A 49,308-nucleotide genomic window follows, 5' to 3' on the forward strand; every position below is an offset into this window, starting at 1 on the left:
GGGACCCAACGAGCTACGCCCGCCAACCATCAAGCCAAGGCTTGACCTTCTTCGCAATACACAGGGACCCAGGGGCGGCCTCACTGCGCTTGGCCCCTGGGTCCCGGGTCGGCTTCGCCGCCCGGGATGACGAGGGGGAGTGTTCGAGATGTAAGGGCTTTTCAGCCCTGCAGTTGAGCGCGCCCCTAGACGCTGCGCGCCCACGCCCGGACGTCGTCGACGAACAGCCCCGGCTCCTCCATCGCCGCGAAGTGGCCGCCGCGCGGCATCTCGCTCCAGCGGGTGATGTTGTAGGCGCGGTCGGCCCAGGAGCGGGGCGGGGGCTTGTAGATGCTCTCGCCCGGGAAGTTGGCGAAGGCGGTCGGCGTCTCGCAGCGCTGGCCCTGCGCCAAGACCGGGCCGCCTTCCTCCAGCAGGGCGCGGTAGTACCAGGCGCCGGTCGTGAAGCTGCCGGTCATCACGTAGATCATCACGTTGGTCAGTAGCTGGTCGCGGCTGAACACCTGCTCGAAGGGCTTGGTCGACAGGTCCGCCCAGTCGTGGAAGCGCTCCAGGATCCAGGCGGCCTGGCCGACGGGGTTGCTCGCCCCCAGCCAGGCGACGGACTGCGGCTTACTCGCTTGTAAGCGAAAGTAGGCGCCGTAGGCGTCCATCTGGGCGCCGAAGCCGGTGATCCAGGCGATCTCTTCCGGGGTTGTCGGCGGGCCGGCGGGGCGCAGGCCGATCATGTTCAGGTGGATGGCCTTGGCGTGGGCGCCGTGGTCGAGGCCCAGCCAAGAGGTGACCAGGCCGCCCCAGTCGCCGCCTTGGGCCAGATAGGTCTCGTAGCCCAGCTCGCGGGTCATCAGGGTGTTGAAGAGCCGCGCCGTGGCCCGCTGGCCCAGCGGCCGCCAGGGCTTGCCCGAGAAGCCGAAGCCCGGCAGCGACGGGATGACGAGATCGAACGCGTCGGCCGGATCGCCGCCTTGGCGCGAGGGAAAGGCCAGCGGCTCGATGGCGTCCCAGAACTCGAAGTGGCTGCCCGGCCAGCCGTGGGTGACCAGCAGCGGCCGCTTGCCCTTCGCCTCGCCCACCACATGGACGAAGTGGATGTCGAGGCCCTCGATCGTCGCCGTGAACTGCGGGAAACGGTTCAGGTTCGCCTGGACCGCGCCGACGTCGAAGCCGTCGGTCCAGTAGGCGCAGAGACCCTTCAGGAAATCCGCATCGCAGCCATAGGCCCAGCCGCCGCCCTCGGGTGCGGGCGGAAACTCATAGGCGCGGACTTGCGTGAGGACCTTGTCGATCTGGTCGCGGGTCCAGTTGACCTCGAACGGCGTCGCCATGGCGGCCTCCCTGTTTTGCGGGAGGGTCGGGCGGTTTACGCGGCGGAGGTCAAATCAAACTCTCCTCCCCCGCTGGGGGAGGTGGCCCAGAGGGCCGGAGGGGGCAGCTCGGCCTAAGCCGGCTAAGCCCTCCTCAGTCGCTCCGCGACAGCTCCCCCAGCGGGGGAGCAGAGAGGCCTCAAGCCGCCGCCGCTCTCCACGCCCGGACCTTCGGCCACAGCACATTGACCGCCAGGCCCGTCAGCACCAGGGCCGCGGCGATCAGCTTCCAGGCGGGCAGGGCCTCGTGCAGCAGCAGGGCAGAGGCGCCCATGCCGAACACGGGAACCAGCAGGGCCATCGGGGTGATGGTGGCGGCCGGGTGCCTCGCCAGCAGCCAGCCCCAGGCGGCGTAGCCGAACATGGTGTTGCCGATCGCCTGCCAGGCGACGGCGGCCCAGGTCAGGGCGTCGGCGTGGGTCACGCCCTTGACGATGGCCGGCCAGCCCTCAAGCCACAGCGACATGAGAAACAGCGGCGGGATCGAGAACAGGCTGGCCCACACGACATAGGCCAGCATGTTCACGGTCCCGGCCTGGCGCGCGACCATGTTGCCGCCCGACCAGCTGGCGGCCGCCAGCAGCACCAGCACGACCCCAAGCGGCGTCGCCGAGCCGCCGCCATGCGCGGCGATCAGCACGATGCCGGAGGCCGCCAGCAGCAGGGCGGCGATCTGGAAGGCCTTGATCGGCTCGCGATTGATCCGCATGGCCATGCCGATCGTGAAGAACACCTGGGTCTGGACGACCAGCGAGGCCAGCCCCGGCGAGATGTGGCCCTTCATCGCCACGAACAGCAGGCCAAACTGCCCCGCCCCGATCAGCACGCCATAGGCGGCGAGGTTCTTCCACGCGACGGGCGGGCGCTTGACGATGAAGGCCATCGGCAACAGCACCAGCGTGAAGCGCAGGGTCGCGAACAGCAGCGGCGGCAGGTGGTCCAGGCCCACGCGGATGACCACGAAGTTCGTGCCCCAGACCGCCACCACGGCCAGGGCCAGCAGGAAGTGGCGCAGGGGCAGGGACGCGTGGGACATGGGCGCTCCGTCGGCGGGATCGCCTTCGCTTGCGCCCTGGCTTGCGCCGGGGCAACGGAAACATTGTCCCGGTGACAATGCGGCGGCGACCCGCCGCCTGTGAAGGCACCGCGGGGCTAGGCCGCGCGCCGCAGCGGCGATCGGCTCAGGCGGAAGCGGCCCACCAGGTCCATCAGCCGCGCGCCCTGGTCGGCCAGGGCCTGGTCGGCGGCGCGGGCGCTCTCGACCATGGCCAGGTTCTGCTGGGTGAAGCGCTCGATCTCGGCGACCTCGGCGTTGACGGTCGACAGGTCCTGGGCCTGCTCGCGCACCGAGGCGGCGATGCGGCTGGCGGCCGCGTCGATGCCGGCGATCTGGCCGGCGACGCCGTGCAGGGCCGCGCCGGTCTTCTCCACCAGGGCCACGCCCGCCTCGACGCTGGCTTCCGACTGGGTGATCAGGCCCTTGATCTGCTTGGCCGAGTCCGCCGAGCGCTGGGCGAGCGCCCGCACCTCCTGCGCCACGACCGCGAAGCCGCGCCCGGCCTCGCCCGCGCGAGCGGCCTCGACCCCGGCGTTGAGGGCCAGGAGATTGGTCTGGAAGGCGATGTCGTCGATCAGGCCGACGATGTCGCTGATGCGGCGCGAGGAGGCGTCGATCTGGCCCATGGTCTGGGCGGCGTCGGTGACCACGGCGCCGCCGCTATCGGCTTCGCTACGGGCCGAGGCGACCAGGCGGCGGGTCTCGTCGGCGCCGCCGGCGACCTCGCCCATGGCCCCGGTCACGGCGTTCAGCGAGCCGGCCGCGCGCTCCAGGCCTTGCGCCTGGCGTTCGGTGCGCCGGGCCAGCTCGCCCGAGGCGTTGGAGAGCGTGTCGCTGGCCGCGCCGATCGCGTCGGCGGCCTCGGCGATCTCGCCGATCGCCTGCTCCAGGCTGGCGACGGCCTTGTTGAAGTCCTGGCGCAGCGGCTCGTAGACCTCGGCGAACGGACCGGCGATACGGCGCGACAGGTCGCCCTCGGCCACGGCGGCCAGGGCCGCGCCGACCTCGCGGACCACGCCGGTCTGCTCGTCGATAGACAGGGAGAGGGCGGCGGCGCGGTCGCGGTCGGCGTCGGCGGCGCGGCGCAGGGCGTCCTGCTGGTCGCGCAGGGCCTGGGCGCGGGCCAGTTCGCTGCGCAGGGTCTCGAGGGCTCTCGCAATCGAGCCGATCTCGTCGGCGCGCTCGGTCTCGGCCACCGGCAGGTCGTAGCGGTTCTCGGCCAGGCCCTTGACCGTCTCGCGCAGGGTCAGCAGCGGACGGGCGATCAGCCGGCGCGAGGCGAGGGCCAGCACGGACAGCGAGGCGGCCAGCAATGCCAGTCCGCCGATGGCCAGGCCCAGCGACAGGCGGCGGGCGGGGGCGAGCAGGGCGTCCTCGCTGACGTCGGCGACCACGGCCCAGGTCTCGCCGGAGGCCAGGCGCACGGGCGCCACCAGGCGCTGGGCCTTGCGGCCGTTCAGCTTGACGCCCTCGATCAGGGCCGGCTTGCCGTCGGCCATGGCCTGCTTGACCACCTCGAGGCCGGGATCGGCATAGGCCTTCATGCGCAGGGCCGCGTCGGGGTGCGAGACCCACAGGCCCCCGGGCGAGACCAGCATGGCGCGGCCGTCGTCGAACGGCTTGAGGGCGTTCAGCCGCGCGGCGATGTCGTCCAGCGCGAGATCCGCGCCCATCACCCCCACGGTCTTGCCGCCCGCGATCACCGGATAGGTGATCGAGGTCATCAGCACCATCTTCTGCTGGCCGCCGTCGGCGACATTGTCGGAATAGGGCTCCAGGATCGCCGGGCGACCGCTCTGGAAACTGCGGGTGAAAAACGCCTGGGTGAACTCGGCGTCCTCGCCCTGTTCGGCGGTGAGGGTCTGGCCGTCGCGGACCCAGTAGCCGATGAAGCGGCCCGACGGGGTCGAGCCCAGCTCGGCGCGGCCGGCGAAGGCGGCGTCGTCGCCCAGGGCGTTCGGCTGGAACATCAGCCAGCCGCCCAGCATCGCCTTGGACGCCGCTGAAACCGGCTTCAACTGCGCCATGTAGGCGGCGCGGTCGCGCTGGCCCGAGGCGTAGGAGGCCGAGAACATGCCCGCCGCCGCGCGCACGACCGCGTCGGCGTCGTCCAGATCGTTCTTGACGCTCATGGCCGTCTCGGCCGTCATGCTGGCGGCGTAACGCTCGGCCAGACTTCGCACCGCCTGGCCGCTGCTGATGCTGATCAGCAGCGAGGCCACGATCAGCAGGGCTCCCAGCGCCGCGCCGCCCGCCGCCATCAGCTTGCCCGCCAATGACAGCCGTCTGAACGCTCCGGTCATCCCAGTCCCCCGAACTCTACTCGCGCGGTACAAGACTTGGCAAACCTTGCAGAACGCTGAACGCCCGGTCATCTGTTGGGCAAAATACGGGAGAGAGACCGCATGATCGTCGTTCATCACCTGAACAATTCTCGCAGCCAGCGGGTGCTGTGGCTGCTGGAGGAGCTGGGCGTCCCCTACGAGGTCAAGCGCTACGAGCGGGACGCGGCGACCATGCTGGCCCCGCCGGCGCTGAAGGCGGTCCATCCGCTCGGCAAGTCGCCGGTGATCACCGACGGCGACGCGGTGATCGCCGAGACCGGCGCGATCATCGAGCACATCGTCGGGTCCTATGGCGAGGGCCGGCTCGTCCCGGCGCCTGGTACGCCCGAGCGCCTGCGCTACACCTACTGGCTGCACTACGCCGAGGGCTCGGCCATGACGCCGCTGCTGTTGAAGCTGGTGTTCTCGGCCCTGCCCAACCGCGCCCCGGGCTTGATGAAGCCGCTGGTCAAGTCGATCGCCGCCAAGGCCCAGGCCGGCTTCGTCGACCCGCAGCTGAAGACCCACATCGACTACTGGGAGGCCGAGCTTTCCAAGGCGCCGTGGTTCGCGGGCGCCGAGTTCACCGCCGCCGACATCGCCATGAGCTTCCCGCTGGAGGCCGGCGCCGACCGGGCCGGGGCGGCCAGCCGTCCGCACGTCAAGGCGTTCCTGGAGACGATCCACGCCCGCCCGGCCTACCAGCGCGCCCTGGAGCGCGGCGGGCCTTACGCCTACGCCTGACGGCGCGCCGCCTGCGACCAAGCGTCGCCACAAGGTTAAAGTTAAGGCTTGGCAAACCAACGCCCGCGCAATCGTGGCCCTAGCGTCTGGACCTATCCTTCCGGGCGCTAAGGAGTCCTTTCGTCTTGATGTCGACCGCTGCGACAGAGTCCGTTGAGCACGTGCGCCGGTTCTCGGCCGCCGGCTCGATCGCCTTGGGCGTCGCCGGGGTGTTGCTAAGCCTGGTCGCGGCCGTGGCGGTGGAGGCCCAACCCCGCATGCCCGATCGGCTCGCGGCGGTGTTCCCGCCCTGGTGGTCGACGGCGCGGGTTTTCGATGCGGCGGGCGAGGCTGGCGATATCGCCGGCGCCGGCGGCGCATCGTTCATCGTCATCCTGCGCGGCGATCCCGCCCGGCTCGCCGCGCGAGCGCGCGACGCCGGGGCCCTTCTCCTGCTCGATCCCGCCATGGCCGGGGTATGCGCCCGTCCGATATCCTCGGAAGCTAAACCATGAAAGCTCCCTTCAAGCTGGTCTTCTCCAATCTTGAGGCGCAACGCGAGGTCGGCGGCAAGCTGATCGCGCTGTTGGCCTGGGTGATGGTTCCTGTGGTGATGGGCGCGCGCCTGTTGGTCCATGGGCCCGTCGCGGCGGTGGGCCTTGCGGCGATCCTGACCGCCGGCGGGGCCACGCTGGCCTGGCGGAGGGGCAAGGGCTCGGCCGGCCGCGCGCTGGTCGGGGTGGCCCTGATGGCGCAGGTCTCGCTGCTCGTCGCGGCCTTGGGCGGCCACGCGTGGCAGACCGACATGCACATGGCCTATTTCGCGGCCCTGGCCCTGCTTGTGGTCTATTGCGACTGGGTGGTGATCGCCGCCGCCGCGGCGACGATCGCCGTGCATCATCTTGCCCTGAGCTACTTGCTTCCTGAGGCGGTGTTCCCGGGCTCCGCGAGCCTGGGCCGCGTGATCGTCCACGCCGTCATCCTGATTGTCGAAGCGGGCGCTCTGATCTCGATCAGCGCCAGCGTCAATCACATGTTCGCAGTAGCTCGCGCAGAGCGGGCCAAGGCGGAGGGCGCCGTCCACGAGGCGCGGACCGCCCAGAACGCCGCCGAGGGCGCGCGCCGCTCGGAAGAGGAGAGCCGGCTCGGCCACGCAGAGGCGCATAGGCAGGCCGAGGCGCAGCGGGACGCCGCCATCGCCGCCCTGGGGCAGGCGCTTTCGCACCTGGCGCGCGGCGACCTGACCGCGCGGCTGCATACCAAGTTCGCCGCGGCCTACGAGGCCCTTCGCTCGGACTACAACACCGCCGCCGACCGGCTGGCGGACACCTTGACGGTGATCGAGGGGCGGGTCGATGGCGTTCGCTCGGGCTCCGACCAGATCGCCGAGGCCGTTCAGTCGCTGGCGCGCCGCACCGAGCGCCAGGCCGCCAGCCTGCAGGCGACCGCCTCGACCATGGCTGACATCACCGCGACGGTCAGCCAGACGGCGTCGGGCGCCAAGCGCGCCGCTGACGTGGTCGCGCGCACGCGCAACGACGCCGAACGGTCCAGCGAGGTGGTGGAGCAGACGGTCGCAGCCATGACCGCCATCGAGCGCTCGTCGCAGGAGATCACCAATATCATCAGCGTGATCGACGAGATCGCCTTCCAGACCAACCTGCTGGCGCTGAACGCCGGGGTCGAGGCCGCACGCGCGGGCGAGAGCGGCAAGGGCTTCGCGGTGGTCGCCCAGGAGGTTCGCGCCCTGGCTCAGCGTTCGGCCGAGGCGGCGAGGGAGATCAAGCAGCTGATCTCGACCTCGACCGGCCAGGTCGAAACCGGCGTCGGCCTTGTGGGCCGCACCGGCGAGGCCCTGCAGCGGATGGTCACCCAGATCTCGGAGATCGACGCCCTGGTCTCGGAGATCGCCGGTTCGGCCCAGGCCCAGGCCCAGGGGCTGGGACAGGTCAACAGCGCCGTCGCCGAAATGGACCAGGGGCTGCGCGAGAACGCCGGCATGGTCGAGGAGACCTCCGAGGCGACCCAGACCCTCAACGGCGACGCGGCCCTGCTGGCCGAGCTGGTCGACCAGTTCGACCTGCCGCACGGCCCCTCGCCGATGGAGCGGCTGCGAGCTTAGAGCCATTCCGCTTCGATTTCCTTGGAACGAATGGGCGCCGCGGCGCGTTGGAGCGCTTCAACCTTAGGCGCCGTGGATGAATCCGGGCTCTGGCGTTGGCCAGGGACGGTCGGATCGCGGGAAAGGCCCTAAGCTTGACCTCAAGTCCGGCCCCTCTTGCTTATCCAGAACCGGGCGCCTATCCTCCCAGCCCCCGGTCACGAGCGCCCGCGACCGGAAGTCTTTCCTCCCAAGGCGTCCGAGCTAAAATCCGCAATGGAAAAAGTGCCGATGACCGTCGGGGGTTATCAGACCCTCGACGAAGAACTGAAGCGTTTGAAGACCATCGAACGACCGGCCGTGATCGCCGCGATCGCCGAGGCGCGCTCGCACGGCGACCTGTCGGAAAACGCCGAATACCACGCCGCCAAGGAACGCCAGGGCTGGATCGAAGGCCAGATCGCCGAGATCGAGGACAAGATCGCCCGCGCCCAGGTCATCGACGTGTCCAAGCTGTCGGGCAAGCAGGTCAAGTTCGGCGCCACCGTCTCGGTGATCGACGAGGACACCGAGGAAGAGGCTCGCTACCAGATCGTGGGCGACCACGAGGCCGACGTGAAGTCGGGCCGCATCTCGCTGTCCTCGCCGCTGTCGCGCGCGATGATCGGCAAGGAAGTCGGCGAGGTGGTCGAGGTCAACACGCCCGGCGGCGTCAAGGCCTACGAGATCACCAAGGTCGAGTGGCTGTAAGGCGCTTCGCCTTAGCTCAGCCACAAGTCTGATCGAACTAGACAAGGTCGTTCCCGGCGCATCCGCCAGGGCGGCCTTGTTTCGTTTTCGTTGTCTAGGGGCGGGACTTGACCGAAACGCCGAAACCGCCGCCCGCCCTTCCGCTGAAGGTCTGGGCCGTGTCCGACGGCCGCGCCGGCATCGAGGCCCAGGTCGTGGGCCTGGCCGACGCCCTGTCGCGCCTGGTCCCCTGCGAGGTCACGGTCAAGCGCGTGGCCTGGAAGGGCCGCACCGGGCGGCTGCCCTGGTGGCTGAACCTCTTCCCCCGTCGCTGGCTGACGCCCGAGAGCGACATCCCCGGCCCCAAGGACCCCGAGGCCTGGCCGGATGTCTGGCTGGCCGCCGGCCGCGCCACCTTGCCCCTCTCGATCCGCGCCAGGCGCTGGTCGGGCGGCAAGACCTATGTCGTGCAGGTGCAGGACCCCCGCGTCCCGGTCACCATGTTCGACCTGGTCATCCCGCCCAAGCACGACCGTCTCTCCGGGGACAACGTCCTGCCGATCACCGGCTCGCCGCACCGGGTGACGCCCGAACGCCTGGCCAGCGAGGCCAAGGCCTTCAAGCGCCTGATCGACAAGCTGCCGCATCCGCGCGTGGCGGTGCTGGTCGGCGGCAAGTCCAAGGCCTTCGACCTGTCCAGCGAGCGCGCCGCCCAGATCGCCCATTCGATTCAGATCCCTCTGGAGCAGGAGGGCGGCTCGCTGATGATGACCTTCTCGCGCCGCACGCCCGAGCCGGCCCGCGCCCTGATGACCGCCCGCCTGCGCCACCTGCCGGGCGTGATTTGGGACGGAGAGGGGCCCAACCCCTATTTCGCCTTCCTGGCGGCGGCCGACTACATCCTCGTGACCGAGGACTCGACCAACATGGCCACCGAGGCGGCCTCGACCGGCAAGCCGGTGTTCGTGCTGAAGATGGACGGCCAGAGCCTGAAGTTCCGCCTGTTCCACGAGGAGCTGGAGCGCATGGGCGCGGCGAGGCCCTACGGCGGCGCCTTCCACGGCTGGAGCTACGCGCCGGTCAACGAGACCGACCGGGCCGCGCGCGAGGTGCTGGCGCGGTTGGGGGTGGAGATTAAGCCGAAGCGCAAGCCGCGCGCGAAAACCCCTCTCCCGACGGGAGAGGGCGGGGAGAGGGTTTCACGCTAAGCCGCCACGACCGCCTCGACGACGTGGGCGCGGTAGAGCGCCGCGATCAGGTCGGTCTGGGTGATCACGCCAATCAAGCGGCGCTCGCCGTCCACGACCATGGCCTCGTGGGTGTGGCCGCTGGAGAGGATCGGCAGCAGGGCGGCGATCGGCGTCGCTTCGGCAACCTTGTGGACGAACGGGTCCAGCGCCGCCTCGACGGTGCGGCGGCGGTTGGCCTGCAGCTCGGCCCGGCGGGCCAGGCCGATGACGCGGTCGTCGGCGTCGACCACCGGCGCGGCGCGCAGCGCGTGCTCGCCGAGATAGGCCAAGGCGCTCTCGACGGACTGGTCGTGATGCAGCTTGATCACGTCGCGGGACATCACGTCGCCGCAGCGGATCTGGCTGTGCAGGCGCTGGGCGGCGGAGAGCTCGACCTGGCGGAACAGGGCGTCCAGATCCTCGCGGCTGACGTCCAGCAGCTCGCCGTAGCGCGCCAGGGCCTGGTCGAGGTCGACGGGGCTGTAGCCGATCCGGGCGGCGGGGGCGGGGTCCTTGGTCAGGTGCGGGCTGGCGGGCGCGACCGGCGCGCGGTGCGGATAGGCGTGGCCGGTCAGGCGTCCCCAGGCGACGCCAGCGCCGGTAAGCAGCGCCGAGTCCATCGCCACGGGATTGAGGGCGAACAGATAGCCGGCCTTGGCGACCGCGGGCCCTCCGATCACGCAGATCAGGGCCACCGCGCCGCCCGGCGGGTGCAGGCAGCCCAGCAACATCATGGTCCCGATCGCCAGCCCAACGGCCAGCGGCGCGGCGATCAGCGGCTGGGGGATCAGGAGGGCCACGGTGATCCCGATCAGGGCCGAGACGAGGTTGCCGCCCAGCACCGCCCTCGGCTGGGCCAGGGGGCTGGCGGGCACGGCGAAGACCAGCACGGCCGAGGCTCCGATCGGCGCCACCAGCAGGGGATGCAGCCAGTCGCCGCCCCCGACCGCCAGCCGTCCGAGCAATCCGGCGAACAGCAGCCCCAGCAGCGCCCCGCCGCCGCCGCGCAGGGCGTCGATCGGACGAAGCGGCGTCTTGCCGCGAACCAGGGCGTGGAGGCGTGAGCGCATGGCGCGCTCCTAGACCAAGCGCGGCGGTTGGTCTTTGGGTTTTTTGTACAGACGGTTCAAGAAAAGCGCGTCTACCCTTCCGACCTCCCCGGCGCCACGGGTCGCGCTTCGCGCGCCCAAGCGTGAACTCATGCCGGGGCCCAGATTCATCCGGAGCGTTTTGGGATGATGCGCCATGGCGCGGCGCTGCGGCGAGAAGCGTCCTTGGGTTCGATCTGGGTCCCGGCGTTCGCCGGGAAGATCGGGATCTTATGTGGGCGGGTGCTCCAGCGCCTTCAGGTCCGGCTCCACCCAGCGGCGGCGGGCTTCGACCGAGAACAGCCGCTCGCGCGACCAGTAGGTCAGCGGCCAAGCCTTGTCGCCCATCGGCGTGGCCAGCAGAAGGGCGACGGCCTCGGCGTCGTCCGTTCCCGGCGGCAGGGCGGCGACGAAGGCGCGGATGGCGGCGAGGTAGGCCTGGGTGATGGTCTCGTGATAGCCGCTGGCGTCGTCGTTCACCCCGCCGACCGCGACGTTGTAGGTCTGGATGATCCCCGGCAGGTCGCGCTCGAGCCCGGCGTCGCGGGTGCGGACCAGCCGCAGGGTGGCGGCCAGGTGCGCGGCATGCGTCCAGCGGTCCTTGGGCAAGGTGTGGCCCACCAGCCCCTCGGCGAGGGCGGCGATGTCTGCGTTCGTATAGGTCATGGAACGGTGTTAGCGGAAACGGTGCGGCGGTGGCTAGAGCGCGGTGGTCGGCCATCGCCGCTCATCCAGCCGCACCACCACGTCCGCCACACCGGGCAGGTCCTGCGCGATCCAGCGGGTCAGGCGCTCGTAGTGGGCGACGAAGCGGTCGAGGGCGGGCTCGTCCATGGCGAGCGCCGGATCGCGGCCCTCGGCGGCGAGACGCTGGCGAAGGCGCGCCTCCTGCTCGCCGCGCCAGGTCCGGACCACGGCGAAGTCGGGCGCGGTCAGCAGCATCAGGCGGTCGAGCCGCGCGAACAGCGGCGCATAGGCCTCGGCCAGGGCCGCGTTGGCGAAGCCGCGCCAGACGCCGTCCGGGTCCTCGTCGCGCTCGAGGGCGTTGATGGGCGCGGCAAGCAGCGCGGCCGGCTGCGGACGGGCGCCGACGCACCAGCCTTCCAGCAGCACCACGTCGACCGGCCCTTCCACGCGCGGCCAGTCGGCGGCCGGCGACCGATCGTCCGCGGCCTTGTCGAAGCGGGGCAGGGCGGTCGTCCCGGGGCGTCCGAGGGCGCCGAGCACGGCCAGGCCCAGGGCCGGGTCGTGGGTCCCGGGAACGCCGCGGGTGGCCAGCAGCGGGTGGACCGCGCGCGCCAGCGCCGCGCGGTCGGCCTGGGTCAGATAGAGGTCGTCGATCGACAGCACGGCGACCTTCAGGTCCCGCGCCGCCAGCAGCCGGGCGACCAGCGCCGTCAGGGTCGACTTGCCCGAGCCTTGCGGACCGCAGATGCCGACGACCAGCGGCGCGCGCGCCTCGCTCGCCCAGCCGGCGATCCGCGCCGCCAGCGGCTGGTGAAGGCGCGCGGCCAGGTCCTCGAAACGCTGCGGCAGGCCCTCGTCGCGGACGAAGGCCGCGATGATCGCCGCGGCCTCGGCCATCAGTAGGGATTGCTCCAGCGCACCGTCTCGGGCAGCGGCAGGCTGGCCTCGAACACCAGGCCGTCCGGCTGGAAGTCGAACCGGGCGCGGCCCTTCTGTTCCCGGCGGATCGAGCTTTCGATCAGCCGGGTGCCAAAGCCGCGCGCCTTCGGCGGGGTGACCGGCGGGCCGCCGATGTCGCGCCAGGTGAAGGTCAGGGTGTTGGTGACCGCATCGATCCGCCAGCGGATGTCGACCTCGCCGCCGACCGCCGACAGGGCGCCGTACTTGGCGCTGTTGGTGGCCAGTTCGTGGAACACCATCGACAGGCCGACGGCCGTGTGCGGCGCCAGGGCGACCGTCGGCCCGTCGCGGCGCACGCGGCCGACGTGGGCGCCCAGCGCCTTCTGGACCAGCTGGTCCATGTCGGCCTCGCGCCAGCCGGTCTTGGTCAACAGGTCGTGGGCGCCGGACAGGGCGATCAGTCGCTCGGTGAAGACGTCGACCGGCGCGCCCTCGGTCTGCAGGAAGGTCTGGCGCGCCAGGGCCTGCACCGTGGCCAGGGTGTTCTTCACCCGGTGGTTCAGCTCGTTGATCATCACCGCCTGACGCTCCTCGCGGGCCTGCAGTTCGCGCGAGGCCTCGCGCAGGGCCGCGTGGACGGCGGCGATCTCGCCCAGGCTGTCGGGACCGGACGCCGGCAGGGTCTCGCCGCGTCCGATGGCGGCGGCGTCGCTGACCAGCCGCCGCATCTCGCCGTTGATCCGGCGGGCGTAGGCCAGCGACAGCGAGATGCCCAGGACCAGCAGCAGCAGGAACACCCCGCCGGCGATCACCACCGCGCGGTTGACCGTGCTGGCCAGGTCGTCCCGGGGAATGGCCACCACCAGCGTCCAGCCGGTCTGGGGCGAGCGGGTGTAGGCGACCATGGTCGGCACGCCTTCCAGGGACACGCTCTTGCTCACGCCCTCGGTCGAGTGGCGCAGGTTCTCCTCCATGTCCTTGGAGGCCAGGGCGCCGGTGAACTGCTCATTGAGGCGCGAGCGGGCGATGACCCGGCGGTTGTTGTCCAGCAGGGTGGCGACCCAGCGGTCGGGGACCCGCTGCTGGCGGAAAACCGAGGTGAACGAGGCCGCCTCGACGACATAGGACAGCACGTACGGCTGGTCCTTGACCATGATCGGCGTGGCGACCGTGATCACCGGCTTGCCGGCGACCTTGCCGATCCGCAGGTCCGAGATCTTGCTGCGCCCGGCCAGCAGGGCGCTGGTCAGCTCGTTGGCGCGCGGCGAGACGGGGAGGGGCGCGCCGTAGGGCTTCAGCGTATTGACGATCTGCTGGCCGTTGATGTCCGAGACCACGATCCAGCCGGGACGGCGCTGGACCACGCGCTGGGCGCGGGCGTGGAAGTCTCTCCAGTCGCCGGTGATCAGCGCCTGGTCGCTGGCCAGGGTCTCGACCACGGCGACGCCGACGGCGGCCTGGCGGTCGACGGCCCCGGACAGGGCCCGCGCGGTGGTGATCAGTTGCTGATACAGCCGTCCGCGCGACTCGCGATCGGCGCCGGCCAGCAGCAGCACCATGGAAACGATGGCCGGGATCAGCAGGCTGACCGTCAGGAGCACCAGCCGTCCGCGCACCGTGTCGACGCGCCGGCGGCCGCCCAAATCGCCGCGATCCTGGTCCGTCATCTCGTCGGCGCGCCCGCCTCGGCGAGGGCCCAACTTCGCCCTCATGACTTGTATATCGAAGCGAGTCGCTGACGACGTCTTAAAAATCGCCGTTTCTGGAAACGGCGGCGCGCAGCGGAACCGTATCGTCGATGCGGGTTTGTGGTTATGAAACGCCCATGAAATCCCTGCCCAACATCCTCACCAGCTCGCGCCTCGTCATGGCGCTGTTCATGTTCGTGGCCCTGGCCGCGGCCGCCGGCGCGGTGCCGTGGGTCAGCGAGCAGCTGACGGCGGAGACCCAGCTGCGGCTGGAGCGCTGGGCGTTCTACGCCTTCGTGATCGCGGCGGTGACCGACTTCTTCGACGGCTGGCTGGCGCGCAAGCTGGACGCGGTCAGCGTCTGGGGCGCGATCCTCGACCCGATCGGCGACAAGATCCTGGTCTGCGGCGCGCTCTTGGGCCTGATGGCCCTGGGTCCCAACCCGTTGGTCGTGCTGCCGGCGGGCCTGATCCTGTTCCGCGAGTTCACGGTCAGCGCCCTGCGCGAGGTCGGCGCCGGCAAGGGCGTCAAGCTGCCCGTCACCGTGCTGGCCAAGTGGAAGACCACCCTGCAGCTGGTCTCTATCGGCGCTGAGATGATCCTGGCCTCGTGGGGCGCCTTTGGCCTGCCGCAGGACCCGGCGATGATCGGCGGCTTCACCGTGGTCGCTCACGGCCTGCTGTGGCTGGCGACCCTGGTGACCCTGATCACCGGCGCGCAATACTGGGAAGCGGCGCGCAAGGCGCTGGTTTAAGGCTTCTCTTCCTCCCCCTTTATGGGGGAGGGGGACCGGCGGACGCCGGTGGAGGGGGCTCGCCGGACGCGCGGTGATAGGCCGCCGGACCCCCTCCGTCTCGATGCGTATTCGCATCGATCCACGTCCCCCTAATGGGGAGGAAGGACGCGCTTTACCGCCCCGAGCGTCCCGCGGACCGGCGGCGCGAGGCTTCGCGTTCCAGGGGGGTGATCACCTCGGCGACGGCGCGGCGCTGTTCGGGCGTGCCGGTGACGTCCAGGCGGCGGGCGTTGGCCAGCAAGGCCTTGAGTTCTGCGTCGCGGAGCATGGGAATCTTTTCGAGCAGGGTCATGGCGGAGCTCCTCATTCGACGCCGGAAGATCGACGCATCCTGATGAAAACGCGTGAGGTCCAGCTTGGCTCCGAGCGCCCGCCAAAGTCGTTCGAAAATATTTTCCTTGTTATTTCCTGGAAGTCCTCCAGAATAACGCTATCGAATTCGCTGCCGATCGGCCTGCTATTCCTTGCTCCGCGTGGCGGAGCGCCGGACGCGCCTTCCGAACTTCCAACGAAATTTGATCGTCGACCGGGACGTTTTCGGTCGGCGAACACATGCCTGCAAGGATACTCACCATGGCTACTGGAACCGTGAAGTGGTTCAACGCCGCCAAGGGCTTTGGCTTCATCCAGCCGGACAACGGCGGCCAGGACATCTTCGTCCACATCTCGGCCGTTGAACGCGCCGGCATGAACGGCCTGAACGAAGGCCAGAAGCTGTCGTACGAGCCGGAAGTCGACCGCCGCAGCGGCAAGACCTCGGCTGGTCAGCTGCAGACGGCCTAAGCGCCGTCGCTATTTCGGACCCTCGGGTCCGTGACGGAACAGGCCGGCGCATGCGCCGGCCTGTTTTCGTTTGAGGGGGGCGGGCGCGGGGAGGCGAGGTCTTCGACTCTGGTCGGACGTTGCGCGAAATCCCTCTCTCTTTGAAAGAGGGATTCGTGGGCGCGTTCCACCCACCGCTGACCTCTGGCGAGTCCGCTTTCTCAGCCGTCGCTACTCCGCCGCCATTCGCGAGGCGGTCTCCAGCGCCGTCTCGTCCTCCACCACCTCCGGATCGCTCGGCCCGTGCAGCAGCCAGGAGAGGTCCTGCTCCAGCGCCGCCCGCTTGGCGCGCTCGGCGCGCATGATCGAGGCCAGCACGCTCGCGCCCGTCGTTCGGTAGACCATGGTCGACTCCTTGCTGCTGATATTGAGAATGACTCGCAAATCTGGGCGATGGCAAGGCGGCAATTCCCCTAAGGGGTCTTCGGCGCTAATCATCCAGCTCGACCTTGGGAGACGCTTTCCAATGCGCGGCTTTCGCGTCCTCGCCGCCCTGGCGCTCACGCTCGTCCTGTCGGCCTGCGGGACGGTGTCGCGCGACGCGTTTACGGCCCAGGACCTGGGCGCGGTCGCCCCGCAGGGCCTGGCCGACGTGCGGTTCAGCGCCGCCGATCCGGCGGCCGGCCTCAAGTTCGCGCAGGAGGTCCACAGCCACACCGTCGGTCGCAAGGTCAATGTGCTGGCGGTCTCGGGCGGCGGCTCGAACGGAGCCTTTGGCGCGGGCGTGCTGGTCGGCTGGACGGCCAAGGGCGACCGGCCCGACTTCGACATCGTCACCGGCGTCTCGACCGGCGCCCTGACCGCGCCGTTCGCCTTTCTGGGCAAGGACTGGGACCGGCGCCTGACCGAGGCCTACACCAGCGACGCGGCCGACCGCATCCTGCAGAAGCGCGGCCTGGACCTCTTGTTCGCGCCCAGCATCTTCCGCAACCACGCCCTGCGCGACCTGGTGGCCAAGTATGTCGACGCGCCGCTGCTCTACGCCGTGTCCGTCGAGCACGCCAAGGGCCGGCGGCTGATGATCGCCACCACCAATCTCGACACCGAGCAGACGATGATCTGGGACATGGGGGCCATCGCCTCGCGCGGCGACGCGGCGGCCCTGCAGCTGTTCCGCCAGGTGCTGGTCGCCTCGGCCAGCATTCCCGGCGTCTTCCCGCCCAGCCTGATCGAGGTGCAGGGGCCCAACCGCAAGTTCTCCGAGATGCATGTCGACGGCAACGTGACGACGCCGTTCTTCGTCGCGCCCGAGACCCTGTTGCTGTCGATCCTGCCGGGCCAGGACCAGACCGGGCCCGGCGAGGTGTCGGTGATCGTCAACGGCCAGATCGACGGCGGTTTCGGCTTCACCAAGGGCGACGCCCTGTCGATCCTGGGCCGCTCGTGGATCGCCATGAACAAGGCCCAGTTGCGCACCCACCTGACCGCCAACGCCGCCTTCACCCGGCGCAACGGCGGGGTGTTCCGCTACACCGCCATCCCCGACGACGCCCAGGGCGACTTCTCGGGCCTCGACTTCGCGGCCGAAGGGCGGCGGGCGCTGTTCAAGCTGGGCTACGACCTTGGCAAGTCCGGCGCGGCCTGGGTCGCGCCGACGGACCCGTCGACGGAGGCGGTCAAGCCCACCCCGGCGGCGGCGAGCCGGTGAAGTCGGCCAACTGGGCCGCCATCGCCCTCTGGAACGCCGGTCGCGACGTGCAGCGCTCGACATAGGCCGCCAGGTTCGGCTGCTCGGCCAGCATCGCCTCGGGAAGGGTGCGCAGCACGTCGGCCATCAGGAGGTCGCCGGCCGTGAAGCGGTCGCCGTCCAGATAGGGGTTCTGGCCCAGCCGCGTCGACAGATCGGCGAGCCTTTGCCGCAGCCAGCCCTCGACGCGCGGTCGGGCGCCCTCGGTCCAGGCCTGTCCGGCGCTGAACAGGTTGAGCTCGGTCAGGAAGGCGACCGGGATCTCCATCGTGTTCAGGGCGCAGAACATCCAGGTCTGGACCCGCGCGCGGCCGGCCGGATCGCGCGGCATCAGGGCCTCGGAGCCCTCGGCGATGCGCAGGACGATCGCGCCGCTCTCGAACATCTCGACCTCGCCGTCGGCATAGGCAGGGACCTGGCCGAACGGTTGCTTGGCGCGATTGGCGCTACCGGTCTTGTCCTGCTGAGCGATGGGCTCGCTGCGGTAGGGCTGGCCGGCCTCCTCCAGCGCCCACCGCACGCGCATGTCGCGCACCAGGCCTTGAGCGAAGTCGGGAACCCAGTTGTAGGCGGAAACGACGGCGTTCATTGGACGGTCTCCAGGTAGGTGGTGAGCTTGTCGAGCAGGCTGTTCCAGCCGCCGTTGTGGGCGTCGCGGGCCTCGACCGTGGCGAAGGGCTGCTGGTGGAAGCGCATGAGGGTCCGGCCGCTGGCCATCTCCAGAAAGGTCACGGTGACCAGGTTGTCGACGCCCCAGGCGCCGTCCTCCCAGCGGAAGGTCATGACGACCTTCTCGTTGGGGACGATCTCCTTGTAGGTCCCGGTGCTCCACACCTCGCGACCTTCGGCGCTCTTCATGCCCAGGCGATAGGTCCCGCCCTCGCGGAAGTCCTGCTCGGCGCCGATCGGCTCGAAATTCTTGGGGCCCCACCAGCGGGTCAGGTGGCGCGGATCGGTCCAGACGCGGAAGACGAGGTCGCGCGGGGCGGCCAGGATGCGCTCGATCAGGAGCTCGTCGTCCTGGATCACGACGGTGTCGGTCATGGCTTTGGGGTCCTGGGTTTGCTCGCGGGGGAGGAGGGCTTGGGGCCTTGGGCCTGCAGCTCGGCGAGATACTCGTCGAGGCGCTCGAAGCTGGCGTCCCAGAACCGGCGGTAGGGCTCGATCCAGGCGTGGGCGCGCTGAAGGGCGTCCGCCTCCAGCTTGCAGGGACGGACCTGGGCCTCGCGCGAGCGGCTGATCAGGCCCGCGCTCTCCAGCACCTTCAGATGGCGCGAGACCGCCGGCAGGCTGATGTCGAACGGCGCGGCCAGCTCATTGACGCTGGCCTCGCCCTGGGTGAGGCGCGCCAGGATCGCCCGGCGGGTCGGGTCGGCGAGGGCGGCGAAGGTGGCGGAGAGTTGGTCGGTCATGTATTTAGCGAGTTTGTTATTTAATGAGTTTGTTAAATTGGAGTCGGGAGGGTGTCAACGCCCAAGAATCCCTCTCTTCGGAGAGAGGGAGGGGCCCACGCGGAGCGTGGGAGGGTGAGTGGCTAGGGCCTCCGCAGCCGCAACGCCGCAAGAATGTCATCCGCCGTTCCTCCAGGATCGGCCAGCACGCGGGCGTTCGGGAACCGCAGCACCCTGTAGCCCAACCGCCTCAGCGTTTCGGTGCGCTGGTTGTCGTAATCCTCGCGTCCCTCATGCGTCGCGCCGTCCAGCTCGACGATCAGCTTGCCGGCCTCGCAGACGAAGTCCGCGAAGTAGCGGTCGATCGGACGCTGCCGGGTGAACTTGAAGCCGCCCAGGCGGCGGTCGCGGACCAGTTTCCAAAGGGTCTTCTCGGCCAGGGTCTGGCTCTGGCGGAGGCGTCTGGCCGTGGCGGTCCTATCCATGTCCATAACGTGGACATGGCGGTCCTCCGACCTCAACCGAAGGAATCGGAGTTTCTGGCCGACGGCGTTCCACTCACCCTCCCACCGCTTCGCGGCGGGCCCCTCCCTCTCTCTCAGAGAGAGGGATGTTAAGTCGCCAAGCCCCTTGAACGCCGTTCGGCCAAGCTGGCGTTAACCCTTCGCCAAGATGCGGGGTTGCGCCGAGCCGACTCCGTCTCTAAACGGGCGGCTTAACCTGCAAGATGGTCGGCAGCGGGCGCGCGGATGTGCGCGACCGTGTCTCTGCGCGCGAGTTTACGATGCCCAAAAGAACAGACATCTCCTCGATCCTGATCATCGGCGCCGGTCCGATCGTCATCGGTCAGGCCTGCGAGTTCGACTATTCGGGCGTCCAGGCCTGCAAGGCGCTGCGCGCCGAGGGCTACCGGATCATCCTGGTCAACTCGAACCCCGCCACGATCATGACCGATCCGGACGTGGCCGACGCGACCTATATCGAGCCGATCACGCCGGAGATGGTCGCCAAGATCGTCGAGAAGGAGCGCCCCGACGCGCTGCTGCCGACCATGGGCGGCCAGACCGCTCTGAACACGGCTCTGGCCCTGGAAGAGCAGGGCGTGCTGGCCAAGTTCGGCGTCGAGATGATCGGCGCCAAGGCCGAGGTCATCGACAAGGCCGAGGACCGCCAGAAGTTCCGCGACGCCATGGACAAGCTGGGCCTCGAGAGCCCGCGTTCGCGCGCCTGCCATACGCTTGAAGAGGCCATGGAAGGCCTGGAGTTCGTCGGCCTGCCGGCGATCATCCGCCCGTCCTTCACCCTGGCCGGCACCGGCGGCGGCATCGCCTACAATGTCGAGGAGTTCAAGGAGATCGTCGAGCGCGGCCTCGACCTCTCGCCGACCACCGAGGTGCTCGTCGAAGAGAGCGTCCTGGGCTGGAAGGAGTACGAGATGGAGGTCGTCCGCGACAAGGCGGACAACTGCATCATCGTCTGCTCGATCGAGAACATCGACCCGATGGGCGTGCACACCGGCGACTCGATCACCGTCGCCCCGGCCCTGACCCTGACGGACAAGGAATACCAGTGGATGCGCGCGGCCTCGATCGCCGTGCTGCGCGAGATCGGCGTGGAGACTGGCGGCTCGAACGTCCAGTTCGCCGTCAACCCGAAGGACGGCCGCATGGTCGTCATCGAGATGAACCCGCGCGTGTCGCGCTCTTCGGCGCTCGCCTCGAAGGCCACCGGTTTCCCGATCGCCAAGGTCGCCGCGCGCCTGGCCGTCGGCTACACGCTCGACGAGCTGAAGAACGACATCACCGGCGGCGCGACCCCGGCCTCGTTCGAGCCCAGCATCGACTATGTCGTCACCAAGATCCCGCGCTTCGCCTTCGAGAAGTATCCAGGCTCCGAGCCGCTGCTGACCACGGCCATGAAGTCGGTCGGCGAGGTCATGGCCATCGGCCGCACCTTCAAGGAAAGCGTCCAGAAGGCCCTGCGCGGCCTCGAAACCGGTCTCGCCGGCTTCGACGAGGTCGAGATCCACGGCGCCGATGATCCCGACACCGGCAAGGCCGCCGTCGTGCGCGCCCTGGGCACGCCGACCCCCGACCGCCTGCGCGTGATCGCCCAGGCCTTCCGCCACGGCCTGACCGTGGAAGAGGTCAACGCGGCCTGCAGCTACGAGCCCTGGTTCCTGCGCCAGATCGCCGAGATCGTCCGCCAGGAAGGCTGGGTGAAGGCCGGCGGCCTGCCGACCGACGCCGTCGCCTTCCGCGCCCTGAAGGCGCAAGGCTTCTCGGACAAGCGCCTGGCCCAGCTGACCGGCAAGACCGAGAACGAGGTCCGCGCCGCCCGTCAGGCGCTCAGCGTCCGACCGGTCTTCAAGCGCATCGACAGCTGCGCCGGCGAGTTCCTGGCCTCGACGCCCTATATGTACTCGACCTACGAGACCGGCGCCCTCGGCCAAATCCCCGAGTGCGAGAGCGATCCGTCCGACCGCAAGAAGGCGGTCATTCTGGGCGGTGGTCCCAACCGGATCGGCCAGGGCATCGAGTTCGACTACTGCTGCTGCCACGCGGCCTTCGCGCTGGATCAGGTCGGCATCGAGTCGATCATGGTCAACTGCAACCCCGAGACCGTCTCGACCGACTACGACACCTCCGACCGCCTGTACTTCGAGCCGCTGACGGCCGAGGACGTGCTGGAGCTGCTGCACGTCGAGAAGTCCAAGGGAACCCTGGCCGGCGTGATCGTCCAGTTCGGCGGCCAGACGCCGCTGAAGCTGGCCCACGCTCTCGAAGAGGCCGGCATCCCGATCCTGGGCACCAGCCCGGACGCCATCGACCTGGCCGAGGACCGCGAGCGCTTCCAGCAGCTGCTGAACGGCCTGAAGATCGCCCAGCCGGAAAACGCCATCGCCCGCAGCTGGGACGAAGCCCGCGCCGAAGGCGAGAAGATCGGCTTCCCGTTCGTGATGCGTCCGTCCTACGTGCTGGGCGGCCGGGGCATGGAGATCATCCGTGACCACGAGGCCATGGAGCGCTACATCGCCGGCGCCGGCGAGATCTCGCTCGAGCACCCGATCCTGCTGGACCACTATCTGAGCCGCGCCACCGAGGTCGACGTCGACGCCCTGTGCGACGGCAAGGACGTGTTCGTGGCCGGCGTGCTGGAGCACATCGAGGAAGCCGGCGTCCACTCGGGCGACAGCGCCTGCTCGATGCCGCCCTTCTCGCTGAAGGCCGAAACGGTCGAGGAGCTGAAGCGCCAGACGGTGCAGATGGCCCTCGCCTTGAACGTCCGTGGCCTGATGAACGTGCAGTTCGCCATCGAGGAGCCGCACAGCGACAACCCGCGCATCTACGTGCTGGAAGTGAACCCGCGCGCCTCGCGCACCGTGCCGTTCGTGGCCAAGACCATCGGCCAGCCGGTCGCCGCCATCGCCGCCAAGATCATGGCCGGCGCGACCCTGGCCGAGTTCGGCCTGAAGGACGTCCCTTACGACCACATCGCGGTCAAGGAAGCGGTCTTCCCGTTCGCCCGCTTCGCCGGCGTCGACACGGTGCTGGGCCCGGAAATGCGCTCGACCGGCGAGGTCATGGGCCTGGACTGGAAGCGCGAGGGCGAGACCTCGATGGGTCCGGCCTTCGCCCGCGCCTTCGCCAAGAGCCAACTGGGCGGCGGCGTGAAGCTGCCGACCAAGGGCGCGGCCTTCGTCTCGGTCAAGGAAAGCGACAAGCCCTGGATCGTCGAGCCGGTGAAGCTCTTGCTGGCCGCCGGCTTCAAGGTCCTGTCGACCGAGGGCACGCAAGCCTACCTCGCCGAGCAGGGTATCGAGGTCGAGCACGTGAAGAAGGTGCTGGAAGGCCGTCCGCACATCGTCGACGTGATGAAGAACGGCGGCGTCCAGCTCGTCTTCAACACCACCGAAGGCAAGCAGGCGCTGGAAGACAGCTTCGAGATCCGCCGCACGGCCCTGATGATGAAGGTGCCGTACTACACGACCAGCGCTGGCGCGCTGGCGGCAGCCCAAGCCATCGCCGGCGCCCCGGCCGAGGCCTTGGACGTCCGCCCGCTCCAGAGCTACGCGTAAGAGAGCAGGCCGCCTTCTGGAGAGAAGGCGGCCCTCGCCGGCGTTATGGCCTGGGAGGGGCCTCGCTCGCCTAGGGCGCGGGTTTCTGGGACGCCTCCGGTGGTTTCGGCGCCGTATCGACGCTGACGGGATCGTCGGCAGCCGCTGAGTCCTTCCGGACCAGCGACGACGCCTTGCCGCCCAGATAGGCGGCGTGGCTGACGCCGAGCAGAACCAGGCCGCCCTCGCTGAGCCCGGGCAGGGCCGTGTAGCCGGCCGCCGGCGGGCTTCCAAGATCGCGCCACAACGTCGCCACGTAGATCGCCACGAGCATCAGGGTGACGAGGAACTGCTGCACCTTGGCCGGATCAGCCGAGCGGGACGTTCCTTGCTCTTCGCCGCGGAATAGATCCGACCAACGGCTGCGCGCGCCGCGGGGACGGACGTCCAGGCGGCCGCTTCGTGATTTCAGGGCAAGGATCGCCGGGCTCGCCACGAACGAGGTCGTGGCCGCCGCCATGACCAACCCGAGTTGCGTCGGCACAGTAATGTCGTCCGGGGTCGAGCCTTGGAGCCTGAAGTTGTGGGCCACCTCCACGGCGAAGGCGCTCGCCGCGACGACCAGCCAGAGGAAGAGTTGCAGGCGCGACAGGCTGATCCGGTTTCGTCCGTCGATCAAAAGCCCATCGACCCGACCATTGAAAGCCTTGCCGACCGCCATCATCCAAGCGAGCACCAGGACGACGACCACGAGGTATCGCCACCTGTCCCCATCGCCCGCCGTTGGGAAGGGGCAGATGCAGGCCGTCAGCGCAGCGGCCAGTAGCGCCGTTCCCACCAGCATCCACTTCAGATCCGACATCCAGCGCGGCATCTTCCTTGGCTTTCCGGACGGGGCGGTCATCCAGCGGCGCCCTAGTTGGAGGTGATCAATTGGATTTTGGGCCAGCGCGCGAGGACCATGCTGATCCGACAGAACCAGGAGTAGTCTTCGGTGCCGCAGAGGTGGACGCCAACCACATATCCCGCCGCGTCGAGAACCGCCGCGCCGCTATCACCGGCCTGGCTGTAGCACTCGCACCGGACCAGGCCTTGGAATCCCGCCGAGCTACCGTCGTCATAGATGACAGTCTTGGGTTCGCCGACCACTTGGATTCGTCCGCTGCGCCGACGCCCGGAGCCCGCGCCATGGATCCACACGCGTTGGTTCGCGACGACGTTCGGGTTGAAGCCCCGCGGAGGCGCTAACGCGCCGATCCGCGGGTCGTATTTCGTGTCACACAGCACCGCGATCGCGGCGTCGAGGACATTGTCTTTGCGGGCGGGATCTGGCCCGTAGAAGTCCCACAGCTTCGCCACCGCCCTTGAGCCGTCCGCACCCGGGGGCTGGAAGACGGTCTTGTCCGACGGGATCGCCGCCAGCACGTGGGCGCTGCTCAGGATGCACGGCTTGTCGCTGCCGACGGTGACGAAGCATCCCGCGGTGCCCACCCGGCTGGACACCGTGGCGATCGCCGCCGATCCGTCCAGGGGCTCATGAACGCTATAGTCCGTCATCGCGCGCGCTACGGCGCGGTTTTCTGGGTCGGAGGCGGAGGCGGAGGCGTGTCGCCGCCGGTCGCTCCTCCGCCGCCGCTCGTTCCCGCGCCGCCGCCCGAGTCGGAGCCGTCGGTCACCGTGAACGGGACGGTGACTGACTGGGCGCCGCTCGTAATGACCACGGTCTGGGCTTTCGCCGGGGACGCCGTATCGCCTTCGGAGATCACCAGCGTGTAGTCGTACGGGCCGGTCGCGGTCATAACGGCGGTCAGCCCATCGGCGAGCTTCGAAGCGCTCGGCGCGCCGCCGATGGAAGGCGCGTGGATCGGGATGTTCAGCGGCTTACCCTTGGCCACCTGAGCCGGGTTGGGCGGAGTGGCGGTCAGCACCGCGCGTGCGGACGCCGAGCAAGTCGCGACCTGGGTCGCTTCGCGCTCCTTCTGCAGGGCGCGCGCCAGCCAGTTGTCTGGAGCGATCTTGTGGAATTGCAGCTGTTCGAGCGCCTGCTCCAGCGCCTGCATCTTTTGCCACAGGTCGTTGGCGCGGCCCTTGGGCGCGAACTCGCGGAGCGCGCTCGGGTTCTCCGCCGCCTGCGCCGCCGGCGCGCCGGTCTTTGCGTCGGACGCCGCCGGCGGCGAAGCCGTAGGTTGGTTGGACGCCAGGGCGGCGGCGCTGACCGCCGCCTTGATCTGATCGATCGTGAGCTCTGTCGTCTGAAGGCTCTGATCGACCTCGGCCTTGATCGCCATGCGGCGCGCGCCGAGGCTGCGTCCCGCTTCGTCGACGCGACCCCGCACACCCATGAGGGACTTTTGGGTCGCCTCGGCGGCCGCCAGATCGGTTTCGGCTTGTTTCAGCAGGCTTTTGGCCGCCACCGTCACGCTGTTCGCGGCTTCTTCCACTTGTTGGCCAGGGGTTTTTTTCTCGGCCGAGGTCGTAGCGGGATTTTTCTTGGCCTTCGTGGCGGCTAGGTCCGCCTCGGCGACGGCGGCCGGCGTGCCCTCCGTGTAGCGGTCCAGGGCCGCCTTGAGCGCTGACCTGGCGCCATTGACCGCGACGATGTCCCTGGAAAAGGGCGTACTGTCAGACAGGTACGTCGTGTAGTCAGCCTCGCTGATGAAGTAGACATCATAGGCGGACATCGCGCACAGCGTCGCCGTCTGGGCCTGTAGATAGATCGCCGAGCGCGCCGGCGACGTGAGCAGTCCGCTGATGCCGAGCGTCGTGGCGCCGACGGCGGCGCCGATCAGAGGAAAATCGCTCTCGTCATGGGTGGCGCTGGCCACGGCCACGGCGCCGCCGAGGAAGGGCAGAACGACGGCGAGGCTGTTCTTCAGGCGCGTGGGTATCTTCACCGCCGAGCGATAGGCCTCAGCCTGGGCCTCGGCGCTGTGATGCTCAAGCTTCAACAGCTCCTGAGAGCGCGTCCAGTCCGAAGTGCTCGGCGAAAGTGGCTCGCCGGAGGCTCCTGCGACATGGACGGGATCCACCTTCACATAGGGGTCGAAAAGGCTGCACCCCCCAACGAGCGCGCAACTCGCGACGACAGCCACAGGTCTCAGTCGGTTGAACATCATATCCGCGCCCCCGCAGGATGTTGAGATAACAACGTTATGCAGAGTATGGGTTACAACCGAGAAGTGTCATGTCACGGTTTCGCTACCAGCTTGTGAAGTGAGGGGGCGTGACGGTTTCGGATGGCGCTATCCGGCCGGCCCCTGCTCCACCCGCACCCCGTTCTTCACCAGGTAGCACCGCCGCCTGCCCAGCTCGGTCCCGCAGAAGCCTGGCTCCATCGTTCCGTCGTGCAGCATCACGTACTGGTCGCGGCGGCATTCGAACCAGGCCTTCTGGAAGGCGACGTGCTCGACGTCCTGGTGGAACACGGGGCGCTGGTCGATCGTGTAGAAGCGGCTCATGGCCGCCAGGCCGCCGAAGCTGCCGCGACCGTTGACCAGACCGCAGACCTGGCCGGCGCGGGTGGCCCAGACCGCGCCCAGCTCCAGCGGGCTGCGCTGGTCGAGGCGGGCTTCGAGATTGGCGCGGACGATCCGCCACTCGGCCTTGGCCGCCGGTTCGTAGCGCGCCCGCTGCAGTGGGGTGGGCGAGGGTTTGAAGGCGTTCTCGCGCTCGAAACGCGCCAGGTCGACGCCGGTGAACAGGAAAGCCCCAAGCGTCCCGGCGACCGCGATCGCCGAGAGGACCAGCGGCGTCAAAGGCCGCCGGGCCGTGCGTGTTCCGAAATCCTTGACCGCCATGCGTCGTCCTCCCTCACGGACAGCTTGGCGAAGGATTTTGAAATTACAAGTATAAACTAATTACGAGCGTAATTAGCTGTGTCGTCGCGGCGTGTCCTTCGGCGCGTCGTCCTCGTCGGGTCTCGGCGCCGCGTTTTCCGCCGGGGGCGGGGGCGGAGGATCGGCGGTGAAGAACGCGCCCAGCAGCAGCATCATGCCGGCCATGGGCGCCATGGCCCGTCGCGCCCGCTTGCTTCGACCGATCGCCCACACCCCCAGCGGGACCAGCAGGATCGCGACGGCGGTCAGGATCACGGTGGCCTGGAGCTCGGTCATGGTCCGCATCTGGGCGCCGCCGGGCCTGGCTGCAACCAAGACGCGCGGGCGGGGTGTTCTCCGTCGTTCCGGATGCTATGCAGGCCGCCAGTTGTCCGAGGGAATCCATGCGTTCGCCGAAGTCCTTGTCCCGCGAGCAGGTGCTGTTCGCCGCCGTCGTCACGATCGTCCCGATCCTGCTGTGCGGCTTCATGTTCGGCTTCGACATCCCGCTGGCCTCGGCCCAGTTCTGGGTGCGGCCCAAGAACGACATGATCGCCATGACGGCGGCCTATGAGGCCTATGTCCGCCAGCCCTGGGGCTGGCCCGTCACCATGGTCTCGGGCCTCCTGCCCAAGCCGTTCTCGATCGTGTTCAGCGACAGCATTCCCTGGCTGTCGATCGTGCTGAAGGCCTCGGGCCTGGGGCCGTACTTCAATCCGCTGGGCGTCTTCCTGATGCTGTCCTACCCGCTGCAGGCCTGGGGCATGGTCGCCCTGCTGCGAGCGCTGGGGGTGAAGGACAAGGTCCCCCTGGCGATCGGCGGGCTGATGGCGCTGCTGTTCCCCACCTGGATCGCCCGGCAGTTCGGCCATATCGCCCTGTGCGGCCACTGGCTGATCCTGTTTTCCCTGGCCCTGACGGTGTCGTCGGCGCGGCTGGGCCTGACCTGGAAGCGGGTGGGGGGCTTTGCGGCCCTGGCGGCGCTGGCCACGGGCGTCCATGCCTATCACCTGGTCCCGATCGGGGCCTGCTTCGGCGCGGCCCTGCTGGCCGAGCTGCTGCAGCGGCGCGGCGGCGCCTGGACGCGCGTTCCGCTGGCGGCCGTCGCGGTGCTGGCCTCGGTCGCCCTGCCGGCCCTGTTCCTGGGCTATGGCGAGGGCTCGGGCCCGACCGGCGGCGCGGCGGCCATCGGCCTCTATTCGATGAACGTGTTCGGGCCTGTCTGGCCGCAGGCCTCGAACGTCTTTGGCCAGTACTGGACCGGCGGCTGGTACCGCGGGACCCTGGACCCCAACGGCGGCCAGTATTTCGAGGGCTTCCAGTTCATGGGCGTGGGGCCGCTGCTGCTGGTCGGCGCCATGCTGGCCACGCTGGTCTTTGGCCTGGCGCGCGGACGCCGTCCTGAAGCGGGCGTCGTCGCCCGCTGGGCGCCGCTGGCCCTGGCCATGCTGGCCCTGACCCTGTGGGCGATCGGCTGGGTGGTCTACGCCGGCCCGGCGCACCTGTTCGACGTGCCCAAGCCCAGCGGCAAGGTGGCCGAGATCATCGGCGGCTATCGCGCCCACGGCCGCTTCTTCTGGGCCCCGGGCTATCTGCTGATGGCGCTGGGCATCGCCTGGGCCAGCCGGCTGCCGCGCCGCGCGAGCGTCGGCCTGCTGGCGGTCGCCCTGGCGGTCCAGGCCTATGACTCCAACCCGCTGCGCCAGGGCGTGCGCCACGTCTTCTCCGGGCCCGACAGCCTGGAGATGCCGTCGGCCTTCGCCAATAGTCCCGCCATCCGCGGCCGGCCCTGGGTGTTCCGCCCCACCTATTTCTGCAGCCCCAATCCGCTGGACGAGCGGGTGATCAGCCAGATGGCCCTGATCGCGGTGCGCACCGGCGGGACCTCCAACACCTTCGCCACCGCCCGCAGCAACGACGCGCCGTGCGCCGAGGTGCCGCCCGCCCTGACCCTGGACGCCGCGCCCGGCGACCGGCGGATGACCGTCGTCCTGGCCAACGGCAAGATGGAGGGCGGCGACCTGACGCCGGTGGCCCAGCGCGGCGACTGCTATCGCTTCAAGCGCGGCGTGATCTGCGGCCGCGACCTGGGCGGCATCGACGGCCTGACGCCCGTGCTGCCCGGCGAGCTGGCGGTCGAGCGGCCGCCGCTGCTGTCGATCCGCCTGGACCAGCCGCCGAAGTCCGACGCCCTGGTTTCGGGCTGGGCCGACCTCGATCCGGGCGGCAAGGGCATCTGGACCCTGGGCCCCAAGGCCCTGTTCACCCTGGACGCGCCCAAGACGATCGGGCCGAACGGCTTCTTCGTCGACATCGTCGCCATCGGCTTCTCGGACGAGCCGATCCGCCCGCAGCGGGTGACGCTGTACGCCGAGGGCCGCCGCGTCGACAGCCAGAGCGTCGACACCGGCAACTTCTACACCTACCGCTTCAAGGTGCCGAACGGGGCGGTCAAGCCGGGCCAGGCCGTGCGCTTCATGTTCGACCTGCCCGACGCCCGCGCCTCGAAGAACGATCCGCGCGTGCTGGGGATCGGGGTGCAGGAGATCAGGATCGTGCAGTAGGGGCGGGCTCTTCGCTCACGTGGGCGAAGACCCAGAAGTGGCTCAGCAGGAACAGGGCGGCGGTGTAGCTGACCGCCGCCGCCCCCTGCGCGGCCACGCTCCACAGGGCGCCGTGCGGCAGGACCAGCTTGGCCACGGTCAGCACGCCCTGGTTCAGGGCGAAGGCGCCGGCCACCGCCACGACGTAGCGAAGCGGGGCCGAGCGGGTGGTGCGGCGAGCCTTGAACACGAACAGCTTGCTCAGGGCGAAGCTGACGCAGATCCCGACCGCATAGCCGATGGCGTTGGCCAGGTGGGCGGGCAGGCGCAGGCCCACGTCCAGGGCCACGATGATCGAGAAGCCGACCAGGGTGTTGACCACCCCCGCCAGGCCATAGCGCAGGGCCGAGACCAGGAATTCGCGCCGCGCCGGCGTCAGCAGGGCGCTCAAGCCGAAGCGTCCTCTGGCGAGGGCTTGGGGGCCTCGAAGCCGTAGCGGTCCATGACCACGTACAGCGGCCGGCCCTTCACCTCCTGATAGATGCGGGCGACATATTCGCCCAGCGAGCCGATGGCCAGCATCTGCACGCCAAAGCTCAGCAGTATGGCCACCATTAGCGACGGATAGCCGGGCACGTCGCGGCCGAACAGCAGGGTCCGCACCACGACCACCAGGGCCCACCCCACCGCAAGGCAGCCGACCAGCAGGCCGACATAGCTCCAGACCCGGATCGGCGCGGTGCTGAACGAGGTGATGCCGTCCAGGGCGAAGTTCCAAAGCTTCCAGTAGCGCCAGGAACTGGTCCCCGCCGCGCGCTCGGGCCGGGCGTAGGGAATGGCCTCCTGCCGAAAGCCGACCCAGGCGAACAGGCCCTTCATGAAGCGGTTGCGCTCGGGCAGCTGGCGCAGCACCTCGACCACCCGCCGGTCCATCAACCTAAAGTCGCCGGCGTTGTAGGGCAGGCCGACGTCCGACAGCCGGTTGAACGCGCGGTAGAAGCCCTGGGCGGTGAAGCGCTTCAGCGGCGTGTCGGCCTTGCGGTCCACCCGCACGCCATAGGCCACGTCGGCCCCGGCCTCCCAGGCCTCGAGGAACCGGCTGATCAGCTCGGGCGGGTCCTGCAGGTCGACGTCGATCGGCACGACCATGTCGCCGGTCGTGACGTCCAGCCCCGCCGATAGGGCCGTCTCCTTGCCGAAGTTGCGGGCCAGGTTGATGACCTTGATCCGCGGGTTGCGCTGGTGGTGGGCCAGCAACACCGCCAGGGTGTGGTCGCGGCTGCCGTCGTTGACGCAGACGATCTCGTAGTCGAGCCCGAGCTTGCCCAATTCGTCCTCGATCCGCCCGAAGAACAGGTCGAGCACCTCCTGCTCGTTGAAGCAGGGGGCGACGATCGACAGCCGCTTGCCCGCCCGCGAGCGGGTCTGGGCGATGAGGTTGGCCTGCGCGGCAGGCGGAACGGAAGGGGGCGCGGAAACCATGCCGACGGTTTAGCGGTGTTGCGCGCGAAGGGCGAGAGCGGGCCGTTCCGGACGGGTGCGATCGGCGCAGAACAGGCCTCAAGGCCGATTGCGGCGCGAAGGTGTCTCAGGGCTGAGACAGTGACCCGGCGGGCGCCGACGTCGTTAAGATCTGGAAAACCAGTTCGGCGCTCCCGTGTAGTGGACTGTAAAACGAGATTGAGTTCTGAAGAAGCGCTCATTTCTCCGAGTAAATAACAAGCCTTCCGGCTGTGTTGTTTTGTCGCGGGTGCTCGGATTGGAGGCGTTCTTCTCCAGTCTGTCCGCGAATACATCCGGATCCATAAATTCCGCCGCCCGCTGGGTGAAAGCCTCAGCGCGCCGGTCATAGGAGGGACGCAAGGTGTCCGATATCCAAACCAAGATCGTCACCTGGAACGAGCACGACCGCGCGCTGGGCGAGGTGGTCTTCCAGCGCTCGGGCAAGCATCTTCAGAGCGCCCTGCTCAGCGCCTATCGCGTGATCGATCCCGGCCTCAAGGCGCTGCCCGACGAGGTCTGGGAGAACGAGAAGAAGAAGTTCGCCTTCATCGCCCGCGGCAATTTCCCGCCCGAGTATTTCGAGCAGCAGGCGGTGATCACCGAGAACATCTCCAGCAGCCTGGATTTTGCGACCTATCTCAGCAAGACCTACGCGGCCTATGCGGCCGGCCTGGCGTCGGGCCTCGTCAAGGAAAAGGCCTGGAACGAGAAATATTCCGACGACCTGATGCTGAGCCTGATGCGCTCGGTGTTCTCCGACGCCAGCGTCGTCATGTTCTATTACTTCCAGCTGCTGAACGCGAAGGCCGACGAGGAACGCGCGATCGTCGAGGCCGAGCGCAAGGCGGTCGCCGACGAGCAGGCCGGCGTCGTCGACACCCTGGCCGAGAGCCTGCGGCGCCTGGCCCAGGGCGATCTGACGGCCCGGATCACGGCGCCGTTCAACGGCCGCTACGCCCAGATCAAGGACGACTTCAACGCCGCGATCGACAGCCTGCGCGCGGCCATGGGCGCCATCTCGGCCTCGACCGGCGGCCTGCGCGCGGGCTCCGACGAGATCGCCTCGGCCTCGGACGACCTGTCGCGGCGCACCGAGCAGCAGGCCGCCAGCCTGGAGGAGACCGCCGCCGCGCTCGACGAGATCACCGCCACGGTCAAGCGCAGCGCCGAGGGCGCGGCCAAGGCCTCCGAGGCTGCGTCCGGCGCCCGCGTCGACGCGGTCAAGTCGGGCCAGGTCATGGAGGAGGCGGTCGCGGCGATGGGCGAGATCGAGCAGAGCTCCAAGAAGATCACCAACATCATCGGGGTGATCGACGAGATCGCCTTCCAGACCAACCTGCTGGCCCTGAACGCCGGGGTCGAGGCGGCGCGGGCCGGCGAGGCGGGGCGCGGCTTCGCCGTCGTCGCCCAGGAGGTCCGGGCTCTCGCCCAGCGCTCGGCCGACGCGGCCAAGGAGATCAAGGGCCTGATCGCCGGCAGCACGGCCGAGGTCGAGCGCGGCGTCAGGCTGGTGGGCGACACGGGCAAGGCGCTGGGCGGCATCGTCACCAAGATCACCGACATCGACAGCCTGGTCTCCGAGATCGCCCAGTCGTCCCAGGAGCAGGCGACCGGGCTCAACCAGGTCAACACCGCCGTCAACCAGATGGACCAGGTCACCCAGCAGAACGCGGCCATGGTCGAGGAGGCCACCGCCGCGGCGTCCAACCTGAAGTCCGAGGCGATCGAACTGGAAAGGCTGGTGGCGCGCTTCGAGACCGGCGCCGCCCAGGCCGCCCCGCGCCTCGAGGTCGCCGTTCCAGGCCGCCACGCGCCCGCCCGCAACCCGGTCGCCGTCGCCCAGGCCCGGCTGTCGGTCGTCGCCCGGCCCGGCGCGACCAACGCGGCCGCCCAGGCGAATTGGGAAGAGCTCTGAGGGTCTGACCTCAAGGGAGCCTTGTCGACGCAGAGGCGCCGGCCTCCCACCCTCCGCGCGCCAAGGCGACCGGCGCGCGGAGGGCGAGGGGGCTCAGGACGGGGCGTCGCCCGAGCTCGGCGGCATCTGATAGATGATTGGTATGACGCAGCCATGATAGCCAACGCCCGCCGGCTTGGGGCGGGCGCTGCTCACCAGGAGCTCGGCGGCCTGTCCGAAGGCCTGGGCGGGCTGGGCGGCGAGAACCTCGACCGCGCCGATATCGCCCCAGGGCGCCACGTCGAACCGGACGATCGCCCAACCGCCGACCCCACGATAGCCAAAGGCTGGCGGAAAGGTCATGGGCGCGGGCAGGTTCATCTCCTCCCGCTTGATGTCGCACTTGTCTTCCGGACGCCTGAAAGCGTCGTGCTCCGGGCGTGGCGGCGGATCGCTGACCGCAGGACGCGCCTTGATGAACACTCGGCAGCCGGTGCGCGCTGTCCCGGGGAAATAGCGGCTCTTGGTGACGGCGGCGACGGTCGCCTTGGCCAGGCCCGGATCGCCATGCTGGATGGCGGCCTTGACGTTCCGCGTGGCGCCTTTGGCGTCGATGTCGAAGGTGACGGCCGCCGAGGGCGGATCGACGCTCTTGCCGTCGAAGGGCCGTGTGTCCGGATAGACCCAAGTCGCCGGCCGGCGGTGGGCGCCCGTGTAGCAGTCACCGGTCGCGTCCAGCACCTTGTAGAGCTCCGGCGCGGCGCCGCGCGACAGGCCCGCCGCGACCTCCAGCAGCTTGGCCGGACTCGCCTCGGCCAGGGCGGTGACGGTCGGCGCCAGGTCCACGCTGCAGCCCGTGGCCGGCGCGTTCGGCGCGAACCGCCAGCTGGCGATCGTGGCGGCCTGGTCGTCGTTAAGCCACAAGTTGGAGCCGCCGCCCTTCAGGTCGGTCACCCGCCCGTCGCCGTTGATCGAGAAGGTGAAGGTCTGGCTGGTCGGCGCCTTGGGCGGCACATAGTCGGGTGTGGGGACCGGCGGAGTCCAGATTTGCCAGGTCCGCGGCGCGATGGGCGCGCCCACGACCAGCCGCGCGCTCGCGCCGCCGCCGCAGGTCACGGCGGCGGGGGTGGCCGCGAAGCTGATCACCTTGACCTGGATGTTCGGCGAGGGCGGTGCGGGCGGAATCGACGCGGCCGCCAGGCTTGCCGACGACAGGAAAGCCAGGCTGGCCAGCAACACACCGCGCATGGACGCTCCGCGATTTAAGGTTGCGGCCAGCTATCCACGCCCGCCGGACAAGGTCAAGAACGGGGCGGAGGCTCGGCGTGTTGCGTTCGTTAAAAACTCCTTAATAAACAACCGGATGCCCCAAATCGGGTAGGGCGGCGGCGGGAGCCTTGACTTTGTGTGGCGCACTCTTGAGAAGGCCACTGAAGGTAGAGCGCTGGCCGCGCGCCGGTGAGGTGGGCGACGGGGCGCAGCGTTTGGAGCGCCCAGATGACGTCGACGACCAGCCCGAGCGGAGCGAGCCTCGCCGCCGCCCCGCCCAGCGTCACCTCGGTCGCCGTCCCCGCCGCCGGCGTCTACGGCGAGCGTGCGGACCTGATCTTCACGGTGGATTTTGACGCCCCGGTCACCGTCACCGGAACCCCGCAGCTCTCGCTGACCGTGGGCTCGACCACCCGTCAGGCCGGCTACGTCAGCGGCTCGGGAAGCTCGAGCCTGGTCTTCCGCTACACCATCGCCGCCGGCGAGACGGACGCCGACGGGATCACGGTCGGGACCCTGGCGCTGAACGGCGGGACGCTGACCGACGCGGCCAGCAACAGCGCCGACCTGACCCTGCAAAACGTCGCCTCCGCCGCGGCCGTGCTGGTCGAGACGGCGGCGCCGGTGGTGAGCTCGGTCCTGGTCCCGACGAACGCCACCTACAAGACCGGCGACGCGCTGAACTTCACGGTCAATTTCGACGAGGCGGTCACCGTCACGGGCGCGCCGCGACTGGCCTTGGTCGTCGGCTCGACCACGCGCCAGGCCACCTATGTCAGCGGCTCGGGGACCTCGGCCCTGGTCTTCCGCTACGCCGCCCAAAGCGGCGACTTGGACACCAACGGGATCACGCTCGGGAGCCTGGCGCTGAACGGCGGGACGCTGACCGACGCGGCCGGCAACGCCGCCGTCCTGACCCTGAACAGCGTGGGCTCGACGACGGCCGTGCGGGTCGACGCCGTCGCCCCGACCGTCTCCCAGGTGCGCCCGTCGACGTCGTCGACCACCTACTACAAGACCGGCGGCGTCATCAGCATCACCGTCACCTTCAACGAGGCCGTCACCGTCAGCGGAACCCCGCAGCTGGGGATCATGGTGGGCTCGACCCTGCGCCAGGCCGGCTATTTCAGCGGCTCGGGCGGTTTGAACCTGACCTTCCGCTATACCGTGCAGGACGGCGATACGGACGCCGACGGGATCGCGGTCGGGACCCTGGCGACAAACGGCGGGTCGCTGAGGGACGCGGTCGGCAACGACGCCAGTCTGACGCTCCTCAACATCAGCTCTACGGCGAACCTGAGGGTCGACACCACGCCGCCCGAATTCGTCAGCGTGACCGCCACGGGCGGTCGGACCTACAAGATCGGCGACGTCGTGCAGGTCAGCGTCAACTTCAATGAGGCCGTGCGGAACCAAGGGATTCCCAAGCTGGGCCTTGTTCTCGAGACCGGGACCGTCCTGACGGGCTCCTACACCATCTCGGGCGCCTCGGTGATCCTCGGCTACACGGTCCAGGCCGGCGATTTCTCCGACGGCTTCCAAACGGCGACCGCCTTCACCCTGAACGGCGTCACGGTCGGGGACCTGGCCCTCAACCCCATCGTCAATAGCCTGCCGGCGACCACCTTCTCCACCATCAAGATCGACGGCGTGCTCCCGACGGTCCAGTCGATCGCTCCTGTCAGAGCCGTCGCCGGCCCGAGCGGCGCGGCGTTCACCGTCACCTTCAGCGAGGCGGTGACCGGCGTCGACGCCAGCGACTTCGTCCTGGCCGCGACCGGGACGGCCGCCGGAACGATCGCCAGCGTCACGGGCTCGGGATCGACCTACACCGTCAACCTGACGTCGGTCAGCGGCGAGGGGACCCTGCGCCTGGACCTCAAGAGCGCGGGCACGGGCGTCGCCGACGTGGCGGGCAACGCGATCGCGACGGGCGGCGCGACCGGGCAGACCGTCACGATCGACTCCACGCCGCCGGGGCTGCCGACCATCGCCGCCGTCGCCGGCGACGATACGATCTCGGCCGGCGAGGTCTCGGGCCTGGCCTTCGGCGGAACGATCGAGGCCGGCGCGACCGTGGCGCTGACCATCGGCGGCGTCGCCAAGACCGCCGTCGTCAGCGGGACCAGCTGGAGCTACGCCGTCAGTCAGGCCGAGATCGACGCCTGGGGGACGGGGAGCAAGATCATCGCCGTCACCGCCACCGACGCCGCGGGCAATGTCAGCGCGACCGAGGTCCGGGCCTTCACCGTCGACGCCAGCGCCCTGGCGCCGCCGCCGCAGCCCGATCCCGAGCCCGAGCCGCCGCGTCCGCCCAGCCTGGTCGACCTGACCACCCGGCCGGCCGCCGCCTTCGTCGACCTGGCGCTGGACAGCCTGCAGATCGCGCCCGGTTCGGCCAAGACCGGCAGCCCGACGATCACCTTGCCCGACGGCTCGGTCGCAGCCAGCACGGCGGCCAAGGCCCAGGCCGACATCAACGCGGCCGTCGTCCAGTTCAAGGCTGGCGCGATCAGCCAGGCGCTGCTCGAAGAGCGCCTGACGGACGCGGTGGCGTCGACCACGGGCGTGGCCCACGACGCCTACGTGTTCTTCACCGGCTCGGCCCCGACGTCCAAGGGCATGACCTGGCTGATCGACTCGGCCGACAACCCCAACGACCTGACAGACGGCTACTACGCCAAGTTCTCGGTCGAGAACCGCTACATCAACTTCGCGATCAACCTGGGCAAGGTCGGCGAGGGGCGCGCGGCCTTCGACGCCAAGTACGGCGCACTGACCTTCGCCGACGCGGTCGCCAAGGCCTATGGCGAGATCATCGGCGTCGCCGAGGCTCAAGCCGCCGGCGTCGACGTGCCGGCCGCCCTGCGCTACATCCAGGCTCAGGAGTCCTACTTCCGCGCCCTGGGCGGCGACGACCTGGGCGCCAAGGCCGCCATGGCCGGCTTCGTCCTCAGCGCCGGGACCGCCTACCACGTCGGCAAGTCCTACGAGGCGCTCGAGGACTATGTCGTCGCCACCATCGTCAGCAAGGGCGGCGCGGCGGCGGCGCCGGCCTGGGACCTGGGGTAGGGGCGGGGCCTAGATCGCGGCGAGGGCGGCGGCGTCGACCGTCACCCGCTCGACCATCTCGACCCGGACGCCCAGGCGGTGCTGGCGCAGCAGGTCGCACAGCATCTCGCCGTCCACCAGGTCGATGGCCGGCGCGCCGTCGCGGACGGCTTCCTTGCGGGCCTCGGCGGTGAAGGTCCCGGTGGTCAGGATCAGCCCCTTGTCGGCCCGCCCGACCATGGCCCCGCGGAAGTCGCGCACCGTCGGCGCCCCCACCGAGCCTTGCCAGCGCTTGCACTGGAAGACCACCTGGAACGACAGCAGGTTCATCCGCAGCACCCCGGTCCCGTCGATGCCGCCGTCGCCGGTCTTGCCGGTCACCTCGACCTTGGAGAAGCCGGATTCGCGCAGCAGCCGCTGGCACAGGCGCTCGAAGGCGGACGGGTCGAGGGCGAGAAGGCGGGCCATCAGGGCCGCGCGCCAGGTGTCTTCGGCGATCTCCTCGGCGATTTCCGCGGCGATGGGCGAGGCGACCTCGGCCCGCGCCTCGTCGGCCTGGGCCGAGCGCTGGGCCGCGCGTCGCGCCGCGCCGGCCTGGCGGACCAGCCGCTTGACCTCGGCGATCTCGGCCTCGGTCATCGCCGCGCCCTTGGGCGTCAGGCTCCAGACGCCCTGGCCGTTGCTCTCCAGCGCCTCCACCGAACGCAGGTAGCTTCGCGCCCAAGACATGCGATAGCCAACCTCGGTCTGTCCGGTCGCGCCGTGCGGAACCGAGCGAACCGCCTCGGACAGCCCCATGTGGCGCGCCACGTCGTCGGCCATCTCTTCGTTGGTCATCGAGCGCCCATGCGCCTTCAGCCGCTCGATGATCGGCCCCATGAAGGCGTCGAAGGTCGGGACGTCGGCGGGGGTGGCGGTCATGCGGCTTCCTTACGTTGCGAGCGGCCGACGTAGCGGCCGTCGGGCAGGGCGGTGACGTGGCCCCAGCGGACCAGGCTGGCCAGGGCCTTGATGACGGCCTGCTCGATGCGCTTGCCGCCCTTCTTGAAGCGCTTGGTCAGGCCGGTGACGTCCAGCGGCTGGCCGGCGGCCTCCAGGGCGGCCAGCACGGCCGGCGGGCGGTCGGCGGCGTCCTTGGGGAAGTCCAGGGCCTCGTCGCTCTCCTCGACCGCCGCCGCCTCGCCCAGATCGAGCTCGCCGCTCTTGGCGGCCGCGCCCTTGGCGAAGCGGGGGATCTGGTAGTCGGGCCGCAGCCAGCGCACATGGCCCGCCGCCTCCTCGCGCGCCCGCTCGGCGTTCAGGGCCACCAGCCGCTCCAGGATCTGCTCGTCGGTCAGGTCGCGCGGCCAGCCATAGGCGTCGGCCGTCGCCGCGTCGATCTGGTCGTGCAGTTCTTTCAGGATCAGCACCCGGCCGCGCGTCTTCTGGTCCTGCTCGACCGGCGTCAGCGCAGCGCCGGCGCGGACCTTTTCCAGCAGGTTGTAGAGCCCGGTCAGGGTCAGGTCGTCGTTCTCGGCCAGCACGGTCTTGCGCGTGGCGTCCAGCTCCTCGCCGAGCGCGCGCAGGCGGGCTTTGATCTCCTCCGACGGGTCGGGGAAGGGGAAGGGGTCGAAGCAGCGGGATTTGGAGTATCGAGGGTCGTTGCCGAAGCCGAGCCAGCCCCCGAGTACTGGTGCCCAGGTCGTGTGAATGACGCTGGAAAGCACCGCCAGGTGCCATGCATCCGACGATGCTGTGACGATCAGCATGTTGTCCGCAGTTATATCGATCGGGAGAAACTGGAATATCCGATGCTTGGTCGTCTCAACTGTCGCGATGTAACGGTCCAGCCCTTCGAGAGCGTGTCGCAAGTCGCTCCGCGGCTTGCCAAAAACCCACCAAAGATCACGATAAGCTATAGCGTCTTTCGTCGGAGATCGTGCGGCCTGCGCTTCACGCTCCGACTTCACTGCCTCGAGCAAATGCTGATAAACCTCGGGATAGTCCCGGCGAACAGCGTCGGAGGATAGGCCAAAAAGGTCGATCACCATGACGCCACGCGGTCGAGCGGTTAGGTCGCGGCCATTCCGATAGAGCCGGATGTGCTTTTCCAGACCCGGCCGCTGTCCCAAACCAAGAAGCTGCGCCTCGGCTTGCGTGACGATAAAGCCGGATCCATGCAGCTTGACGCCCGGTGAGCAGACTCCCTCATTTGCCAGGAGCGCTCGCGCCCGCGTGACATCTACTCCGACCGTGAGGTCCGAGTTCACTTTCCCCCGCTTCTCCGTGAAGGTCAGGAACGGCTCGTCGGTGTCGAGCCCGGTCTCGGTCGCGACCTCCCAGGCCACGCCGTCCAGCTTGCCCCGCGCGGCGGCCGTCATGGCGATCCGCACCGCCGCGCTCTCGCGCCCGGCCTTCGTCCAGGGATGGTCGCCGATGGCGAAGATCAGGCTGATCGGCGGCTTGCCGTTCAGGTGGCGCTCCATCACCCGCCGCTGGAAGACCTGGGTGATCGAGTTGGTGGTGACGAAGCCGAAACGGCGCAGGATCGTCTTCTTGCGGGCCAGGATCTCGGCGGCGCGGTCCCACCAGTACATGACGAAGTCGGCGCTGTCGTTCATGGCCTTGTTGACGCCCCACAGGGCCTCGACATAGCCGTCGCCTAGCCGCGCGCGTAGCGTCGAGCCGCCGATGAACGGCGGGTTGCCGACGATGAAATCGACCTCCGGCCACTCCGGCCGCCGGGCGTTGGGATAGGTCTCGACCCGCTGGCCGTCCTTCTCGACGACCGCAGGCACCGGATAGCCGTCCCAGGTCAGCACCGCGTCGCGGTTCTCGATGTTGTGGAAGGCGCGCAGGATCGGCTCGGACGGGTGGCCGTCGCGGCTGCGATAGTGTTGCTGCAGATAGCCCAGCCACAGGACGAGCTCGGCGATGGCGGCGGCGCGGGGATTGAGCTCAATGCCCAGGAACTGGTGCGGGTCGACGGTCTCGAAGCCCAGGGTCTCGGGCTCGCCCAGCTGGGCCAGGGTCTCCAGGACCTCGGCCTCCAGCACCTTCATCAGCTCCAGCGACACATAGAGGAAGTTGGCGGTGCCGCAGGCCGGGTCCAGCACCCGGGTCGCGCAGAGCTGGTGGTGGAAGGCCTTGACCGCCGCGCGGGCGCCGACGAGATCGCCCTGGTCGGACAGGGCCTCGGCCTTGGTGCGGGCCGCGCGCCAGTCGTCGCGCAGGGGCTCCATGACCGTGACATTGACCAGCCGCTCGACATAGGCGCGCGGGGTGTAGTGGGCGCCCAGGCGGCGGCGCTCGGCCGGGTCCAGGGCCTGTTCGACCAGGGTGCCGAAGATGGCCGGCTCGACCTGGCGCCAGTCGCGGCGGGCGGCGGCCAAGAGCTCGCCGATCTCCTCCTTGCCCAGCGGGAAGGCGCGGGGATTGGCGAACAGACCGCCGTTGAAATAGCGCAGGTGGACCTTGAACGCCGAATAGAAGCGCCGCTCCGGATCGGGGTCGTCCATCTTCTGCCACAGCTCCTTGAGCAGCGGGGCGAAGCTGGCGGGGGCCTCAAGGCACTCTTCCAGAAGGTGGGTGAAGGCGCCCTTGGGCAGCAGCTCCACGTCCTCGGCGAACATCGTGAAGATGCTGCGCATCAGGAACAGCGCGACCTCTTCGGCCGGGTGCGACTTTTCCAGGGCCTTGGAGACGGCGGCCAGGCGCTCGGCGATCTCGCGGGTGACGCGGGCGGCCTCGCGGGCCGGGTCCAGGCTGTGCGGGTCGCTCCAGATCTTCTGCAGGCGCTCGCGGACCTTGGGGTCGCGCAGCTCATTCAGGTAGACGCGATAGCCCTTGCGGTCGGGGAAGTAGGCGTAGCCGCGACCCGTGCCGGAGAAATCGGCGTAGATCTCCAGGCAGTGGCCGACGTCGGCGACGATCAGGAACGGCGGGGCGGCGTGGTCGGTCGGCAGCAGGTGGACGTAGTCGAGCGCCTGGTTGAAGGCCTTGCGCATCAGGACGTCGAAATTGCGCACGGCGGCGCGGCGGCCCAGCTGCTCGGGCTGGACGGCTTCGGGGGCGGTGGCCAGGCCCAGGGCCAGCTGCTCGGGCGCGGCCTTGTCGCCGCCCCTGGCGTGCGACTGCTTGGCCTCCAGCAGGAAGCAGCCGCGCTTGTAGAGGTCGATGCGCTTGGCGCTGGCGCCGTCCAGGGTGGTGGATCGCACGGCGCGCTCGAAGACATAGTCGTTGCGGTCGCGATCGGCGCCGGACGGCTCGGGGCGATCGACCCCCAGCACGTCGCACAGCTCCGAGAGAAACATCTGATAGTTGGCGCGCTCCGCGCCGCCTTCGCGCTGGGTCCACCGCGCGATGAACTCGTCCACCGTCATATCGTCGAGCACGCCCCCGTCACCCTTGCAACCATAGGCGGCTTCGGCGCCGCTTGGCGAGCTTCGTCTACGCCCTTTTGGGTTGTCTTTTTGGCTGGGCTCGCCAAGCTGCTGGCGGCGAAGGTTCGGGGGACATTGTGGATTGGAAGGCTTGGTGGGTCGCGCTGCAGGCGCGCATGGCGCCGATAATCGCGGACGCCATTGTGTTGGTCGTGATCCTGGTGACGATGACCATCGTCAGCTACATCAACGTGAAGTTCCATCCGCCGGCTGGGGTCGTTTTCTTCAGTGGCGCGGCTTTTCCGCTCAGATTGTCGTTGATCCTTGATGCGATCGACGTCGCCGTTGTTATATTATTTGGCGTGCGCACTGTGTGGCACAGCTTGAAAGGGGTCCTGAAATGAGCTTCGCGCTCAAACTGGCCCGAGAGGTCAAGACTTCGGCGCAGGTGTTTGGCTCGGCGATCATCGCCGTGGCGCTGCTCGGGGCCACGGTATCGACGATCGCTAATCTACAGCCGGAAAGCTGGCAAAATATCCTGGCCTGGTTCTCAAGAGCCGGAATCGCCCCGGCGCTTTGCGCGTATCTGGGTGGCTTGTTCTTCGCTGGCGTTTTGATGCGGATGTCGACGGAGGGGCGCCGCGCCAGCGTGGAACTGAGGACGCTAAACTCCATCCGGGCGCTGGAAGGGCGGCTGGACACTCTTCGAGACAAAGCGCGCGATCATGAGGCGGCTGATCTCGCGCTGGTCGCGCGCGAAGACCTGATCATCCGGCTTCAGAGCATCGAAGCCGCGACTATCATGGAAATGCTGGTCGAGGGCGCTGTCCGAAAGGAGGCGGAGAGCGACGTGATCCGACGTGTTTTCGGGGAGGCTATTGCGACCTCGCCGAAAGCCGATCAACTGTCTGATATCTTCGGGCAGATTAAAAAGATCGCGAGCGACGCCCCCGCTACCCCTTCCTGAAAAACCCGTGGATCCGCTCCGCCAGGGCCTGGCTCACCCCCTCGACCTTGACCAGGTCCTCGACGCTCGCCCGGCTGACGCCCTTGGCTGAGCCGAACGCGTGGAGCAGGGCCTTCTTGCGGCCGGGGCCGACGCCCTCGATCTCATCCAGCGGGTTCTTCTTCAGGTCCATGGACCGGCGGGTGCGGTGAGCGCCGATGGCGAAGCGGTGGGCTTCGTCGCGCAGGCGCTGCAGGTAGTAGAGCACCGGCGACTTGGGCTCGAGCATGAAGGGCGGTTGGCCCGGCAGGAAGAAGCGCTCGAGGCCGGCGTCGCGGTCGGGGCCCTTGGCCACCCCGACCACGGCGATGTCGTCGACGCCGAGGTCGGCCATGATCTCCAGCGCCGCGTCCAGCTGGCCCTTGCCGCCGTCCACGAGGACGAGGTCGGGGCGGTTGTCGCTGTCGCCTTCCTCCTCCTCCTTGACCAGGCGGGCGAAGCGGCGCTTCAGCACCTCCTTCATCATGCCGTAGTCGTCGCCGGGGGTGAGGTCGGCCCCGCGGATGTTGAACTTGCGGTACTGGCCCTTCATGAAGCCTTCCGGGCCGGCCACGATCATGCCGCCGACGGCGTTGGTGCCCTGGATGTGGCTGTTGTCGTAGACCTCGATCCGCTCGGGCGGGGCCTCCAGCTTGAAGGCCTCGCAGACCCCGGCGAGGAGCTTGGTCTGGGCCGAACCCTCGGCCATCTTGCGGCCAAGCGCTTCGCGGGCGTTGGTCAGCGCATGGCCGACCAGATCGGCCTTCTCGCCGCGCTTGGGGACGCTGATCTCGACCTTGCGGCCGCTTTTCACGCAGAACGCCTCGGCCAGCAGCGCGGCTTCCGCCGGCTGGACATTGGTCAGGATCAGGCGCGGGATCGGCTTGTCGTCGTAGAATTGGCCGAGGAAGGCGGTGATGATCCGCTGTTCCTCGGTGACGCCCTCCTCCTCGCTCTCATCGGCCGCGCCGGTGATGCGGGGGAAGTAGGCGCGGTTGCCCCAGTTCTGGCCGGCGCGGAAGAAGAACACCTGCACGCAGGCCTGGCCGCCCTCGACGTGCAGGGCCACGACGTCGGCCTCGTCCACGGTCTCGGGATTGATCTGGGTCTCCTGGGCGACGCTGGACAGGGCGCGGATGCGGTCGCGCAGGCGGGCGGCGCGCTCGAACTCCAGGTCCTCGGCGGCCTCCTCCATCTGCTTGGCCATCGAGGCGATCACCGCGCGGGACTTGCCCCGCAGGAAGGCCTCGGCCTGGTCGACCAGGGCCTGGTAGTCGTCCTTGCCGATCAGGCCGGTGCAGGGGGCGGCGCAGCGCTTGATCTGGTGCAGCATGCAGGGCCGGTCGCGCGTCTCGTAGACGCTGTCGCTGCACGAGCGCAGCAGGAACGCCTTCTGCAGGGTGTTCAGCGTGCGGTTGACCGCCCAGGCGCTGGCGAAGGGCCCGAAATAGTCGCCCTTGATCGTGTGGGCGCCGCGGTGCTTGCGCAGCTGCGGGGCGTCGTGATCGCGGCGGATCATGATCTCGGGGAAGCTCTTGTCGTCGCGCAGCAGCACGTTGAAGCGCGGCTTCAGCGACTTGATCAGGTTGATCTCGAGCAGCAGGGCGTCGGCTTCGGTGCGGGTGGTGACGAACTCCATCGACCGCGTGGCGTCGACCATGTGGGCGATGCGGTTGGTGTGGAAGCGGCCCTGGGCGTACTGGATCACCCGCTTCTTCAGGCTCTTGGCCTTGCCGACGTACAGGACCTCGTCGGCCTCGCCGATCATCCGGTAAACGCCGGGCGCGTCGGGCAGCCGCGTGACCTCGTCCTTGATCAGGGCGGCGCCGGTCAGGCGGGGGGAGGGGGTGTCGGAAGTTACGTCGGTCACGGGGGAGATATAGGCGAGTCCGAGGCGGTCAGCGACGTTCGAGGCTGTGTCGGATGCGGAGGATCACGACCGCGTCCGGATACACGCGATACTGCAGGACATAACCGTGGGCGCCGAACGAGACGTAAAGTTCTCGCATGTTCTGGGATTTGCGGCGGCCGAGGTCGGAATGCTGGGCGAGCTGATCGGCTCTGTTCAGGATAAGGTCGATGGCCCGGTCGGCCGCCGAGGGCGCTCGGTTCAGCAGCCAGCGCCGCAACTTGGTCAAGTCACGTCTGGCCCGCGGGCCGAGCTCGACGGATTTCATCCCCTGGCCTTGATCCTCGGCTCGGGCGGCGGCAGTTCGTTTTCGGTGTCCCAAGAGGCGACCCAACGCTTGACGTCCTCAAGCGGAATACCGCCATCTCGGCGGACCTCGTCGGAATGGGCGCGCAGTTCACGCCAATAAGCGTCGTCGTCGGTATAGCCCCAATCCTCGTCGGACATCACGTGAAGGGCGTCGATCGCGTAAGCGTCGACATCCTTTCCCTCGGCCTCCGCAGAGGCTTTCAAGCGTGACGCAAGCTCGGCGGGAATTGTGATCGTCAGATCCATGTTCTAACTATGTTCCACTTCCCGTTTGTCGTCAACGCGCTCCGGCGCTATGACGCGCCCCATGACCACGCGCAGCCTCTTCGCCACCCCGATCTACCAGGCCAGTCTCGCCGGCGAGAAGGGGTTCGAGACCTTCATCGACGACCTGCACGACGCCTGCGTCGCCATCGCCGAGGAGGACGAGGCCGGCCAGGCCTGGGCCTACAACAAGGGCTATCTGGGCTATACGTCCTACGCCTCGCTGAACGACCTGCCGCAGCGCGACAGCCTGTTCGCCGACCTGAAAAAGAAGCTCGACAAGCACGCGGCGGCCTTCGCCAAGGACCTGTGCTTCGACCTGGGGGCCGGCAAGCTGGTCATGGACAGCTTCTGGATCAACATCCTGGAGCCGGGCGGCCAGCACACCGGCCACATTCACCCGCACAGCGTCATCTCCGGCACGATCTACGTGACCATCCCGCCGGGCGCCTCGGCCCTGAAGTTCGAGGACCCGCGCCTGCCGATGATGATGGCCGCGCCCAACCGCCTTCCCGACGCGCCCGAGAGCCTGCAGCCGTTCGTCTACATCCAGCCGGCGCCCGGGACGATCCTGTTGTGGGAGAGCTGGCTGCGCCACGAGGTGACGCCCAACCAGGCCGACGAGCAGCGGATCAGCGTCAGCTTCAACTACGCCTGGCGGTAGGGGGGCTTCGGTTTCTCCAGCGCTCCTCCCTCCGATCTTCCCGGCGAATGCCGGGATCCAGATCGAATGCACGAGTGACGATCCGGCTGGTGACGGTTGATGGCGCGTCATCCCCAGTCGCTCCGGATGAATGTGGGCCCCGGCATTCGCCGGGGAGGTCGGTGTTTTGGAAGGGCTCCGCCACCGTGAAGCATCCGCTCACCCCTGAACGGTGGCGCTTGCCGCTGCGGAAATGGTATCGCCCGCGGAGGACCACCCCGCGGAAAGCCTCATGACCAAGCCCGGCACATCGTTCCTGGTGAACTTCGCCATGGCCTCGGCCCTGCTGTACGTGTTTCGGGGCGTGCTGTGGCCGTTCACCCTGGCGCTGGTGCTGGCCATCCTGATCATGTCGCTCAGCGAGCGGGTCGTGCGGCTGTTGCCCAGGGCGCGGCGCTGGATGGTGTTCGCGATCACCGCCGTGATCGTCGGCGGGATCATCGTCGCCAGCATGGCGGTGGTGATCGAGGGCGCCTCGCGGATCGTCGGCGAGATTCCGGCCATGCTGGCGCGCATCGACCAACTGCTGGCGACGGTCCCCGCGCCGGGCGGCGGACGCCTCAGCCTGGAGGCCCTGGCAGAGAAGGTCGAGCTGGGGCCGGTCGCCGACCGCCTGCTGGGCAGCGTCCAGGACGCCTCGGCGGGCCTGGGCCTGACCCTGATCTTCCTGTTCTTCCTGCTGCTGTCCAAGCCGATGATCGAGAAGCGGGTCGAGTCGATCATCGCCTCGCGCGGCGGGCGGGGCCTGGCGACGGTGCTGGAGCGCAGCTTCTCGGGCGTCGAGAGCTACATGTACGTCCAGTCGGTCACCGGCCTGATGATCGCGGTCGGGGCGGGCGTGGTCATGGCCGCCGTCGGCCTGGACAACGCCCTGTTCTGGAGCCTGGTGATCTTCCTGTTCTCGTACCTGCCGGTGCTGGGCGTCCTGGCCGGCAGCGTCGGGCCGACCCTGTTCGCCCTGCTGCAGTTCCCCAGCCTGACGCCGGCGATCGCGGTGTTCGTCGGGATCCAGGTCGTCTCGTCGATCGTCGGCAACCTGGTCCTGCCCAAGATGCAGGCCGACAGCCAGAACATCGACCCGGCCGCCAGCCTGATCGCGGTCGGCATGTGGACGGTGCTGTGGGGCGTGCCCGGCGCCTTCCTGGCCATCCCCCTGACCCTGGCCTTGATGTACGCCCTGGCCCAGTACGAGGACCTGCGCTGGCTGGCCGTCCTGATCTCCCACGACGGCGACCCGACGCCGATGGAGCCGGCGGAGTAACACACATCCCGTGTCATCCCGGCCGGAAGACCGCGTAGCGGGCTGCAGAGCCGGGACCCAGGGGCCACCGCACTGCCGTTTGTCCTGGGTCCCGGCTCTCCGCTTCGCTGCGGCCGGGATGACACGGGTTTTGGGCTTTAACGGTCAGCGTTCCCGCTGCTTGAAGAACCGCTGCAGCCTGGGCCGCACGCGCAGGAACCGCCGGTAGAGGGCGTCCAGCGCCTTCAGCGCCCAAGGCCGTCGCGCCAGCAGGCCGAAGGGCCTCAGCATCGGGATCGCCCGCCACATCGCCGCGAAGGCCGCCGCGCCGGACAGCAGCTGGCCGTCCTCGCGGGCGTGGAACCTGGCCAGCAGCTCGGCGCGGTCGATCGGGCAGCTGGCGTCCTCGCTCGCCACATCGATGAAGCTGATAGCCTCCCGTCGATCCAGCCGGCGCATCAGGGCGATCTCGCGGACGCACAGCGGGCACGCGCCGTCGAACCACACCGTCACCTGAGCCATGGGCGCGCCCTCCAGACTTCGCGCCTGAGGTGGGGCCGGCCAGCGTCGCCGTCAATCCTTGACGCGGCGCAAGGCGGGGCGCGGCGCGCAGGCCGACAACGCCGGCCTCGATCAAGCGTACGGAAGGATCTGGGCCATGAAACACTATTTTGTCGGCGGCGGGATCGGCGCCCTGGCTGGAGCCGCCTTCCTGATCCGCGACGCGGGCGTTCCCGGCGCGGACATCACGATCTACGAAAAGAACCCCAAGGTGTTCGGCGGCTCCCTGGACGGCTCGCGCCTGCCGGACGGCTCGTACTCGCTGCGCGGCGGGCGGATGCTGACCACCGACCACTACGAGTGCACCTGGGACCTCTTGTCGACCATCCCCAGCGTCGACGCGCCCGGCCAGACGGTGCGCGAGCAGACCATCGCCTTCAACAAGCAGGTCGTCGCCCACTCGCAGGCCCGCCTCGTCGACCGCAACCTGCACAAGGTCGACGTCACCCACCTGGGCTTTTCGATGCAGGACCGGCTGGAGCTGGTGCGGCTGATGCAGACTCCGGAGGAGACTCTGGGCGACACGCCCATCACCGACTGGCTGTCGCCGCCGTTCTTCGAGACCAATTTCTGGTTCATGTGGCAGACGACCTTCGCCTTCCAGCCCTGGCACAGCGCCGTCGAGCTGAAGCGCTACTTCCACCGGTTCATGAACGAGTTCCCGCGCATCGAGACGCTCGGCGGGGTCAAGCGCACGGTCTACAACCAGTATGACGCCATCGTCGCGCCGCTGGAGCGCTGGCTGCGCGAGCGCGGCGTGAACTTCGTCGGCGACACGGCCGTCACCGACATGGAGGTCGTCACCGAGGCCGGCCGCCACCGCGTCGCCCGACTGACCCTGGATCGCGAAGGCAAGGTCGAGACGGTCGAGGTCGCGCCCGACGATCTCGTCTTCTACCAGAACGGCTCGATGACCGACGCCACCAGCCTCGGGACGATGGACGCCCCGCCGCCGGCCATGACCAAGGCCGACAGCCAGGGCTGGGCGCTGTGGGAAAAGATCGCCGCCGGCCGCCCCGAGTTCGGCAACCCGGCCGCCTTCAACACCCAGATCACCCGCAGCCTGTGGGAGTCGTTCACCGTCACCTGCCGCAACCCGAAGTTCTTCGACGCCATGACCGCCTTCAGCGGCAACGCGGCCGGGACCGGGGGGCTGGTGACCTTCAAGGACTCGCGCTGGCTGATGTCGGTGGTGCTGTACCACCAGCCGCACTTCCTGGATCAGCCGAAGGGCTGGTCGGTGTTCTGGGGCTACGCCCTGCATCCCGACCGGGTCGGCGACTTCGTGGCCAAGCCGATGAGCCAGTGCGGCGGGCGCGAGATCCTCGAGGAACTGTGCGGTCATCTGGGCCTGGAGCTGGACGTCTTCGAGGACGCCACCTGCGTGCCGTGCCGGCTGCCCTACATCACCTCGATGTTCATGCCGCGCCGCAAGGAAGACCGGCCGCTGCCGGTCCCGGAAACCTCGGTGAACCTGGCCTTCGTCAGCCAGTTCGTGGAGATCCCCGACGACGTGGTGTTCACGGTCGAATACTCGGTGCGCGCCGCCCAGACGGCGGTCTACCGGCTGAAGGGTGTCCACCGCGCGATCCCGCCGATCACCCGCCACGACCACGCGCCCGAGGTGCTGCTGCGTACGGTGGTCAAGGCGATGCGCTAAAATACGGTGTCATCCCGGATAGCCTCTGCGAGGTTTCCGGGATGACACGGCGTGTTTGGTGAAAGCCGCCTCTCGACGGCGTGCTTAGTCAGCGTCATCCTTCCCTTAGAAAGGGGAGGGAGAGCGCAACATGGCGCCGTTTCGACTGTTCCTGCTGACGTGCCTTGTGGTCATCGTCGGCTACACCAGCGTCACCATCGCCCACCACGGCTGGAACCTGCTGCCGATCTTCTTCGGCGACATGGCGGCGATGGGCTGGCCCGGCCAGTTCAATCTGGATTTCTTCTGCTTTCTCTTGCTGTCGGGCCTTTGGGTGTCGTGGCGCGGCGGCTTCAAGCCGGCCGCCATCGCCCTGGGCGTGGTGGCGGTGTTCGGCGGGATGCTGTTTCTGTCGATCTACCTGCTGGTCCTGCTGTCGCGCTCGGGCGGCGACATCCGCCGCGTACTGTTGGGCGAGCGGGCCTGAGCTGATCCTTCCTCCCCATTAGGGGGAGGTGGATCGATGCGAATACGCATCGAGACGGAGGGGGTCCGCGTAGCGGTGATGCGACGGCGACCCCGCTGGCCCCCTCCACCGGCGTTCGCCGGTCCCCCTCC

At 69.0% G+C, this 49,308-nt stretch carries 46 protein-coding genes; 18 read left to right on the forward strand and 28 right to left on the reverse strand.

Annotation, left to right across the window (positions count from 1 at the left end; all coding sequences use genetic code 11):
- Positions 1 to 185 precede the first annotated feature (185 nt).
- From DI526_RS11015 to DI526_RS11025, 3 genes are all read right to left on the reverse strand, one after another.
- Positions 186 to 1,325: an epoxide hydrolase family protein gene (locus DI526_RS11015; protein ID WP_304277553.1), complete on the reverse strand. Its 1,140-nt coding sequence runs from the start codon at positions 1,323 to 1,325 to the stop codon at positions 186 to 188.
- A gap of 178 nt (positions 1,326 to 1,503) precedes the next feature.
- Positions 1,504 to 2,400, reverse strand: coding sequence for an EamA family transporter (locus DI526_RS11020; RefSeq protein ID WP_304277555.1), 897 nt, complete (start codon positions 2,398 to 2,400; stop codon positions 1,504 to 1,506).
- Positions 2,401 to 2,516: 116 nt separating this feature from the next.
- The gene (locus DI526_RS11025) at positions 2,517 to 4,724 is read right to left on the reverse strand and encodes a methyl-accepting chemotaxis protein (RefSeq protein WP_304277557.1); all 2,208 of its coding nucleotides are present in this window, start codon (positions 4,722 to 4,724) and stop codon (positions 2,517 to 2,519) included.
- Positions 4,725 to 4,826: 102 nt separating this feature from the next.
- Here DI526_RS11025 and DI526_RS11030 point away from each other — a divergent pair, with 102 nt between their 5' ends.
- The 5 genes from DI526_RS11030 (at position 4,827) to DI526_RS11050 (ending at position 9,506) form a co-directional block, all read left to right on the forward strand.
- A complete protein-coding gene (locus DI526_RS11030; protein ID WP_304277558.1) occupies positions 4,827 to 5,489 on the forward strand; it encodes a glutathione S-transferase in 663 nt (220 codons plus the stop codon).
- A gap of 128 nt (positions 5,490 to 5,617) precedes the next feature.
- Entirely contained in the window at positions 5,618 to 5,983 is a 366-nt protein-coding gene (locus DI526_RS11035; RefSeq protein ID WP_304277560.1) for a hypothetical protein, read from the forward strand.
- Positions 5,980 to 7,590, forward strand: coding sequence for a methyl-accepting chemotaxis protein (locus DI526_RS11040; protein WP_304277562.1), 1,611 nt, complete (start codon positions 5,980 to 5,982; stop codon positions 7,588 to 7,590). Before DI526_RS11035 ends, DI526_RS11040 begins: the two co-directional genes overlap by 4 nt.
- A 255-nt stretch (positions 7,591 to 7,845) precedes the next feature.
- Positions 7,846 to 8,319, forward strand: coding sequence for a transcription elongation factor GreA (gene greA, locus DI526_RS11045; RefSeq protein ID WP_066680888.1), 474 nt, complete (start codon positions 7,846 to 7,848; stop codon positions 8,317 to 8,319).
- A 107-nt stretch (positions 8,320 to 8,426) separates the two neighbouring features.
- Positions 8,427 to 9,506, forward strand: coding sequence for a mitochondrial fission ELM1 family protein (locus tag DI526_RS11050; protein ID WP_304277565.1), 1,080 nt, complete (start codon positions 8,427 to 8,429; stop codon positions 9,504 to 9,506).
- Here the strand turns inward: DI526_RS11050 and DI526_RS11055 are convergent.
- From DI526_RS11055 to DI526_RS11070, 4 genes are all read right to left on the reverse strand, one after another.
- Complete coding sequence (locus tag DI526_RS11055) at positions 9,503 to 10,597, reverse strand: HPP family protein (RefSeq protein ID WP_304277567.1); 1,095 nt, start codon at positions 10,595 to 10,597, stop codon at positions 9,503 to 9,505. The genes DI526_RS11050 and DI526_RS11055 overlap by 4 nt on opposite strands.
- 249 nt (positions 10,598 to 10,846) lie before the next feature.
- Positions 10,847 to 11,281 (reverse strand): hypothetical protein, encoded by a 435-nt coding sequence (locus tag DI526_RS11060; protein ID WP_304277568.1) that lies wholly within the window; start codon positions 11,279 to 11,281, stop codon positions 10,847 to 10,849.
- A gap of 33 nt (positions 11,282 to 11,314) precedes the next feature.
- Entirely contained in the window at positions 11,315 to 12,199 is an 885-nt protein-coding gene (locus tag DI526_RS11065) for a kinase (RefSeq protein WP_304277571.1), read from the reverse strand.
- Positions 12,199 to 13,869, reverse strand: coding sequence for a sensor histidine kinase (locus DI526_RS11070; RefSeq protein ID WP_304277636.1), 1,671 nt, complete (start codon positions 13,867 to 13,869; stop codon positions 12,199 to 12,201). The genes DI526_RS11065 and DI526_RS11070 overlap by 1 nt, the downstream gene beginning before the upstream one ends.
- Before the next feature lie 158 nt (positions 13,870 to 14,027).
- Between DI526_RS11070 and pgsA the strand changes: the two genes are divergently transcribed.
- Complete coding sequence (gene pgsA, locus DI526_RS11075) at positions 14,028 to 14,645, forward strand: CDP-diacylglycerol--glycerol-3-phosphate 3-phosphatidyltransferase (protein ID WP_304277573.1); 618 nt, start codon at positions 14,028 to 14,030, stop codon at positions 14,643 to 14,645.
- A gap of 154 nt (positions 14,646 to 14,799) precedes the next feature.
- Here the strand turns inward: pgsA and DI526_RS11080 are convergent, their stop codons facing one another.
- Complete coding sequence (locus tag DI526_RS11080) at positions 14,800 to 14,979, reverse strand: hypothetical protein (protein WP_304277575.1); 180 nt, start codon at positions 14,977 to 14,979, stop codon at positions 14,800 to 14,802.
- Between the two features lie 281 nt (positions 14,980 to 15,260).
- Here DI526_RS11080 and DI526_RS11085 point away from each other — a divergent pair, with 281 nt between their 5' ends.
- Positions 15,261 to 15,470, forward strand: a complete 210-nt coding sequence (locus tag DI526_RS11085) for a cold-shock protein (protein WP_304277578.1) — start codon at positions 15,261 to 15,263, stop codon at positions 15,468 to 15,470.
- Between the two features lie 210 nt (positions 15,471 to 15,680).
- Here the strand turns inward: DI526_RS11085 and DI526_RS11090 are convergent, their stop codons facing one another.
- Positions 15,681 to 15,854 (reverse strand): hypothetical protein, encoded by a 174-nt coding sequence (locus tag DI526_RS11090; RefSeq protein ID WP_304277580.1) that lies wholly within the window; start codon positions 15,852 to 15,854, stop codon positions 15,681 to 15,683.
- 121 nt (positions 15,855 to 15,975) lie between these two features.
- Here DI526_RS11090 and DI526_RS11095 point away from each other — a divergent pair, with 121 nt between their 5' ends.
- Positions 15,976 to 17,157, forward strand: coding sequence for a patatin-like phospholipase family protein (locus tag DI526_RS11095; protein ID WP_304277582.1), 1,182 nt, complete (start codon positions 15,976 to 15,978; stop codon positions 17,155 to 17,157).
- On the opposite strand, the gene DI526_RS11100 is transcribed toward DI526_RS11095, so the two are convergent.
- From DI526_RS11100 to DI526_RS11115, 4 genes are all read right to left on the reverse strand, one after another.
- Complete coding sequence (locus DI526_RS11100) at positions 17,126 to 17,785, reverse strand: glutathione S-transferase family protein (protein ID WP_304277584.1); 660 nt, start codon at positions 17,783 to 17,785, stop codon at positions 17,126 to 17,128. The genes DI526_RS11095 and DI526_RS11100 overlap by 32 nt on opposite strands.
- Positions 17,782 to 18,240: an SRPBCC domain-containing protein gene (locus DI526_RS11105; protein WP_304277585.1), complete on the reverse strand. Its 459-nt coding sequence runs from the start codon at positions 18,238 to 18,240 to the stop codon at positions 17,782 to 17,784. The genes DI526_RS11100 and DI526_RS11105 overlap by 4 nt, the downstream gene beginning before the upstream one ends.
- Positions 18,237 to 18,608 (reverse strand): helix-turn-helix transcriptional regulator, encoded by a 372-nt coding sequence (locus DI526_RS11110; protein ID WP_304277589.1) that lies wholly within the window; start codon positions 18,606 to 18,608, stop codon positions 18,237 to 18,239. Before DI526_RS11110 ends, DI526_RS11105 begins: the two co-directional genes overlap by 4 nt.
- A 122-nt stretch (positions 18,609 to 18,730) precedes the next feature.
- Complete coding sequence (locus tag DI526_RS11115) at positions 18,731 to 19,072, reverse strand: endonuclease domain-containing protein (RefSeq protein ID WP_304277590.1); 342 nt, start codon at positions 19,070 to 19,072, stop codon at positions 18,731 to 18,733.
- A gap of 299 nt (positions 19,073 to 19,371) precedes the next feature.
- On the opposite strand from DI526_RS11115, the gene carB reads away from it, so the two are divergent.
- The gene (gene carB / locus DI526_RS11120; RefSeq protein ID WP_304277592.1) at positions 19,372 to 22,665 is read left to right on the forward strand and encodes a carbamoyl-phosphate synthase large subunit; all 3,294 of its coding nucleotides are present in this window, start codon (positions 19,372 to 19,374) and stop codon (positions 22,663 to 22,665) included.
- A gap of 70 nt (positions 22,666 to 22,735) precedes the next feature.
- On the opposite strand, the gene DI526_RS11125 is transcribed toward carB, so the two are convergent.
- From DI526_RS11125 to DI526_RS11145, 5 genes are all read right to left on the reverse strand, one after another.
- The gene (locus DI526_RS11125) at positions 22,736 to 23,518 is read right to left on the reverse strand and encodes a hypothetical protein (RefSeq protein WP_304277594.1); all 783 of its coding nucleotides are present in this window, start codon (positions 23,516 to 23,518) and stop codon (positions 22,736 to 22,738) included.
- 41 nt (positions 23,519 to 23,559) lie between these two features.
- On the reverse strand, positions 23,560 to 24,201 hold the full coding sequence (locus DI526_RS11130; RefSeq protein WP_304277597.1) for a trypsin-like peptidase domain-containing protein: 642 nt from the start codon (positions 24,199 to 24,201) through the stop codon (positions 23,560 to 23,562).
- Between the two features lie 8 nt (positions 24,202 to 24,209).
- Complete coding sequence (locus tag DI526_RS11135; RefSeq protein WP_304277599.1) at positions 24,210 to 25,469, reverse strand: hypothetical protein; 1,260 nt, start codon at positions 25,467 to 25,469, stop codon at positions 24,210 to 24,212.
- A 417-nt stretch (positions 25,470 to 25,886) separates the two neighbouring features.
- Positions 25,887 to 26,441: a hypothetical protein gene (locus DI526_RS11140; protein ID WP_304277601.1), complete on the reverse strand. Its 555-nt coding sequence runs from the start codon at positions 26,439 to 26,441 to the stop codon at positions 25,887 to 25,889.
- 72 nt (positions 26,442 to 26,513) lie between these two features.
- Positions 26,514 to 26,756, reverse strand: a complete 243-nt coding sequence (locus DI526_RS11145; protein WP_304277603.1) for a hypothetical protein — start codon at positions 26,754 to 26,756, stop codon at positions 26,514 to 26,516.
- A 107-nt stretch (positions 26,757 to 26,863) separates the two neighbouring features.
- Between DI526_RS11145 and DI526_RS11150 the strand changes: the two genes are divergently transcribed.
- Complete coding sequence (locus tag DI526_RS11150; protein ID WP_304277605.1) at positions 26,864 to 29,023, forward strand: DUF6311 domain-containing protein; 2,160 nt, start codon at positions 26,864 to 26,866, stop codon at positions 29,021 to 29,023.
- On the opposite strand, the gene DI526_RS11155 is transcribed toward DI526_RS11150, so the two are convergent.
- Together DI526_RS11155 and DI526_RS11160 are read right to left on the reverse strand one after the other, a co-directional pair.
- Positions 29,007 to 29,453, reverse strand: a complete 447-nt coding sequence (locus DI526_RS11155) for a GtrA family protein (protein ID WP_304277607.1) — start codon at positions 29,451 to 29,453, stop codon at positions 29,007 to 29,009. The two genes, DI526_RS11150 and DI526_RS11155, sit on opposite strands and share 17 nt — an antisense overlap.
- The gene (locus tag DI526_RS11160) at positions 29,450 to 30,484 is read right to left on the reverse strand and encodes a glycosyltransferase family 2 protein (RefSeq protein ID WP_304277608.1); all 1,035 of its coding nucleotides are present in this window, start codon (positions 30,482 to 30,484) and stop codon (positions 29,450 to 29,452) included. Before DI526_RS11160 ends, DI526_RS11155 begins: the two co-directional genes overlap by 4 nt.
- Positions 30,485 to 30,866: 382 nt before the next feature.
- Here DI526_RS11160 and DI526_RS11165 point away from each other — a divergent pair, with 382 nt between their 5' ends.
- On the forward strand, positions 30,867 to 32,420 hold the full coding sequence (locus DI526_RS11165) for a methyl-accepting chemotaxis protein (RefSeq protein WP_304277610.1): 1,554 nt from the start codon (positions 30,867 to 30,869) through the stop codon (positions 32,418 to 32,420).
- Between the two features lie 93 nt (positions 32,421 to 32,513).
- Here the strand turns inward: DI526_RS11165 and DI526_RS11170 are convergent, their stop codons facing one another.
- Entirely contained in the window at positions 32,514 to 33,647 is a 1,134-nt protein-coding gene (locus DI526_RS11170; protein WP_304277612.1) for an energy transducer TonB, read from the reverse strand.
- A 249-nt stretch (positions 33,648 to 33,896) separates the two neighbouring features.
- Here DI526_RS11170 and DI526_RS11175 point away from each other — a divergent pair, with 249 nt between their 5' ends.
- Positions 33,897 to 36,740 (forward strand): hypothetical protein, encoded by a 2,844-nt coding sequence (locus tag DI526_RS11175; protein WP_304277613.1) that lies wholly within the window; start codon positions 33,897 to 33,899, stop codon positions 36,738 to 36,740.
- A 9-nt stretch (positions 36,741 to 36,749) separates the two neighbouring features.
- Here the strand turns inward: DI526_RS11175 and DI526_RS11180 are convergent, their stop codons facing one another.
- Positions 36,750 to 37,640 carry a restriction endonuclease gene (locus tag DI526_RS11180; protein ID WP_304277615.1) on the reverse strand — a complete coding sequence of 297 codons (891 nt, stop codon included), beginning with the start codon at positions 37,638 to 37,640 and terminating at the stop codon, positions 36,750 to 36,752.
- The gene (locus DI526_RS11185) at positions 37,637 to 41,092 is read right to left on the reverse strand and encodes a DNA methyltransferase (RefSeq protein ID WP_304277618.1); all 3,456 of its coding nucleotides are present in this window, start codon (positions 41,090 to 41,092) and stop codon (positions 37,637 to 37,639) included. The genes DI526_RS11180 and DI526_RS11185 overlap by 4 nt, the downstream gene beginning before the upstream one ends.
- A 41-nt stretch (positions 41,093 to 41,133) precedes the next feature.
- Here DI526_RS11185 and DI526_RS11190 point away from each other — a divergent pair, with 41 nt between their 5' ends.
- Together DI526_RS11190 and DI526_RS11195 are read left to right on the forward strand one after the other, a co-directional pair.
- Complete coding sequence (locus DI526_RS11190) at positions 41,134 to 41,484, forward strand: hypothetical protein (protein WP_304277620.1); 351 nt, start codon at positions 41,134 to 41,136, stop codon at positions 41,482 to 41,484.
- Positions 41,481 to 42,047 (forward strand): hypothetical protein, encoded by a 567-nt coding sequence (locus tag DI526_RS11195; protein WP_304277622.1) that lies wholly within the window; start codon positions 41,481 to 41,483, stop codon positions 42,045 to 42,047. The genes DI526_RS11190 and DI526_RS11195 overlap by 4 nt, the downstream gene beginning before the upstream one ends.
- On the opposite strand, the gene uvrC is transcribed toward DI526_RS11195, so the two are convergent.
- From uvrC to DI526_RS11210, 3 genes are read right to left on the reverse strand one after another with little or no spacing between them, the layout of a single operon-like run.
- Positions 42,034 to 43,944: an excinuclease ABC subunit UvrC gene (gene uvrC, locus DI526_RS11200; protein ID WP_304277638.1), complete on the reverse strand. Its 1,911-nt coding sequence runs from the start codon at positions 43,942 to 43,944 to the stop codon at positions 42,034 to 42,036. The genes DI526_RS11195 and uvrC overlap by 14 nt on opposite strands.
- Positions 43,945 to 43,963: 19 nt before the next feature.
- The gene (locus DI526_RS11205; protein ID WP_304277623.1) at positions 43,964 to 44,242 is read right to left on the reverse strand and encodes a type II toxin-antitoxin system RelE/ParE family toxin; all 279 of its coding nucleotides are present in this window, start codon (positions 44,240 to 44,242) and stop codon (positions 43,964 to 43,966) included.
- Positions 44,239 to 44,529, reverse strand: a complete 291-nt coding sequence (locus DI526_RS11210; protein ID WP_304277625.1) for an antitoxin — start codon at positions 44,527 to 44,529, stop codon at positions 44,239 to 44,241. Before DI526_RS11210 ends, DI526_RS11205 begins: the two co-directional genes overlap by 4 nt.
- Positions 44,530 to 44,590: 61 nt before the next feature.
- On the opposite strand from DI526_RS11210, the gene DI526_RS11215 reads away from it, so the two are divergent.
- Together DI526_RS11215 and DI526_RS11220 are read left to right on the forward strand one after the other, a co-directional pair.
- Positions 44,591 to 45,211 carry a TIGR02466 family protein gene (locus DI526_RS11215; protein WP_304277627.1) on the forward strand — a complete coding sequence of 207 codons (621 nt, stop codon included), beginning with the start codon at positions 44,591 to 44,593 and terminating at the stop codon, positions 45,209 to 45,211.
- A 271-nt stretch (positions 45,212 to 45,482) separates the two neighbouring features.
- Complete coding sequence (locus tag DI526_RS11220; RefSeq protein WP_304277629.1) at positions 45,483 to 46,511, forward strand: AI-2E family transporter; 1,029 nt, start codon at positions 45,483 to 45,485, stop codon at positions 46,509 to 46,511.
- Positions 46,512 to 46,524: 13 nt separating this feature from the next.
- On the opposite strand, the gene DI526_RS11225 is transcribed toward DI526_RS11220, so the two are convergent.
- Both DI526_RS11225 and DI526_RS11230 read right to left on the reverse strand, forming a co-directional pair.
- Positions 46,525 to 46,659: a hypothetical protein gene (locus DI526_RS11225; RefSeq protein WP_304277640.1), complete on the reverse strand. Its 135-nt coding sequence runs from the start codon at positions 46,657 to 46,659 to the stop codon at positions 46,525 to 46,527.
- Positions 46,656 to 47,012: a thiol-disulfide oxidoreductase DCC family protein gene (locus DI526_RS11230; protein ID WP_304277630.1), complete on the reverse strand. Its 357-nt coding sequence runs from the start codon at positions 47,010 to 47,012 to the stop codon at positions 46,656 to 46,658. The genes DI526_RS11225 and DI526_RS11230 overlap by 4 nt, the downstream gene beginning before the upstream one ends.
- Before the next feature lie 136 nt (positions 47,013 to 47,148).
- Here DI526_RS11230 and DI526_RS11235 point away from each other — a divergent pair, with 136 nt between their 5' ends.
- Complete coding sequence (locus DI526_RS11235; protein WP_304277632.1) at positions 47,149 to 48,711, forward strand: oleate hydratase; 1,563 nt, start codon at positions 47,149 to 47,151, stop codon at positions 48,709 to 48,711.
- 130 nt (positions 48,712 to 48,841) lie between these two features.
- Positions 48,842 to 49,177: a hypothetical protein gene (locus tag DI526_RS11240; protein WP_304277634.1), complete on the forward strand. Its 336-nt coding sequence runs from the start codon at positions 48,842 to 48,844 to the stop codon at positions 49,175 to 49,177.
- Positions 49,178 to 49,308: the final 131 nt, after the last annotated feature.

The sequence above is a fragment of the Caulobacter segnis genome (genome assembly GCF_003243465.1).
In the GTDB taxonomy this organism is placed as follows: Bacteria; Pseudomonadota; Alphaproteobacteria; order Caulobacterales; family Caulobacteraceae; genus Caulobacter; species Caulobacter segnis_A.

Coding starts and splice junctions, on each gene's coding strand:
- DI526_RS11015 (WP_304277553.1), bottom strand. CDS start 1,325: ATGGCGACGCCGTTCGAGGTCAACTGGACCCGCGACCAGATCGACAAG.
- DI526_RS11020 (WP_304277555.1), bottom strand. CDS start 2,400: ATGTCCCACGCGTCCCTGCCCCTGCGCCACTTCCTGCTGGCCCTGGCC.
- DI526_RS11025 (WP_304277557.1), bottom strand. CDS start 4,724: ATGACCGGAGCGTTCAGACGGCTGTCATTGGCGGGCAAGCTGATGGCG.
- DI526_RS11030 (WP_304277558.1), top strand. CDS start 4,827: ATGATCGTCGTTCATCACCTGAACAATTCTCGCAGCCAGCGGGTGCTG.
- DI526_RS11035 (WP_304277560.1), top strand. CDS start 5,618: ATGTCGACCGCTGCGACAGAGTCCGTTGAGCACGTGCGCCGGTTCTCG.
- DI526_RS11040 (WP_304277562.1), top strand. CDS start 5,980: ATGAAAGCTCCCTTCAAGCTGGTCTTCTCCAATCTTGAGGCGCAACGC.
- greA (WP_066680888.1), top strand. CDS start 7,846: ATGGAAAAAGTGCCGATGACCGTCGGGGGTTATCAGACCCTCGACGAA.
- DI526_RS11055 (WP_304277567.1), bottom strand. CDS start 10,597: ATGCGCTCACGCCTCCACGCCCTGGTTCGCGGCAAGACGCCGCTTCGT.
- DI526_RS11060 (WP_304277568.1), bottom strand. CDS start 11,281: ATGACCTATACGAACGCAGACATCGCCGCCCTCGCCGAGGGGCTGGTG.
- DI526_RS11065 (WP_304277571.1), bottom strand. CDS start 12,199: ATGGCCGAGGCCGCGGCGATCATCGCGGCCTTCGTCCGCGACGAGGGC.
- DI526_RS11070 (WP_304277636.1), bottom strand. CDS start 13,869: ATGACGGACCAGGATCGCGGCGATTTGGGCGGCCGCCGGCGCGTCGAC.
- pgsA (WP_304277573.1), top strand. CDS start 14,028: ATGAAATCCCTGCCCAACATCCTCACCAGCTCGCGCCTCGTCATGGCG.
- DI526_RS11080 (WP_304277575.1), bottom strand. CDS start 14,979: ATGACCCTGCTCGAAAAGATTCCCATGCTCCGCGACGCAGAACTCAAG.
- DI526_RS11085 (WP_304277578.1), top strand. CDS start 15,261: ATGGCTACTGGAACCGTGAAGTGGTTCAACGCCGCCAAGGGCTTTGGC.
- DI526_RS11090 (WP_304277580.1), bottom strand. CDS start 15,854: ATGGTCTACCGAACGACGGGCGCGAGCGTGCTGGCCTCGATCATGCGC.
- DI526_RS11095 (WP_304277582.1), top strand. CDS start 15,976: ATGCGCGGCTTTCGCGTCCTCGCCGCCCTGGCGCTCACGCTCGTCCTG.
- DI526_RS11100 (WP_304277584.1), bottom strand. CDS start 17,785: ATGAACGCCGTCGTTTCCGCCTACAACTGGGTTCCCGACTTCGCTCAA.
- DI526_RS11105 (WP_304277585.1), bottom strand. CDS start 18,240: ATGACCGACACCGTCGTGATCCAGGACGACGAGCTCCTGATCGAGCGC.
- DI526_RS11110 (WP_304277589.1), bottom strand. CDS start 18,608: ATGACCGACCAACTCTCCGCCACCTTCGCCGCCCTCGCCGACCCGACC.
- DI526_RS11115 (WP_304277590.1), bottom strand. CDS start 19,072: ATGGATAGGACCGCCACGGCCAGACGCCTCCGCCAGAGCCAGACCCTG.
- carB (WP_304277592.1), top strand. CDS start 19,372: ATGCCCAAAAGAACAGACATCTCCTCGATCCTGATCATCGGCGCCGGT.
- DI526_RS11125 (WP_304277594.1), bottom strand. CDS start 23,518: ATGCCGCGCTGGATGTCGGATCTGAAGTGGATGCTGGTGGGAACGGCG.
- DI526_RS11130 (WP_304277597.1), bottom strand. CDS start 24,201: ATGACGGACTATAGCGTTCATGAGCCCCTGGACGGATCGGCGGCGATC.
- DI526_RS11140 (WP_304277601.1), bottom strand. CDS start 26,441: ATGGCGGTCAAGGATTTCGGAACACGCACGGCCCGGCGGCCTTTGACG.
- DI526_RS11145 (WP_304277603.1), bottom strand. CDS start 26,756: ATGACCGAGCTCCAGGCCACCGTGATCCTGACCGCCGTCGCGATCCTG.
- DI526_RS11150 (WP_304277605.1), top strand. CDS start 26,864: ATGCGTTCGCCGAAGTCCTTGTCCCGCGAGCAGGTGCTGTTCGCCGCC.
- DI526_RS11160 (WP_304277608.1), bottom strand. CDS start 30,484: ATGGTTTCCGCGCCCCCTTCCGTTCCGCCTGCCGCGCAGGCCAACCTC.
- DI526_RS11170 (WP_304277612.1), bottom strand. CDS start 33,647: ATGCGCGGTGTGTTGCTGGCCAGCCTGGCTTTCCTGTCGTCGGCAAGC.
- DI526_RS11175 (WP_304277613.1), top strand. CDS start 33,897: ATGACGTCGACGACCAGCCCGAGCGGAGCGAGCCTCGCCGCCGCCCCG.
- DI526_RS11180 (WP_304277615.1), bottom strand. CDS start 37,640: ATGACCGCCACCCCCGCCGACGTCCCGACCTTCGACGCCTTCATGGGG.
- DI526_RS11195 (WP_304277622.1), top strand. CDS start 41,481: ATGAGCTTCGCGCTCAAACTGGCCCGAGAGGTCAAGACTTCGGCGCAG.
- DI526_RS11205 (WP_304277623.1), bottom strand. CDS start 44,242: ATGAAATCCGTCGAGCTCGGCCCGCGGGCCAGACGTGACTTGACCAAG.
- DI526_RS11210 (WP_304277625.1), bottom strand. CDS start 44,529: ATGGATCTGACGATCACAATTCCCGCCGAGCTTGCGTCACGCTTGAAA.
- DI526_RS11215 (WP_304277627.1), top strand. CDS start 44,591: ATGACCACGCGCAGCCTCTTCGCCACCCCGATCTACCAGGCCAGTCTC.
- DI526_RS11220 (WP_304277629.1), top strand. CDS start 45,483: ATGACCAAGCCCGGCACATCGTTCCTGGTGAACTTCGCCATGGCCTCG.
- DI526_RS11230 (WP_304277630.1), bottom strand. CDS start 47,012: ATGGCTCAGGTGACGGTGTGGTTCGACGGCGCGTGCCCGCTGTGCGTC.
- DI526_RS11235 (WP_304277632.1), top strand. CDS start 47,149: ATGAAACACTATTTTGTCGGCGGCGGGATCGGCGCCCTGGCTGGAGCC.
- DI526_RS11240 (WP_304277634.1), top strand. CDS start 48,842: ATGGCGCCGTTTCGACTGTTCCTGCTGACGTGCCTTGTGGTCATCGTC.